Below are 54,935 nucleotides of genomic sequence, written 5' to 3'. Positions count from 1 at the left end.
GCAAGCCACGATGACACGACGCCGGATCAGGTTGCGGCCTCTGCCCGTCATGGGGTCCGGGTTGCCGAGTTTCCAACAACGCTGGAGGCCGCAGAGGCCTGCCGGACCGAAGGTATCGGGATTGTCATGGGGGCGCCGAACCTGGTCCGTGGTGGCTCACATTCCGGCAATATTGCCGCTAGAGCACTGGCGGAGAATAATTTGTTGGACATCCTGTCATCGGACTACGTGCCCGCAGCCTTGCTGAAAGGAGCGGTGCAGCTGGGCGAGATCTGGGGTGACATGGCGCGCGGGTTGGCGACGGTAACGGCGAACCCCGCGGCGGGCAGCGATTTGCGTGACCGTGGGCGGATCGAGACCGGTTTGCGCGCGGATATCACCCGGTTCCGGGTGATGGGAGAAGCCCCCATCGTGCGCGGCGTGTGGTCAAATGGCTGTCGGGTTAGCTAGAATCCCCTCTTGTCAATCGGCGCCCGCTCTGGCCTGATCCGTCGCAATACGACCCCAATAAGGACACGCTTTTCATGCGCGCGATGCAAGTCACCGACCTCGGCCAACCGCTGAGCCTTCAGGATATCCCCATGCCAGCGGCAGGCCCCGGCCAGGTGCAGGTCAAGGTCCACACCTGCGGCCTGAATTTCGGCGATTTGTTGATCATCAAGGGCGCCTATCAGGAAAAGCCTGAGCTGCCATTCACTCTTGGTATGGAACTCTGCGGCACCGTGACCGAAGTTGGCGAGGGCGTCGAGAACCTGGCCGTTGGTCAGCGCGTGGCGGCGTATTGCGGGTTCGATGCGCTGGCGGACTATGCGGCGATCCCCGCCAATATCTGCGTGCCGATCCCTGATGAGATGAGTGATGAAGACGCTGCCGCCTTTTTGATCGCTTATGGCACCAGCCACGTGGCGCTGGACTACAAGGCGCATCTGCAACCGAACGAGCGCCTGCTCGTGCTCGGGGCCTCAGGCGGTGTCGGTTTGACGGCCGTGGAACTGGGCAAGCTGATGGGGGCAGAGGTGATCGCCGTGGCGCGCGGCAAGGCCAAGCTGGAGGTCGCGAAATCCATGGGCGCGGATCATCTCATTGATTCCGAGACGGATGATATTCGCAGCACCGTCAAGGCATTGGGTGGGGCGGACGTGGTCTATGACCCGATTGGCGGCGATCAGTTCAAAGCCGCTCTGCGGGCGTGCAACGCCGAGGCGCGTCTCATTCCCCTCGGCTTTGCCAGCGGTGACGTGCCACAGATCCCGGCCAACCATCTGTTGGTCAAGAACCTGACCGTCATCGGCTTCTATTGGGGCGGGTACACCCGCGTGAACCCCAAGGTGCTGACCGATAGCTTCAAGGTCCTGATTGACTGGTATGTAGAGGGCAGGATCAAACCACATGTCAGCAACGTGCTGCCTCTGGAGGAGGCAAACGCCGCGCTCGATCTGTTGCGCACGCGAAAGGCCACCGGCAAGGTTGTCGTCAAGATCGGTTAACGAGCCCGCGCAAAGGAGTGGCGCTTTCGCCAATGGCTGCCATTCTTGGAAGATCACGCCACTGCAACCACTCTAACCCGCACGTTGGATCAAGCGCAGTCATGACAATCGCCGGGGCGGGCATAGCGGGGATACCGCACCAGACCGTTATCCCAAGGGCTTGTACTATCGATCATAACGCCCATCATCTCTGTCGCCCTGGTCGTTTTCACGGCGTTGCGCCAGGGACGTGGAGCCTTGGCCTCCAATACCCACGCGACACTCTCGTCGCCGGGGTGCCTTAGCTCAGCAGGATCATCAGCGCGCTTACTGTGATCAGAAGTGCCATGATCCGGCTGAACCACCGGGCACTTGCGCCCGCACCAAGCAGTTTTCGCAGAGCCTCCCCCGCGAAAACCCAGGCCGAATTGCTGAGTGGAGCAACAATCATGAATACCGCGATCATTATTGCGGTACGTGCAAAGACATCATCCGCCAACTCAGAGTACGCAGCGGTTACCGCAATCAAGATTGTCCAGGTCTTTGGATTGACGAGTTGAAAGAGTGCAGCCTGATGAAAGCGCATGGGCTGGGCACCTGCCTCTTGTGCCTTGGGGGATGCAGCGGTCTGCGCGCGAAACGTCGGGGCTGCGAACTGCCAGGCCAGCCAAAACAACCAGACGGCGCCACATGTTTTCACAATAACCAGAAGGCTTGGAAACTGGATCAGCACAGCACCCAACCCCAGCGCGACCGTTCCAAGCATGGCCGCGAATCCAATGGCGATGCCAAGGACATGCGGGACAGTACGCCGCCAGCCAAACGCACCCGCGGATGCCATCACCATGAAGTTGTTTGGCCCCGGCGTGATCGAGGCAACAAGCGCGAAACCAATGAAAGTCCATAAGAGTTCAACATTCATATCTATGATTTCCTATCAGGGGTTTTGATCATGGAACGAGGATGACGGACCCAGTGGTCGCGCGCGCCTCTAAATCCGCATGTGCCGAAACCGCATCTTTGAATGCGTAGCTGGTCATTCTTGGCCTGCGCAGTTTTCCGTCGCCCATCGCTGCCAACAAACGCTGTGCGGCGCTTTCAAGCTCTCTCCGGTCAGCGGTGTAGTGGGCAATAGAGGGGCGCGTCACAAAGAGCGAACCCAACCCGCCAATGGATGCGACATTGAGCGGAGGAACCGGGCCTGAGCTTTCACCAAAACTTACCAGTGTTCCGCGGGGTCGCAGGCATCGCAAAGACTCTGTAAAAGTATCCGCGCCAACCGAGTCAAAGACGACCGAGACGCCCTTGTCCCGGGTGATCTCCGCGACCTGCGTCTGAAAACCATCCTGTGTGTAAAGGATGACTTCATCACAGCCGTTGGCGTAGGCGATTTCGGCCTTCTCCTGTGTGCTGACCGTCCCGATGACTTTGACACCATTCGCCTTTAACCATTGGCAGGCGATCGATCCGACACCACCGGCAGCTGCGTGGAACAAAACAATTTCACCGGGACCAACGGTCACGCAGCGATGAACAAGATACTCTGCGGTCAGGCCCTTAAAGAGCATCGCTGCCACAGTTTCGCTGTTCAGATCACTTGGAACTTTGAGTGCGCGTGCAGTCGGCACGTTGCGGTGCGTGGCGTAGCCTCCCAGGGGACCGCCTGCATAGGCGATCCGGTCCCCAGTTCTGAACCCAGTCACGTCAGGCCCAATCGCTCTGATCGTGCCAACACCTTCCATGCCCAACGGGCTGGGAAGCGGCTGTTTTGGCGCGAATACACCTTTTCGGTGATAGATATCGATGAAATTCACCCCGATAGCGGTATGCGCGATTTGTACCTCTCCTGCGGCTGGAGCCGGGACTGGTATGTCTTGCAGGGTGAGGTTTTCTGGCCCTCCGTATTCGGAAAAAACAAAGGCCTGGGCTGTTATTGTCATATCGTTACTTTCATTCAGGAGTGCAGCCCCCTAGGGGCGGGGCTTTTTGTTTGTGGCAATCGGTCTTTGCGTCGCTGCCGCAGCAGCACCGGTGGCCAGAATTGCCCCCGCGGCGAGCAAGCTGTGCTTTACCTCTCCAGTCGTATCGATCAGCCATCCCGCACCGACCGGACCCAGGGTTTGCCCGACAGCGAAAACCAGGGTGAACAGGCTGACCGATTTGGCCCACATCTGCTGCGGTAGGTTCTTTTTGCTAAAGCTTGTTACCGCGCCGGGACCGATGAAAACGGCCAATCCAAACACCGCAGCGGATAGGAAAAGCCCCAGATGTCCGGTCCAGAACACCGGTAACACTGTTCCGATGGCAACCACGCCAGTTGCAAGCGCCAAGGGAATACCGGAGGCAAATCTTGCAAGTAGTCCACGCCAGACGAAGGGTGATGCGATGATCGCAATCCCAATCGTTATCCAGACAAATGAGACCAGCAAAAAATCTGCAGGCAGCGCATTCATCCAGGCGCCAATGAACTTCAGATACACAATGTATCCCGCTGCGAAGAGACCATAGCCCAGCAATGCAGCCATCATCTTGCGGGCGGGCAGAGCCGATGCACCTGCAGCTGCAGATGTCGGCAGGTGCACGGTCATTGCGGCCCAGATTGATAAAGGGCAAGCCAGCAGGCTCGCACTGCCCAGAGCGATCCAGGACATGGGCCAGGCACCTGCGCCGTGGTATTCAAACAAAGTCGGCAGTGTGGCGCCACTCAGGATCATGCCCAAGCCACCGCCGCCGGTCCGTCATCTTGCAGCACCGCGCATCAGCACCCGCGCCGCATCGCGTGCGGCACGGATGGGGTCATCAGACTGTTGAACATATGCCCCCACAATTCCCCCATCCCAAAGGACAAGGATTTGCCGAGCGAGCATGTCAGGATCGACGAACACCGCTGGTGTCAGATGCTCAAGCAGGTTGTCGAGGATCCAGTCCTTATGCTTTTTTGCCAGTGCATGGGCAGCACTGTTCGGGGCGGCGGCTTCAACGGCGAAGTTGATAAAGGCACATCCTCGAAACCCTTTGAGACCGGCCAGTTCCAAGGCAACAACGAAAAGGGCGAGCACCTTCTCAAAAGGCCCCTCAAGCGTTGACTGCACTGATGAGATCGATGCGCGCCGCAGCTCTGCTTCCTGCTCGAAAACAGCCAGCACAAGGTCATTTTGCAATCTGAAACTATTGTAGGGCGTCATGCACACGAACTGCGCCACATCTGTCAATTTGCTGATGCCGACATGCGGCGCACCTTCCTCGGGAGACAGTTTGCGCGATGTGTCGACGAGGCGATCACGAGGTGTGGCGGGGGCTTTTCCAGAATTGGGCATACCGGTCTACCTTTGCACCGGCGGCGTCACTCGTAGGCGTAGTAACGAAAGGTGGTTCGAGCGATCAGGCATGACCCAACACCGTGACATACGTCAACACCGCCGCGATGAGTGAAAAGCCTGCGGCAAACGCAAACATCAGTGGCCAGGAGTAGCCCGCTGCCACGCCGGCAAGTACAGCGCCCAAAGCACCGACTCCCTCCAACAGTACAAAAGCCAGCCCCAGAGTTGTCCCCTGGCGATGATCCGTGTGATCAACAGCCGTTGCAAGAACGGTTGCGCGTATGGCATCCAACGCCGCCACCGCAGCTGTCATCGCGGCGATCATGATCCAAAAAGGTGGCTGAAGAATGAGCGCGACTGCGGATAGGGCCGCCGCGCAGTTGCCCACGACCAAGACGACCCGACGGCCAATGCGATCGGATAGTTTGCCCACCCAGGGCTGTGCGAAAGCACCAACAACTAGCAGCGCCGAAAACGTCACACCAACGGCCACGGGCGCAAGCTCTCGTTCATCCGTGAGGTAGAAAGGGATCATGCTCAAAAGCGCGATCAGGGCCATATTATAAGAGCAAATCATCGCCGCGATGCGCGACCCGCTGCCCCGCCGCCAGACATGCAAGAGATCTTTGAAGTCCTGTTTGTTGAACGCTGGCGTCTCGACATGGGGAATCCTACGGGCGACCCAGGAGAACCCTGCGCCCATCAGAATCGTTGGCAGAACAGAGATCATCAACGCATCGCGCCAGTCGACATAAACCAACAGGAAACCGACGGACAAGGGTGCTAAAACCTCAGCCAACGATCCGCCGATTGCATGCACCCCGAGTGCCTGAGCACGCTGGCCCGAGCTTTCCTGAGTTAGAACACCGGTGGCAATCGGATGCCAGGCCGCGTTACCCATACCTGCAAAGGCCAGCAGCAGCGCGAAGCTCCAGTACCCCGGCGCCTTGGCCGCCAGTACATAGCCGATTGCAACCCACCAAAAGGTTGCAATCAACAATCGTCCTCGGTTCGAGACGTGATCCGTCAGGATACCGGCGGGCAGATAGGCCAAGGCACCGCCAATACTGAAGATGGTGAAGAGAAGCCCGATCTCTGCCGCCGAAAGATCCATGGCAATGCCAGCCGCCGGCACGATCAGCCAAAGTGAGGCAATGGGCCAATCGTTCGCCAGATGCCCAATGGCAAACCAAGTCAGCAATGTGCGTCTTTGCATTGGGGAGGCCTGCGTTGAAACCAAGTAACTGGAGTTGTGTAGCAAGGCACGATATGTCTTTCAGTCGACGCTAAGGCAATTGATATCGAGAAAACGTCAAACATCATGAGCGCAAGCAACGGCACATCTTCAAACTCTGCCATTCCCATGGGCAGACCGCGATTTCTGGGCGAAGTCGTCAAGTCCGTGTCAGGCGAACACTCCGACTGGCATTCTCATGACTTCGGGCAGCTCATCTCCTCGACCCGCGGATCAATGTATGTGGGCACCGCGCATCGAGTTCTGTTGCTCAGCCCCGCGATGGCAATCTGGATCCCGCCAGATGCAGAACACTGGATGCGGACCGGATTGAACAACGAGATGCTGTATGTCGATGTAAACCGGGAGGAGGCCAAAGAGCTGAACAGTGACTGCCATATCCTGGCGATGACGCCACTCTTGAGTGCCCTCATGCACGCGACTTTGCCAACACAAGCCGCTGCGCGAACCTCTGAGCACACAGATGCACTCCACCGTTTGCTGCGCTGTGAACTCGTCGCAGGAAAAGATGTGGCACTGTCCGTGGTAATGCCGTCGGACAAGCGCATTCGCAATTTTGCACAAACAGCACTGGAGAACCCGGCACCTGTTGAATCAGTCGACAGTTGGCTCATCAACGCCGCCGCAAGTCGCAAGACAATTGAGCGTTTGTTCATCGCGGAAACGGGCATGACCCCCGCCCGGTGGCTACGACACGTACGCATTCTGCACGCCGTGTCGCAGATTTCTGCAGGGCAGAAAATCAGTTCAGTCGCCTTTGACATGGGGTACGACTCGACGAGTGCGTTTAGCTACATGTTTCGGAAAACCCTCGGGGTGACGCCCCGCAGCTTCTTGCCGAATACAGCCGTTCTCAGGTCCACTGCGGAGTGATGACAAGTTCTTTCGGCGTGCCAGCGAAACGCACGAAGTTTGGACCAAAGGCAGTGTAGGCTTCCACTCAGTGCGGTTGCGTCGGTCTGACCGAGCGCCATGGAAAATCAAACATCACGGTGCCGTACAAAAGCCAGGGCAAGGCCAAGTAAAACCAGAAAACCACCACATGTCCGATCCAGCCAAAGCGCGCCCCGATCGCTTAGAAACTGCATGGCTTTGGCACCAAGGCCGGCATAGGCAAACATCATTGCGACATCGACTGCAATAAAGACGAATGCCAAGGTTATGTATTGCGGAATGAGGGGCTCGGACGGGGTCAGGAACTGTGGTAGAAACGCGGAGAAGAACAGATACCCCTTAGGATTTGTTGCCGCCACAAGAAAGCTCTTGGCGAAGATGGTTCGTGAACTGTCTGGGGTACCCGCACTTTCATGGGTCGATTGAACCGGCACCGATCCGAGCGTCCCGGAAGATCTCAGCATTTGGAGGCCGATCCAGATGAGGTAGGCGACACCAATCGATTTGACGACCATGAACCAAAAGACCGAGGCCGCGAGAAGTGCCCCAAGTCCAAGAGCCGCAGCCGCAATCAGGATGCCATCGGAGAGTGCAGCGCCAAGTATCCCGTAACTGGCGCTGTACAGCCCGTATTTGGAGCCGTTGGATAACGCCATAAGAACGGTCGGCCCCGGCGTCATGACGACAATCATTGCCATCAGGGCGAATGTCAGCAGTGAGAGTTCCATCAGGCTTTGCCTGCGGTTGCTGGCAGATCAATCTCACGACGCTGGCGGATCGCGCCCAATACGCGAATGAAGATCACTACGACGGAGATTTGACCGAGGAGCACTGCGGGCCAGATCAAACCAATCTGCGCATCGAAGTATTTTTGCGGCCCGAATGAAACCAGTGCCATCAAAGCAGACAGAACACTCAGGGTCCGGCCAGTCGCAGTCCTCAGCGGGTGGGTGATCAGGGCCGATAGAGCGCTCGATACGGAGGCCCCAAGAAAAGGCGCGATTCCGAAAAGCGGTGTGGTCACAGGCGGGTGCGGTTTGACCTCGGCGTAGAGCGCAGACAGCATAGTCACCTGCAATGCAATCAGTGTGACAAGGGCAGCAGAAGCTTGGCGATCAGCATGTGTCATTTCAGTTCCAATAAGCGTATTTCAGGTTACGGTTGTGTGTATCCGTAATATAGGTTACGGATTGTGTCAACAGGTTGGAGGCAATGAATTGCGAGAAGAGAAGCGGTCGCTGCGTCAAAAACAGATTGAAAATGCAGCCTATGAAGTCTTGGAAGCCAAAGGATATGGGGGCACCTCAATGCTTGGCATCGCAAAACAGGCGCGGGCCTCAAACGAAACACTCTACAATTGGTATGGGGACAAACAGGGCCTGTTTCAGGCGCTTGTCACCCGCAATGCGGAAGAAGTGAAAAGTCATCTCGAAGCCGAGTTGAAGACTGACAATGATGCCCTCTCAATTCTGGGCACTCTTGGTCCGAAACTGCTCAGCTTGCTCACTGGCGACAGGGCTGTCGCCCTGAATAGGGCTGCGGCGGCAGACAGCAGTGGTGAGCTTGGTGCAACGCTTTCAAAAGCTGGTCGGGAAACGGTCTTCCCATTGCTGGAACAGGTGATGTTGCGCGCGAGGGAGGAAGGCCAGCTTGCTTTTGAGCGGTCTGGCGAAGCAGTCGGTCTTTATCTCGACTTGTTAATTGGGGATCAGCAGATCCGGCGCGTTATTGGCCGCCTGCCAAGCCCCACTCCAGCGTTTTGTGCAGAACGTGCAGAACGTGCCTTGGGCCACCTCAGCCGATTGCTTGGCGCGCCAAGTCACCGTTGAGGCAAAGACTGGGTACTCAACATGAATACCCTCTTGCCCCTGAAAGCCACCTTACCATGGCAGGGCGGTGCGTGCAGGGTGATGCAATGGACATCAACCTCATCACGCCGCTGATGACCTAAATGTCAGAATGACGTCTTGGACTGACAATCCGGACCGGGCCGGTTACACCTGACGGCAATTGCGTGCCATGCGCCAATCAGGGTTATCCAAATGTCCTCAACCTCGCCGACCCTGCACTTGCTGTGCGGAAGAATTGCTTCAGGAAAATCCACACTGGCTTCTCAGCTGGGCAACTCAGACGGAGCAATTGTTATTGCCGAAGACGATTGGCTAGAGGCTCTCTATTCAGAGGAGTTGTCTTCAATATCGGACTATGGGCGTTGCGCTTCCAAACTTCGAAAGGTCATAGGCCCTCACGTAGTCTCGCTGCTAAATGCTGGGGTCTCGGTTGTTCTGGATTTCCAAGCGAACACGACCGGGACACGCGCCTGGATGCGGGGTATCCTTGAGCAGACGAACGCGGCTCACAAGCTTCACGTGCTTGATGTTCCCGAAGAGGTTTGCCTTGCAAGACTGAACGCACGCAATGCGCGAGGCGATCATCCGTTTGCTGCAACAGAGGAACAGTTTTGGCAGATTTCCAAACACTTTGTTGCGCCTTCTTTAGAGGAGGGGTTCAACATCGTAATGCACAAGCCTGCCGCCTACTCCTGATCAAGTTGGGCATTCGATCACGGTGCAGAATCTTGCGCTTTGGGTTGAAGGGACCACGCGCGTTGCTTTCAACGCCGCCGTACCGGCGCCCGCGCCACGATGCGGGCCTTTTGCTGCTCACGCAGGAAAACGAAGAGGCCGGAGCCGAGGATCAGCGCGATGCCGGCCCAGACCTCCCAGACCGGCAGTTCCGCAAAGATGAGCCAGCCCCAGAAGACCGCGAGCGGCAGGCCCACGTATTCGAACGGAGCGACTGTGGCGGCGTCGGCCATGCGGTAGGCCTGGCTGAGGCAATAGCCGACCACGGCGGCATTGGCCCCCATGCCCAGCATCACCCACCAGTCCGCGTTGGACGGCCAGACCCAGGCGCGCAGCAGGAACTGCATCGAGGGGTTGTCGATACCTTCCGCAAAGCGCCCGTCACCCGCGACCACATAGAATCCGACCGAGACCACGATGAATGTCGCCTGGATATAGACTGAGAGAGCTGAGGCCTTGCTCTCCACCCCGAGCTTGCGCGTCATCAACTGGTTGAGCGCATAGGTCAGCGCCGCCAGGACCGGCATCAGCAGCACAAGTCGCGAGGCCTGTAGGCTTTCCGCATCCGCCCAGGGCCGCTGCATAATGATCACGCCGGAAAAGCCGATCAGCACCGCGCTCATCCGGAAGAGACCGACTTTTTCACCCAGTATCGGGATCGACAGCAGCGTGATGAAAAGCGGCGCGGCAAAGAACAGGGCGGTGGCATCGGCCAGCGGGATCGCGGCAAGGGCGACGAAGTAGCTCATGTTGGCGATCACGATCAGCAGCCCGCGGATGAGGTGCAAAAACGGTCTGCGTGTCTTGAGGATGTGCCAGCCGCCTTCCATCTGCACCATGATCATGGAGAACATCAGCCCGATGGCTGAGCGCAGAAACACGATCTCATGCAGCGGATAGCCCCCCGACAGCTGCTTGATCAGCATGTCATTGATTGAGATTGCAAAAACACCTGCGAGCACGAAAAGGATGCCGAGGCCTGCGCGGTTTTGGGGGAGATTGGCCATAGCGCAGACCTATCAGCCCTGTCACTGCTGTCGAGCCTAGATACGACATGGCCGAATTCAGATTGGCGCATCCGCGCGGGCTGCGTTAGAACGATGAAACCCGAGCCAGGAGGAGCCCGCCCATGCAGATGTCAGACACCCGCCAGATCGCCGCCAGCCCTGCAGAGGTCTATGCTGCCCTGCTCAGCCCGGAGGTGCTGCAGGCCTGCGTGCCCGGCGCGCAGGATGTGACCGGGTCGCCCGAAGAGGGGTTCGAGGCAACGGTGGTGCAGAAGGTCGGGCCGGTGAAAGCGACCTTCAAGGGGGTCGTGACCCTGTCGGACATGGTGCCCGGCGAATCGCTGACCATCAGCGGTGAAGGGAAGGGCGGTGCGGCAGGTTTTGCCAAGGGTGGTGCAGAGGTGCGCGTGACCGCAAAGGACGGCGGCACAGAGCTCTCCTACGATGTCGAGGCCAAGGTCGGCGGCAAGCTGGCGCAACTGGGCAGTCGCATCATCGACGGCTTTGCCAAGAAGATGGCGGATCAGTTTTTCACCAACCTGCAAACCGCGCTGGAGGGTCCCGCGCCGGACGACGATGCACCCGAAGAGGAAAAGAAAAGCTGGCTGAAGCGCGTCACCGGCAAGGGCTGAGCGCCCGCCCGGCTGCGGTTTTGCGCACAGAGGGCTGCGGGATTTTGCACAGAACTGCACATATTATTTCGCCTTCCAATCTGTTGTTTCGCGAAACCGCACCCTAGGTTGCCCCGATCAGGCAGAGGACACGACTGGCATGCAGCCCATTCTGGACATCACCGACCTGCGCAAATCATACGGCGACGGGTTCGAGGCGCTGAAAGGCGTGAGCCTGCAGATTGCCCAGGGCGAGATCATAGCGCTTCTGGGTCCCAACGGCGCGGGCAAGACCACGCTGATCTCGACCGTCTGCGGCATCACCACCGCGACTTCGGGCACGGTCACTGTGGGCGGGCACGATATCATCAGCGATTTCAGGGCGGCGCGGTCGATGATCGGGCTGGTGCCGCAGGAGATCAACCTTGAGCCCTTCGAGAAGGTGATCAACACGGTGCGGTTTTCGCGCGGGCTGTTTGGCCGGAGCGCGGATGAGGCCGCGATCGAGAAGATCCTGCGGCAGCTGTCGCTCTGGGACAAGCGCAACAACCAGATCCGCGAGCTGTCGGGCGGCATGAAGCGCCGGGTGCTGATCGCCAAGGCGCTCAGCCACGAGCCGCGGCTGCTGTTTCTCGATGAGCCCACGGCGGGCGTGGACGTGGAGCTGCGCAAGGACATGTGGGAGATCGTCGAGGGGCTGAAGGCGGATGGCGTGACCATCGTGCTGACCACCCATTACATCGAGGAGGCCGAGGCAATTGCAGACCGTGTTGGCGTGATCGCCAAGGGCGAGTTGCTGCTGGTCGAGGACAAGGCGCGGCTGATGGCGCGCATGGGGCAGAAACAGCTCGACGTGCAGCTGTCTGCGCCGCTGGAGAATGTGCCCGAGGCGCTGGCGTCCTACGACCTGACGCTTTGCGATGGCGGGCGCACGCTGACCTACAGCTATGACACCCGGGCCGAGCGCACCGGCATCACCAAGCTGCTGCGCGATGTCTCCGAAGCCGGTCTGGTGCTGCGCGACGTGGTCACCCGGCAGAGCAGCCTTGAGGATATCTTTGTCGGTCTCGTGCACGAAGAAGAGGAGGCCACGTCATGAACTGGACCGCGATCAGGGCGATCTATCTCTTCGAGATGGCGCGGTTCTTCCGCACGCTGGCGCAGAGCCTGATTTCGCCCGTGCTCTCGACCTCGCTCTATTTCGTGGTCTTCGGGGCGGCCATCGGCAGCCGCATCCAGGAGATCGAAGGCGTGAGCTACGGTGCCTTCATCGTGCCGGGGCTGATCATGCTGTCGGTGATCACCCAGGCGATTTCCAACGCGTCTTTCGGGATCTATTTCCCCAAGTTCATCGGCACGATTTACGAGCTGCTCTCGGCGCCGGTGAATTTCCTCGAAATCGTGGCGGGCTACGTCGGGGCGGCGGCCACCAAGGCGCTGTTCATCGGGGTCATCATCCTGATCACCGCCTTCTTCTTTGTCGATGTGACCATCGCGCATCCGCTGGCCATGGTTTCGTTCCTGTTGCTGACCTGCCTGAGCTTTTCGCTCTTGGGCTTCATCATCGGCATCTGGGCGGGCAACTTCGAACAGCTGCAGCTGGTGCCTCTGCTGGTGGTCACGCCGCTGGTGTTCCTGGGCGGCGCTTTCTATTCAATTTCAATGCTGCCGCCGGTGTGGCAGACGATTTCCTACTTCAACCCTGTGGTTTACCTGATCTCGGGATTTCGCTGGGCATTTTTCGGCAGCGCGGATGTGCCGATTGCCCTGTCCCTGCTGGCGATTGCCGGGTTCACGCTGGCCTGCCTTCTGGTCATCGGCTGGATTTTCAAATCCGGGTGGCGCATCCGGCAATAAAGACGCAGGATAAAACTCTCCTTACGCGCCTCCTTGTTTGCCGGGGGTCGCCATTCTACATGGGGTCACATGAAACGCTGGATACCCTTTGTAAAATCGGACCCCACGGTCGCGATCATTCGTCTGTCGGGCATGATCAGCGCCTCCGGGCGCGGCGCCCTCAATGACGCAAGCCTCGGCCCCGTCATCGAAAAGGCATTTTCACGCGGCAAACCGGATGCGGTGGTGCTGGAAGTGAACTCGCCCGGCGGAAGTGCTGTGCAATCCTCGCTCATCGGCAGCCGCATCCGACGGCTGGCCGAGGAGAAGGACGTGCCGGTGATCGCCTTTGTCGAGGATGTCGCGGCATCCGGTGGCTATTGGCTGGCCACGGCAGCGGATGAGATTTATGCCGATGACAGTTCTGTTGTTGGCTCCATCGGGGTGATCTCGGCTTCTTTTGGGGCGCATGAATTTCTGGTCAAGCAGGGCATCGAGCGGCGCGTTTATACAGCCGGCAAGTCGAAATCCATGCTCGACCCGTTCCGCCCGGAGAACCCCGAAGATGTCGCGCGGCTGAAAGAGCTGCTGGAAGACATCCACGTCAACTTCAAGGATCACGTGACCGCGCGGCGCAAGGGCAAGCTTCCGGAAGATCGCGACCTTTTCACTGGTGAGATCTGGCTAGCACGCAAAGCGGTTGATCTGGGGCTGATCGACGGGATCGGGCACCTCAAGCCGATGATGCAGGAGCGTTTTGGCGAGAAGGTGAAGTTCCGCCGCTACGGCGTGCGCAAACCTTTCCTCGCCCGCTTTGGCGCGCAGATCATGGGCGATGCGCTGCACGGCATCGAAGAGCGCAGCGCCTTTGCGCAGTTCGGGCTATAGATTTTATGATTTTCAAGATCGTCACCCTTTTCCTGGTCGTCATGGGCGTCCTTGCGATGTTCGGCAAGATGCACTGGCTGGGGGGTAAACGCCTTGAAAATGCCAAATGCCGCCGCTGCGGGCGGTATCAGATTGGACGTGGTCCCTGTTCCTGCGGCAAAGGTGGAAATGCATGATCATGCCCTGGCTCCTGTGCGGCTTCGGCCTTGTGCTGTTGCTGCTGGCCGGGGACGCGCTGGTCAAGGGTGCGGTCAATGTATCGCTGCGCCTCGGTGTGCCTGCACTGATTGTCAGCCTGACAATCGTCGCTTTTGGAACATCCGCGCCTGAACTGCTGATCTCCGTGCAGGCCATCCGGGACAACGCACCAGGGCTGGCACTGGGGAACGTTGTGGGCTCGAACACCGCCAACATCCTGCTGGTGCTCGGCGTGCCTGCCTTGCTCGCGACAATGCACACGGCTGAGTGCAATACCCGCAAGACCTACAACATCATGATTGCGGCGAGCCTGCTGTTTATTGCACTGGCGTTTCGCGGGGTGTTCGACTGGATCGCGGGCACGGTGTTGCTCTTGGGGCTTGCCTTGATGCTGGGGGATGCATTTCGGGACGCGCACCTGCATCGTCAGGCTTGCAAGGGCGCGCCCGACGATGAGCCTGAGGGCGCTGATCCGGATATGCCTTGGTGGCGCATCGTCGTCTTTCTGGTGCTGGGATTGATCGGCCTGCCTCTGGGGGCCGATCTGCTCGTGGACAATGCGACCATCATTGCCAAGCAATACGGCGTTTCAGATACTGTGATCGGTTTGACGCTGGTCGCGATCGGTACCTCGCTGCCGGAACTGGCCACGACGGTGATGGCGGCGTTGCGTCGGCAGGCAGATGTCGCCCTGGGCAATGTTATCGGGTCCAACATGTTCAACCTGCTGGCCATCATCGGGATCGCCAGTTTCGTGGGGCCAATCCCTGTTGATCCCGGGTTCCTGGCCTTCGATCTCTGGGTCATGCTGGGGGCCTCTGTCCTTTTGCTTCCTTTCGTCTATCTAAGCTGGAACATCACGCGGTTCTGGGGCGTGATCCTGAGTGGTCTCTACGTGACCTATCTGGTGATCGTGCTCAGCTAGGAGGGAGTGGGCATGGCGACAGCATTGGTAACCGGTGCGGGGCACCGGATCGGACGCGCAATCGCGCTTTATCTGTCAGGGCGGGGGTTTGATGTGGCGGTGCACTACGCCTCTTCCCATCAGGGCGCGCAGGAGACGGTATCCGGTATCGAGGCTGCAGGGGGCCGGGCCGTGGCACTGCAGGCCGATCTGTTGAAGGATGCGGAGACCGGGGCGCTCTTTGACGCGGCTGTGAAGGCGTTCGATGAACCTGTGACCTGTCTGGTAAATAACGCCTCGATCTTTGAATATGATACGCTGGCAACCGCAACGCGGGAGAACTGGGATCGCCATATGCAGAGCAATTTGCGCGCGCCCTTTCTGTTGATGCAGCGCGTGGCGGCGCAGGGGCTCGCACCGATGATCGATGACGCAGGGGAGCCACGGGCGGCAGGCCTTATCGTGAACATGATCGATCAGCGGGTTCGCAAGCTGACCCCGGAGTTCATGACCTACACGCTCGCCAAAATGGGTCTCTGGGCGCTGACACAAACCGCGGCCCAGGCCCTCGCTCCGGCGATCCGGGTCAACGCCATCGGGCCGGGCCCGACGCTGCGGGGGGGGCGCCAATCGGCAGAACACTTTGCCAAACAGCGTGCAGCGACCACGCTGGAAAGGGGCTCGAACACACAGGATATGACTGCGGCGCTCGGCTATTTTCTGGATGCTCCTGCCGTCACCGGTCAGTTGCTCTGCGTAGATGGTGGACAGCATCTGGCGTGGCAAACACCGGATGTGCTGGGCGTGGAATAAGCGCTGCCGAATGAAAGTTTTGCACGGGCTTAATGAGTGTTACAAATTCGTTACCAAAATGCCTTTGTTTTCAAAAACTTGCACTGTGCATAAGAAAATATTATTTGAAAACAAGGGCTTGAGTAATTGCCTATTTTTTAGGCAAATCGCTGAAATGCCCCAATTGCAAAGGAAAAATCCGAATGCCTGGAAGTTATCGGCAGAGTTATCCACATGATCCGTGGACAGCTTATCCCTTGCAGTCCCTTCACCTACAGTGCAGCCAAGGCTAAGAATCAGGCCTATGGATATGTCAGACCAGCATGAGACGCAGCCTAAGGATGTGGCGACCGGTTACGAGGTAATCCAGAGTTATCTGAAGACACTGGACACCTCGCCGGGGGTGTACCGGATGCTCGATGCTGAAAGCCGTGTGCTTTACGTTGGCAAGGCGCGTAATTTGCGCGCGCGGGTGAGCAATTATGCACGCCCTTCGGGACACTCTGCGCGGATCGCGCGGATGATCTCAATGACCGCGTCGATGATGTTCCTGACAACGCGCACTGAAACCGAGGCGCTGCTGCTGGAGCAGAACCTCATCAAGCAGCTCAAGCCTAAGTTCAATGTGCTGTTGCGTGACGACAAGAGCTTTCCGAATATCCTGGTGACGGCGGATCACGATTTTCCGCAGATCAAGAAGCACCGGGGCGCGAAAAAGGAAAAGGGGTCGTATTACGGGCCTTTTGCCAGCGCGGGCGCGGTGAACCGAACACTGAACCAGTTGCAGCGGGTGTTCCTGTTGCGCGACTGTTCCAATGCCATGTTCGAGAGCCGGACGCGGCCCTGTCTGCAATTTCAGATCAAGCGGTGCAGCGCACCTTGCGTGGGCAAGATCAGCGCCGAGGACTATGGCCAGACGGTGCGCGATGCAGAGAAGTTCCTGACCGGCAAGACAACGGATATTCAGGCACGGCTGGCGACCGAGATGAGCGCGGCGTCGGAGGCGATGGCGTTCGAGCGGGCAGCCGCGCTGCGCGACCGGATCAAGGCGCTGACGCAGGTGCAGACAGCGCAGGGCATCAATCCGCAGAGCGTGGCGGAGGCGGATATCATCGCCCTGCACATGGATGGTGGGCAGGCCTGCGTGCAGGTGTTTTTCATTCGCGCGAACCAGAACTGGGGGAACAAGGATTACTACCCGCGTGTGGGGCCGGATGTGGATGCGGCAGAGGTGCTGGAGGCCTTCATCGGGCAGTTTTACGACACGCGAGAGCCGCCGCGACAGCTGATCCTGAGCAATGAGATCGAGAACCCGGACCTGATGGCCGAGGCGCTGACCGGGAAGCTGGGGCGCAAGGTGGAGCTGCTGGTGCCGCAGCGGGGAGAGAAGGCGGAGTTGATCGATTCCGCGCTCAGGAATGCGCGCGAGAGCCTGGCCCGCAAGATGGCGGAGACGGCAACGCAAGCGCGACTGATGAAGGGTGTGGCGGAGGCCTTTGGGCTGGAAGCACCGCCTGCGCGCATCGAGGTTTATGACAACAGCCACATTCAGGGGGCCTTTGCGGTGGGCGCGATGATCGTGGCGGGGCCCGAGGGGTTCATGAAAAATCAGTACCGCAAGTTCAACATCCGCGGCGAGGAGCTGACGCCCGGGGATGATTTCGGAATGATGAAAGAGGTGCTGACGCGCCGCTTTAAGCGGTTGATCAAGGAGGATCCTGAGCGAAAGGAGGGGCATTGGCCGGATCTTTTGTTGATCGATGGGGGCGCCGGGCAGGTGAGTGCGGTGCGCGAGATCATGGAGGTCCATGGGGTCGGTGACATTCCGATGGTCGGGGTCGCAAAGGGGATCGACCGGGATGCGGGCAAGGAAGAGTTCTATCGCACCGGCAGGCAGCCTTTTGCGCTGCGCCACAACGACCCCGTGCTTTATTTCATCCAGCGCATGCGGGACGAGGCGCACCGCTTCGCCATCGGAACCCATCGTGCAAAACGGGCGAAATCGGTGGGGGCGACGCCTCTCGACGATGTGCCCGGCGTGGGCGCGGCGCGAAAACGGGCATTGCTGGCGCATTTCGGCTCAGCCAAGGCGGTGGCGCGGGCGAACCTGAGCGATCTCAAGGCGGTCGACGGGGTGTCCGGGGCGCTTGCCGAGAAAATCTATGATTTCTTCCACGAACGCGGGTAATCGGATTTGGCTTTTCCAAGAAAAACCAATGCCTCCGGCGGGGATATTTTTGGCCAGAAGAAACAGGCTTACGGCGTTTTTTACTGCGGTGTGGCCTTCACGGCGGCAGCTGGGCCTCGGTTGCCGCTTTCGCCCGTTTTTACCCCGTTGTAGGGTGAGACCATGACTCTGACCTTGCCGAATATTCTGACGATTGTCAGGCTGGTGGCCGCGCCCATGGTAGCGGTCATGTTCCTGTACTTCACGCGGCCCTACGCCGACTGGTTTGCATTGGTGCTGTTTGTGTCTGCCGCCATCACCGACTGGCTTGACGGCTATCTTGCAAGGGCCTGGAAGCAGGAAACCAAACTGGGGGCGATGCTCGACCCGATTGCCGACAAGGCGATGGTAGTGATCGCGCTGATGGTGATTGTCGGCTTTTCGGACGTCTATTGGACGCCTTGGTTGGTGTTACCTGCGACGGTTATCCTGTTTCGGGAGGTTTTTGTCTCGGGGCTGCGGGAGTTTCTGGGCGATACGGCGGGTACGCTGAAGGTGACGCCTTTGGCGAAATGGAAGACCACCGCACAGATGGTGGCGATTGCGGTGCTGTTCTCCCGTGGGATTTTCGAGCATCATCTGGTGATGAACAGCTATGGAATGGGTACACCGCTGATCGAGCAGGTGATGCGGGGCGAGGTCGAGGATGTAAATGGTCTGCGCGCGTTTTATCATGCGATGGTGTGGTCAGGACGGATTGGGCTTTGGATGCTATGGATTGCTGCGGCGCTGACGCTGATCTCCGGGTTCGATTACTTCCGAAAATCGGCCCCCTATCTGAAAGGATGAGAGCTCATGAATGTGTTGTATTTCGCCTGGGTGCGTGAGCGGATCGGTCTGCCGCGCGAGGAGGTTGAAAGCGCGGCCGAGACTGTATCGGATCTGGTCGATGAGCTAGTCGCACGCGAGGATCGCTACGCAGCGGCATTCGCGGATCGGTCTGCGCTGCGTGTGGCCATCGATCAGCAGTTGAGCGATTTCGATGCGCCGCTCAAGGGCGCACGCGAGGTGGCCTTCTTTCCGCCGATGACCGGGGGCTGAGCCCGATGCGGATTTTGGTGCAGGAGGCGCCCTTCGATCTGGGTGCGGAGACCAAGGAGTTCACTGCAGGTCACATGGATATCGGCGCGGTGGTGACCTTTACCGGTGTGGTGCGTGACAGCGAAAAGGCACCCTTGCAGGTTATGGAAATCGAACACTATCCCGGCATGACCGAATCCGCGCTGACTGAAATCGCGCAGGAGGCGCAAACCCGCTGGTCCTTGGGCGATGTGCTGGTCATTCACCGCTATGGCGCGCTGAAGCCAGGAGAGATGATCATGATGGTTGCCACCGCTGCCCGGCACCGCAAGGATGCCTTTGAAGCGGCGGAATTCCTGATGGATTACCTGAAGTCCCGCGCGCCCTTCTGGAAACGCGAGGTGACGGCGGCTGGCACCGATTGGGTGGCTGCAAAAGAGGAAGACGAAGACGCGCTCAGCCGTTGGTGAGCCAATTGACGTGCATCAAAGCGGGGCGTGATCACAGGCCTTAGTCTCCTGTCGAACCTGACAAAGAGGAGACAGGAGCGATGTTCAACAAAATCACAGTAGGTTTCGACGGATCTGAACCGTCGGAAAATGCGCTGCGGCTAGCCTGCGACCTGGCTGGGAAGTACGGATCAGAGCTCCATATTTCACACACCCCGAAGCCGGAAACGGTCGCTTTCGCGATGGGGGCTGTCGCGGGCTATCATGTTGCCACGACGATGCCTTCCGCTGAAGAGGTGGCCGAAGCGGCGCAAAAAGTACTGACCAAGGCGCGGGGTATTGCCGAAAGCGCGGGCTGCAAAGACCCAGTGGCCCATGTTGGCGATGGGGAGCCCGCACAGTCGCTGATTGATCATGCTGACGAGGTTGGCTGCGATCTGATCGTGACCGGGCGTCGAGGTTTGGGCAATCTCACTGGTATGGTTCTGGGCAGCACCTCCCAGAGGGTTGGCCATTTGGCCAAATGCGCCCATCTGACGGTGGCCTGAGTTTACCCGATGGGCTGGTGATTGACCCGTGCACGAAGCTCTTCCGCTTCGTGCCGGGCATCGCGAAGCCCGTCCATGGCGGCACGCAGTTCCGCTTCGGTCTGCGCCAGTTGGTTGGTCAGTTCCGCCTCGCGCTGCTGCAGGTATGTGATTGCCTGATCGCGGGTTTCTTCCGCTTCGTGAAGCTCTTGGCTCATACGGTCAAGCTGCGCCACGTCATCCGCAGCGACGCGGGTAAACCGATGTACGATCCAATTGGCAAACCAGCCCAGACAAAAGGCCACAAAGAGAATGATGGCCGTTGCCACGACAAATTCCGTCCTACTCATCCCCGCCTCCTTCAACCTCCGGACCATCTGCTGATGGCTCTGTATCACCGGATTCTGCGATGCTTTCCAGTGTTGTTTCTCGTTCTGGTTGAGATGGTGTGGGTCGAATGAGATGAAATTCGATACGCCGGTTGGCTTCACGGCCCGCATCGCTGTCGTTTTCGGCGATGGGTTGCGCTTCGCCATAGCCTTTGGCCACGAAGGAGCCTGTCAGAACACGGCGGGCGCGTAACTCGTTGAGTACTGATTCTGCCCGCGCTTGGCTAAGCGACAGGTTCATTTCCTCACGGCCCTGACTGTCCGTGTGCCCCTGCACCTCAAGACGGATATCGCCGCACTCCTTCAAGACCGCCGCGATATTGTCCATGGTTTCGAGCGCGCTGGGGTCGATCGTTGCGCTGCCCGGCTCAAAATTGATTTTTGCTGCCGACACGATTTCCGCAATGTCCGCCTCGCATTCCTCCGGGGTTGGTAGAGCGGCGATGGGATCCAGCGCTTCGACGTAGAGGACGTTGATGTCGAACGTGGCTTCCTGCCCCAGTTTGCTGGCCATGAAACGGGAGACGGTTGCACGGACATTCTGATTGCCGGAGTTGCCGGTCAGCCTGATGGTATCCGGCGTCACGGTCACAGCGCCATTATTGAGGTAGGCTAGGGCCTGAATGCCGGTCAGGACACGCGCGGACCAGTCGGGGGGGAGATCCGACACCACACGGGCGGCGGTATAGACGTTTTCAGACCCGAACTTCGCCCGTGCGAAGCTGTCGGCAACCTGGCGCATATTCTCGTCGGACAGCCGCCCGCGCAGCTGAACCTGACCCTCCGGGCTCAGAGTGGCAACGAATTCGGTCGGGCCGGAAGACGGATCTGGTGTTTCCGGCAGCACCGGATAAAGCGCAAAAACCTCGGGTAGGGCGTTCTCCAACTCGCCCGTGATCCGGTCAAAGAGCCGCTGGTCCGTGCCTTCGGCCGCCACGAGGGTTATATCGGCGTTTGAAAAGGTAACGCTGCCCGCGCCCAATTCTGCCAGAGCTGCAATCGCGGTTTCGGCGGCCTCTGCCCACCTAGGAGAGGGCACGCCCATCCCGATAGTGCATTGTCCCGGCCCGCTGAGCCCTGCGGCAAATGCGGCAGCCACAATGCGTTGCTGGGTGGCTTCCGTGTCGGCGGAGCAGGCGTCGAAACGCGCGCCCGCGTCATCCATGACAAAACGCAGGGTGAACGGCGTGATCACCGGGCGTGGCGCGGTGATGTTGAGAGACAGACGCAAGGCGGGTGGTGCTGCCCGTGTCAGGCGCGCTTCCATGTCAGATTTTGCCTCGGCGCTGTCGGCAATTGCGGTGATCTCGACCCGTCCGGCAGTGACTGACACTTTCGCGCGGGGCAAATCTTCGATGGCCGTTATGGCAAAGGCCAGCGCGTCCTCCCATCCGCTGGGCGCGGGGTAATCCGCTGTTTCCAAGAGATCGGTCACTGGCAGGTCACTCATCGCGTTGAACCCGGTCACCATCTCTTCGCGGTCTGTCGTTTCAGGGATCAGGCCAATGATCGACAACCCGGCGGTATTGCGCAGGACTTCCGCAGAAAACCGAGGGGGTGCGATGGAGGCAACCGCCACCACCTCCATCTGGTCAATAACCCGCGCCGCGTCCACGACCGAACCCGCTATGCTCAGAGCCCGAAACCGAAGGGCTTCGTTCGGAGCTGTCCCTGCGAGCACCAACCGGAGCCCATCCGCCTCGACTTCGGCCCATGTCAAAGCGTTCTCGTCCAGCGCGCTTCGAACACCGACTTCGGAGGCATCTTCGACCAGCTGTACGGAGGAATTCGCGGCCACGAGGGCAACCGTCGCCGCAGCGATAAAGGCAGATGCAGTCAGGGTGTAAGATGACAGGCCCATGGTCCCCTGGTGTCCGGTTAAGAGTCGTCTAGGTGATACGCCGCCCTGCCGGTGGATTCAATCACGCCAGCAGAGCCGCCACAAAAAAGAGCAGCGGTATCATGCCGGTATCCCGGTTGACGCGAAAGAGTTGGAGCAGTTTTGCGCTGTCCTCAATGTCCAACCCCCGCAATTGCCACGCCATGTGCCATCCCATCGCCCAAGGGCCGGCAAGAACAAGTACCATTGCCAGGACACTTGCTTCCGGCAGGGCGCTGAAAATCACGGCGAGGCCCATCAGCCCCACGGTCGCCATCAGGAAGCGTCGCAGCCAGGTGGCGGTTTTATCGCCGAAAAGGCGGGCGGTGGATTTGACGCCGATCAATGCGTCATCCTCGGTGTCCTGGTGGGCATAGATCGTGTCGTAAAACAGCGTCCAGGCGATGCCGGCGAGATAGAGAAGAACCGCCGGGGCATGCACCGTGCCGCTATGCGCGGCCCAGGCCAGCAGTGCCCCCCAGTTGAACGCAAGACCCAGGAAGACCTGCGGCCACCAGGTGAAGCGTTTTGCGAAAGGATAGATGGCGACGGGCAGCAGGGCCAGAGCGCCCAGGGCGATGGCTGTCATGTTGAAGGTCAACAGGATGCAGAACGCCAGCAAAGATTGCGTGCACATCCAGATCACGGCGCCTTTGACGGAGACTTGCCCCGATGGAATGGGGCGCGAGCGGGTGCGTTCGACGCTGTTGTCGAAATCCCGGTCGGTGATGTCGTTCCAGGTGCAGCCCGCACCGCGCATCAACCACGCCCCCAAGGCGCAGCCGACAGCGATCCAGAGATCTTCGGGGCCTGCGCGCTGATCATGGATCATTGCGAGTGCCAGCCCCCACCAGCAGGGCAGGAGCAACAGCCATGTGCCTATGGGGCGATCCGCCCGGCTGAGCCGCAGGTAGGGGCGCGACCACGCAGGTGCCATTGTGTCAACCCAATTGCCTTTTACTGCATCGGCCACTTGGCCATCTGGCGCAGCGGGTGGGCTTTGCATATGTATCTCCCCATGGACGGACAGGTGACAGCCAAGATCAGGCTTTTTGTAGAACACTCCCTGGGGCGGGGGCAATCGGTCCCTGTGTCGCGGGAGCAGGCCCATTACCTCTTTGGGGTGATGCGTCTTGGCGTGGGCGCACAGATACTGGTGTTCGATGGCCAGAACGGCGAGTGGCTGGCAGAGGTTATAGAGGCGGGCAAACGCGGCGGCGTGCTGCAGGTGGGGGCACAGACGCGGCCCCTGCACATGCCACCGGACCTGTGGCTGCTTTTTGCGCCGATCAAGAAGGCCCGGACAGATTTCATTGTGGAAAAGGCAGTGGAGCTTGGGGCTGCACGCATCCTTCCGGTTCAGACGCAGTACACAAATGCCGGGCGCGTTCAGCGGTCGCGTCTTCAGGCGCATGCCGTGGAAGCAGCGGAGCAATGCGGCGCCACCTACGTGCCGGAGGTGGCGGAGATGGTCCGGATGGATCGGCTACTCGCAGGGTGGGACACCGACCGGCGGATCATGTTCTGCGATGAGGCGCAGGTGGCCTTGAAGCCCACCCTACCTGCCACCCCAGGGCCTTGGGCGATCCTGATCGGGCCGGAGGGAGGCTTTTCCCCAGCCGAGCGAGAGAAGTTACACGGGTTTGACCACGCACATGCGGTGTCTCTGGGGCCGCGTATTCTGCGCGCAGACACGGCGGCGGTGGCGGCAATCACCCTGTGGCAACAGGCGTTGGGAGACTGGACATGATCCGCGAGGCGCGCCCGGAAGATGCGGCAGCACTCGAGGCATTTCTGCACCCTCATTCGGCGACATCCATGTTCTTGCGCGGCAACCTTGCGGCGCATGGCATCGGCAAGTCGGATCACGCCAACGGGACCACCTTCTACTTGTGCAGGTACAACGGTGACATCACCGGTGTCCTGGGTCGCACAAACGGTGGCTTTCTGATGTGTCAGGCGCCGGGTCAAGGAGCCGCATTCTGGTCGGATTGCGCGGAGGTGCTCGGGGGACGGCGGATCGTCGGCATGACGGGCGCGCCAGATCAGATCGGTGCATTGGCTACAGCCCTCGGGTTGCGTGATGCTGATTTTCGGTTGCGGCACGATGAGCCGCTATATGAATTGCGGTTGTTGGATCTGTCCGAAATGCCCTCCCAAAACAGGTGCCTGCGCAGGGCCGCGGCTGACGACGTCAGTTGGCTCGCGGACTGGTTTGACGGCTATCACCGGGATACCGGCAAGGGGACCCTCGATGGGGTCGATGGCATCAGCGCGGCGAAGAGATTCATCGACAAACCGGACGGACGTATAATGGAGGCCGATGGCGTGCCCTGTGCAATGTCGGCGCTGAATGCGCGGACGGAGGATATGGTGCAGATTGGGGGCGTTTATGTTCCAACGTGTCATCGCGGGCGAGGCCATGGTGCCCGAATCGTGGCGTTGCATCTGGCGGAATTGCGGGACGAAGGCATTACAAAGGCCATTTTATTTGCCGCCAGCCCCGTTGCAGCCCATGCCTATGAGAGCATCGGATTTCGACATATCGGGCACTACGGCATCGCCTTGCTGGAAACGCCTATGACTGCAGGCGAGACGCCATGACGTTTTTCAGACCCGAAGCAAAGGCGGCGCTGTGGCGTTGGCGGGAAGTGCTGGCGGGGGGCGCTGTTGCGCTCCTAGGGCTGTGGTGGCTTGTTGGGCCGGGGCAGTTGCTGGTGCTGCCCGCGATTGCCTTGTTGGTCGCCGGGGCAGCGCTCATTTGGGTCGGCGTTCAGCGCGCGCGTTTTCGCAGTGGCGGGCAGGGGCCAGGATCGGTCAGCGTCGATGAGGGGCAGATCACCTACTACGGCCCGCTGACCGGCGGCGTGATCGCGCTGCGCGAAATGACCGAACTGACCCTGGACAAGACCCTTTTCCCCGCACACTGGCGATTGCGGCAACCGGGTCAACCTGCCCTGCTCATCCCGGTGAACGCAGAGGGTGCGGAGGCGTTGTTCGACGCTTTTGCTACCCTGTCCGGCCTGCGGACAGAGCGCATGTTGCACGCGCTGCAGGGCGCGGAGAGACACGCCATCGTGATCTGGCAACGCGGGCCCGGAGAAACTGCACAGATCACTCTGCATTGACAGCCTGATCAAATCGTCCCATCCCTGATGTCTTGAATGCATTACCGAACGAACGGAGCCTCCCTCATGTCCATTCCTCAATCCGGTGGCGGCCCGATCACCTCTCATGACCAGTTGGCGCAATATCTCTCGGACGGGTGCAAGCCGAAAGAGGATTGGCGCATTGGCACCGAGCATGAGAAATTCGGCTACTGCAAGGACACGCTGAAGCCGCTGCCCTATGAAGGTGACAGGTCGATCCGGGTGATGCTGGAAGGTCTGCGGGATACACACGGCTGGTCGCCGGTGGAAGAGGGCGGTCATCTGATCGGGCTGGAAAAGGACGGGGCCAATATCAGCCTTGAACCGGGCGGACAGCTGGAGCTAAGCGGCGCACCACTGGAGACGATTCATGAGACCTGCGACGAGGTGAACACCCATCTGCGTGAAGTGCAGGATGTGGCGGACCGCATTGGTGCGGGTTTTATCGGGCTGGGGGCGGCGCCGGTCTGGCGCCACGACGACATGGATCTGATGCCCAAGGGCCGCTACAAGCTGATGAACGACTACATGGGCCGGGTGGGCACCATGGGGCGCGTGATGATGCGACGTACCTGCACAGTACAGGTCAATCTCGATTTCGGCTCCGAAGCGGATATGGTGCAGAAGATGCGCGTGGCGCTGGCCTTGCAGCCTGTGGCGACAGCGCTCTTTGCCAACTCACCGTTTTTTGAAGGCCGCCCGAACGGGCACAAATCCTGGCGCAGTGTGGCCTGGCGCAACCTTGATGCGGCGCGCACGGGTATGCTGCCGTTCGTTTTTGAAGACGGCTTCGGATTTGAACGTTGGGTGGACTATGCGCTCGATGTGCCGATGTATTTTGTTTACCGCGACGGGCAGTATGTCGATGCACTTGGGCAGTCTTTTCGCGATTTCCTCAAGGGCGAATTGCCCGCCTTGCCCGGCGAAATCCCGACGCTGAGCGATTGGGCCGACCATCTGACTACCGCCTTTCCCGAGGCGCGGATGAAGCGGTTCATAGAAATGCGCGGCGCTGATGGCGGCCCGTGGCGCAGGCTTTGCGCGCTGCCGGCCTTCTGGGTCGGGCTGATGTATGATCAAACCGCGCTCGACGCGGCCTGGGACCTGGTGAAAAGCTGGGATATGGGCACCCGTGACCTGATGCGCGTGGCGGCGTCTGTTGACGGGCTGCAGGCAGAGGTGCACGGCATCAAGCTGCACGACATCGCCCGCGAAGCGGTGGCGATCAGTATGAGCGGCCTGAAGTCGCGCGCGCGGGCGGGTGCAGGGGGTATGGTCCCTGACGAAACCCATTTTCTGAACGCGCTGCACGAGAGCATCGAGAGCGGCAAGGTGCCAGCCGATGAGCTGCTGGAGCAGTACAACGGGGCGTGGGATGGCGATCTCAGCCGGATTTACGCCGAATACTCGTACTGACAGATAGCGTCGCGACGTGTTATTCCGGCCTGACGCGTGCGGGGCAGAACGGTAGATCGGCGCGTTCCCGTTCAGACATGCGCGCAATGTCGGGATGCGAGAGGGGATCCCGTTCAAATCGGGTTTTGTCCGACAGGCGCTGTGAGGTCGGCAGGAGTTTTGTCCAGAGACCTCTGAATCTTATGGCGAGGGCATGTGTCATGGCACCAAGATGGTGTCCCAGTGGTCAATTCTGAATCGACTTTGAGATAAGGCGCGTTTAGATTTTCTAAATGCAAAACCTCAATGCCATTCCGCTTTCCTCACTCAGAACGATTGAGGTGATCGCACGCAACGGAACATTGCGGGCTGCCGCCGATGAACTGGGTGTTACCCCCGGTGCCCTGAGCCAACGCCTCGCCAAAGCTGAGGCTGCTTTGGGCCAGGTCTTGTTTACCCGCACCTCGACGGGTCTGCAGCCGACGGAGATCTGCGCCCAGATATCACCGCGCCTGACGGCCGCGATTGGTGAGCTGTCCTTGGTTGTGTCCGACGTGCAGGCGATTGGACAGAACACGCTGACCGTCACCGTGGCACCGATCTTTGCAAGCCGTTGGCTGATCTGGAGGATAAAGGACTTCAATGATCTGAACCCGGAGATCAGCCTGAGGGTCTTGCCCGCTGTCGATGTCGCCGATCTGGACCATTCCGAGGTCGATATCGGCATCCGTGTTGGGGAAGACCCCGCCTTGGGCGCCGGGGCCACGAAACTGCTCGATCAGCGTGTCTTCCCGGTCTGCTCGCCGGAGATTGCGGCGCGCATAAAGTCTCCTGACGATCTCTTTACCGTTCCCATCATTCGAGAGAACGAATTGCTCTATGGTTGGCGGCCCTGGCTTTCCGAGATGGGTTTGGAGGGGCGCGATCTGAGCTTTGGACCGACATACGCGGACGCCTCATTGTGTTTGGATGCCGCGATGACAGGGCAGGGCGTGTTCATGGCCTGGGAGACACTTGCCTGCGACGCTCTGGAACGTGGACAGATCGTTGCCCCGTTCGACGTCAGGTCTTTGACAGGTGCCGTCTACTGGTTTGCTGTCCGCACGCGTTCTCAACGGAACCCGAGTGTCAGAAAGTTCAAATCCTGGCTTGAAACCGAATTGGCGTGCTCCGTCAGGTACTGGAACAAACAACCGGAAACCGGCGCGTAGGTTCGCAGAGATTGGCTCTGAGATTTTTTGATCTGTGCAAAGCTTCTCAGCAGCCAAAAGGCCCCGGATTACTCCGAGGCCCCTGCAGTTTCTATCCTGGCTTAGCTTATTGTGGAATTTCGCCGGTCAGGCCTTCCACGTAGAAATTCATACCCGCAAGCGTACCGTCATCGGCCACTTCGCCATCGGCCAGCCAGTCGCTGCCATCCTGCTTTTTCAGGGGGCCGGTGAAGGGATGGTAGGAGCCGTCCGCAATGGCCGCTTTCATGGCCAGGGCCTCTTCCTTCACATCGGCAGGCACCGCGTCGGAAATCTCGCCAATGCCCACCATGCCCGGGCCAATACCGTCCCATGTGTCGGTGCTTTCCCATGTACCGTCCATCACCGCCTTGGTGCGCGCGATATAGTAGGGTGCCCAGTCGTCAATGATCGAAGACACACGCGGGAAGGGAGCGTATTGGCCCATATCCGAGGCCTGTCCAAAGGTGACCACATTGCCAGCTTCCTGCGCCGCCGCCTGCGGAGCGGTGGAATCGGTGTGCTGCAGCACCACATCGGCGCCCTGTTCGATCAGAACCTTGGCGGCATCCGCCTCCTTGGCCGGGTCAAACCACGTGTAGGCCCAGACGATGCGGAATTCGACGTCCGGGTTTACCTTTTGTGCGTGGATGAAGGCAGAGTTGATGCCGCGGATCACTTCGGGGATCGGGTAGGAGCCGATGTAGCCGATGATGTTCGACTTGGTCATCTTGCCCGCGATATGGCCCTGAATTGCGCGGCCTTCGTAGAACCGTGCGGAGTAGGTCGAGACATTGTCCGCCCGCTTGTACCCGGTGGCGTGCTCGAATTTCACGTCTGGGAATTTCTTGGCGATGTTGATCGTGGGGTCCATGTAGCCAAAGGAGGTGGTGAAGATCAGATCGGCACCGTCCAAGGCCATCTGCGTCATCACCCGCTCGCTGTCCGGGCCTTCGGCCACGTTTTCGACGTAAACGGTTTCGACAGCATCCCCGAGCGCTTCCTCGACCGCAAGGCGGCCCTTATTGTGCTCATAGGTCCAGCCGCCGTCGCCGATTGGTCCGACAAAGACAAAGCCGACCTTGGTTTTTTCATGGCCGTCGGCATAGGCGCCGCCTGCCAAACCAAGCGCCACCGCGGCGCTGGCCAGAAGGGTTGTGAGTTTCATTTCAGGTCTTCCCCATGTTGAACCGCCCCTTATCCGAGGCGTTGATTGGCCCCTAGTGAGAGGCGTGGAATGTCCGGCCCAGAGAACCGGGCGCCGCGCTTTTATCCGCAGAAAGGATGACCAGCACGACGATGGTGATAATGTAAGGCGACATTGCCAGATATTCGACGGGAATGGCAACGCCCGCGCCCTGCAGATTGAGTTGCAATTGCGTGATCCCGCCAAAAAGATAGGCACCCAGCAGCACACGCCATGGCTTCCAACTGGCGAATACCACCAGTGCGAGCGCAATCCATCCGACACCCGCGGTCATGCCTTCGGTCCATTGCGGCACGCGGATCAGGCTGATGTAAGCGCCGCCCATCCCCGCGCAGGCCCCGCCGAACATGATCGCCAGCGTGCGGATGCGAACGACTTTGTAGCCGAGCGCGTGAGCGGCATCGTGGTTTTCCCCGACCGCGCGCAGGATGAGACCCACGCGGGTGAATTTCAGTGTGGCCCAGACTGCGGCTACCAGCAGCAGCCCAAAGTAAAGTACCGGATCGTGGGAAAAGAGGATCGGCCCAGTAATGGGAATATCCGTGAGAAAACCAAAGTTGATATCCGGCATCCGGGGCGGTTTGACCCCTACATATCCCTGCCCCAGAAGCGCAGAGAGCCCTAAGCCGAAGAGGGTGAGCGCGAGGCCGGAGGCTACTTGATTGGCGAGTGCCACCTGGGTCAGCAGCGCAAAGAGCAGGCTGAGAAGCGCGCCTCCTGCTGCGGCCGCCAGAAAGCCCGTCAGCGGTGATCCGGTCTCCACGGCGATGGCAAAGCCGCAGATGGCCCCGAGGATCATCATGCCTTCGACGCCGAGGTTGAGCACGCCCGCCCGTTCAACCACCAGTTCCCCGGTGGCCGCGAGCAGGATTGGGGTTGCCGCGCTCATCAGGGCCGCAATCAGAAGGATCGGATTGATGACAGAAAGATCCATCTAGACAGTCTCCGCCCGGCCAAACCGCAGCCGGTAATTGGTGAAAAGATCGAGTGCCAGCAGGAAGAACAGCAACATGCCCTGAAACACCTGAATGGCGGCGGCGGGCAGGCCCAACTGGCTTTGTGCGATATCGCCGCCGATGTAGGTCAGCGCCATCAGCAAGCCTGCCAGCACGATCCCGACCGGGTGCAACCGACCGAGAAAGGCAACAATAATGGCGGTAAACCCATAGCCCACGTTGAAGTCGATACTGACTTGTCCCGCCGGGCCGGCGACCTCGAACAGTCCCGCCAGCCCCGCCAGCATGCCGGAGGTGCCAAGGCAAAAGAGGATGAGGCGGCTGGGGTTCACACCGGCAAACCGCGCGGCGCGCGGCGCTTCCCCGGTGACCCGCACCGCAAAGCCAAGCCGGTGCCGGGCCAGCAGCACATAGGCAAAAATCACCGCGATCAGTGCTGCAACCACACCCCAGTGCATACCGGACCCGGCAATGATTTCGGCGTTATGGGCGCTGTCATATTGCTGCAGATTGCGACTGCCCGGAAAGCCGAACCCCTCGGGGTTCTTCAGCAGTCCCAACGACATGGAGGCGAGAAACTGCTCGGCGACGTAGACCAGCATCAGCGAAACGAGGATCTCGTTGGTGCCGAAGCGGACCTTCAGCAAGGCCGGAATCATTGCCCAGATCCAACCACCAAACGCCCCTGCGAGAACCATGGCGGGAAAGATCAGCACACTCTCTGCGGGGTAAAACGCCAACCCCATACCGGCCCCGAACAGCGCGCCCATGATGTATTGACCTTCGGCACCGATGTTCCAGATCCCGGCCTTGAACCCGAGGCTGAGACCGATGGCGATCAGCACCAGCGGCGCGCCTTTAATCAGCAGTTGCGGGCGATAGTAAAACGCGAACTCACCAAACAGCGGCTCCCAGAAAATCGTCACAATCGACTGCACTGGATCCTTGCCAAGTGCTGCGAACAAAAGCCCACCGAACAAGAACGTCGCCAAGACTGCCAATAGGGGGGTGACATAGGCAAAAAACCGGCTCGGCTGTGGCCGCTTCTCCAACCAGATCATGGGATTGGCCTATGTTTCTTCTGGCTGGAAATATCCTCGCCGAAGGCAAGAAATGTCTTTTGGTGTAACAGGCTACACATGTGCTACCTCCATACCGTGGGCGCCGCCCATCATCAGCCCGATCTGCTCCACACTCAGACCGCCGGTGGGTTGTGGCGCAGACAACCGCCCCTCGTTCAGCGCGGCAAAGCGGTCCGCAATTTCCATCAGCTCATCAAGGTCCTGGCTGATCGCGATCACGGCCGCTCCCTCGGTGGCGAGATCAAGCAGCGCCTGTCGTATGGACGCTGCGGCAGAGGCATCTACGCCCCATGTCGGTTGGTTGACCACCAACACCTCCGGGCGTTGCAGCACTTCTCGTCCAATCACGAATTTCTGCAAGTTCCCCCCGGAGAGTGATCGTGCCGCATTCCCGGGGCTCGGCGTGCGTACGTCGAATGCCTCGATGATCCGCTCGGCAAAGCTTCGCGCGGCGGACCAATTCAGGAACCCGTGTTTTTCCAAACCTTCGCGGGCTGCACCGGTCAGCATGGCGTTTTCGGTCAGTGACATATCCGGGGCTGCTGCATGGCCCAACCGTTCTTCGGGTGCTGCCAGCACGCCACGGGTACGCCGGGCATTTGGACCCAATGCACCGATGTCATTGTCCTTGAAGGTGATCATCCCGGGCGGCGACAGCATTTCACCCGAGAGCGCTGCCAGCAATTCGTCCTGTCCGTTCCCGGCAACCCCGCCAATGCCCAACACTTCGCCCTTGCGCAGTGTAATGGATATGTCGCGCAATGGCATCCCGAAGGCGGAGGGCGATGGGCGCGACAGGCCATTCACTGCCAACACAACATCCTCCTGCACAACGGCGGTTCGCGTCGGCGTGCCAAGCACCTTTCCCACCATCATTTCGGCCATGTCCCGCGCGGTCGTCTCGCGCGGGATGCAGTCGCCGACCACTTTCCCCAGCCGCAGGATCGTCGCTGCGTCACAGAGCGTACGAATTTCTTCAAGCTTATGAGATATATAGAGAATTGCCGTACCCTCCGCGCTGAGCTTGCGCAGTGTTTCGAACAGGATATCGACCTCTTGCGGGGTCAGAACAGACGTGGGCTCATCCATGATCAGCAGCTTGGGTTGCTGCAAAAGGCAGCGGATGATCTCAACCCGTTGGCGCTCTCCTGCGGAGAGATCACCGACAATCCTGTCGGGTGAGAGCGGCAACCCGTAGGTGTCCGAAACCTCCCTGATCCGCTGCGCGAGGTCTCTCAACTTCGGGGCGTTCTCCATCCCGAGCGCGATGTTTTCGGCTACGGTCAAGGCATCAAAGAGCGAGAAGTGCTGGAACACCATACCGACACCCGCCGCGCGGGCGGCGCGTGGTTCCGATGGTGCAAAGGGGCGCCCGTGCATCTGCATCTCGCCCTGATCGGGTTTCACCAGCCCATAGATCATTTTCACCAGCGTTGATTTGCCGGCGCCGTTTTCGCCCAGCAATGCATGGACTTCACCCGGTGCGATGGACAGCGAGACGTCGTCATTGGCCACGACGCCGGGGTAGGCCTTGGTCAGACCAGCGAGAGACAGGAGCGGGGTCATGCGGGAGCCTTAAGCTGTGAAAGCAACATGCCCACGGTGCCACGGGCAATAGCATCGGGGTGTTTGCCGAGAGATTTGTCGCCGATAGGGCAGGTGACAGGCGCCGGGTCAAGCCCCGCTGCCCTCAGGCGTTTTTGAAACCGCGCCCATTTGGTGTCCGAGCCGATCAAGCCGCAAGAGGCAAATCCGCGTTTCAGCAGCGCAGCACAAAGGGCGAGATCGATGTCATGCGAATAGGTGAAGATCAGGTGATGTGCATCGGCTGGTGCATGCGCTGCGAGCATCGGCATGTCACTGGCAAGAGTGACGGTGACAGCCTCTGGAACCTCGGCGGGAAAGCGGTCTGCGGCGCTGTCGATCCAGGTGATTTTGAAGCTGTGGGAGGGACACGCCCTAACGACCGCCCGACCCACATGTCCGGCGCCCCAGATCCACATCGGGGCCGTATACGCTTGGGTTTCGCGGGTCGTATCCCGCGTCGCATCGATCTGGTCTGTCGGTCGCGGCGTGCGCGTAAACTGCAAGGTCACCGAGCCACCGCAGCATTGCCCGAGACCAGGACCAAGGGGCAGGGTCTGTGTCTCCTCCGGTCCATCCGCCGCGAGAATGGCACGGGCCCGCGCGGTGGCGTCATACTCCAGCGCGCCGCCGCCGATCGTGCCGAAGGTCTCCGTTGCCGTCACCTTCATTGCCGTACCCGCATCACGCGGGGTCGAGCCCTTGGTGGCGAGGATTTCGACATAGAGCGCGCTCACTGTCGGGTCCTTTGCACCGCCGCGAAAACGGCTTCGGCTGTGGCTGGTGTCTGCAGGTCGGCATAGGCTGGCCCGCAGGCCTGCACCGCATCGCAGAGTGCTGCATAGGCAGAGATGCCCAGCATCAGTGGCGGCTCTCCCACCGCCTTGGAGCGATAAATCGTTTCTTCCCGGTTTTCGCCCTTCCAGAGCGCGACATTGAAGACGTCCGGTCGGTCGGAACAGGCGGGGATCTTGTAGGTCGAGGGTGCATGCGTGTGCAGGTGGCCTGCATCATCCCAAACCAGCTCTTCGGTGGTCAGCCAGCCTGCGCCCTGCACATAACCACCTTCGATCTGGCCAATGTCGAGGCTTGGGTTCAGCGAGCTTCCCACATCATGCAGAATGTCCACCCGCAGGATACGGTTTTCGCCGGTCAACGTGTCGATCACGACCTCTGTCACCGCCACGCCGTAGGCGAAGTAGAAAAACGGACGGCCCTCACCCTTGATCCGGTCCCATTGCACTTTGGGTGTTTTATAGAATCCTGTTGCTGACAGGCTGACACGGGCGAAATAGGCCATCTGCGCCACTTCGGCGAAACTATAGCGCGCGCCCGCGACCTCAACTGAACCCTCCCGGAAAACAACCTCGGCAGCAGAACACTGATGTCGTTCGGCTAACAAATCCGCCATGCGCTCCCGTATGGTGTCGCAAGCTGCCTGAACCGCCATGCCGTTCAGATCACTGCCGGAGGAGGCGGCGGTTGCGGAGGTATTCGGCACTTTTCCGGTGTCGGTCGCGGTGATCTTCACTTGCGCCACGTCCACGCCAAATCTGGCCGCCGCCACCTGCGCCACTTTCTGGAACAGGCCCTGTCCCATCTCCGTGCCGCCGTGGTTCAGGTGGATCGAGCCATCCTGATAGACATGCACCAGCGCGCCCGCCTGATTGAGATGGGTGAGCGTGAAGGAGATGCCAAATTTGACCGGTGTCAGCGCGATTCCTTTCTTGAGGATCGGGTTTAGCGCGTTCCATAACGCTACCGATGCCCGGCGGGTTTCATAATCGCTGGACGTCACAAGCGCGTCCGTCATCTCAGGCAGGATAAAATCCTCAACCGCTTGGCCATAGGGCGTCACGCCGCGTTTCTTCTGGCCGGAAGTATCCCCGCCGGAGGCATAAAAGTTCCGGCGCCGCACGCTAAGTGGTTCGCGCCCGAGATGGCTGGCGATATGATCCATCACCCGTTCGATGCCCAGCATACCCTGCGGCCCGCCGAACCCCCTGAAGGCCGTCGCGCTCTGCGTGTTGGTTTTCAGTCGGTGACTGGTGATGCGCACGGCGGGCAGGAAATAGGCGTTATCGGCGTGCAACATGGCCCGATCCGCCACCGGCAGGGACAAGTCCTGCGCCCATCCACAGCGGGCATAATGGGTGAAATCGATCCCCAACACGCCGCCGTCGTCATCGAAACCGACAGTATAGTCGATGCGGAAATCATGGCGCTTGCCGGTGATGATCATATCGTCATCGCGGTCGTACCGCATGCGGCAAGGGCGTCCGGTGGCCTGCGCGACAACGGCACAAGCCACGGCCAGCGCATTGCCCTGACTTTCCTTGCCGCCAAAACCACCGCCCATGCGTCGGGTTTCCACCCGGACGGCATGCATCGGTTTGCCAAGCGCTTCGGCCACCTTGTGCTGGATTTCGGTGGGGTGCTGGGTAGAACTCATCACCACCATGTCACCACCTTCCTGCGGTAGCGCGAGGGCCGCTTGCCCTTCGAGATAGAAATGTTCCTGTCCGCCAACCTCAAGCTGGCCACTGATGTTATGTGGCGCGGCCTGCAGCGCCTGATCCACGTCCCCGCGTCCGTAAATGCGCGGCCCGTCTTCAAACCGGCTGTTACGCGCCAGCGCGTCTTCGATACTCAGAATTGGCTTGCCGGGCGTGATGTCCACATCGCCTAGCCGGGCGGCTTGACGCGCGGCCAAATGCGAGGTGGCTGCAACGACAAACAAGGGCTGGCCGACGTACTGCACAGACCCAGTGGCCAGCAGCGGTTCATCATGGTTGGAGGGGGAGACGTCATTCTCGAATGGTAAATCCTGCGCCGTCAGAACCGCAACAACCCCCGGCGCGGCGCGTACGCGGGACAGATCCATGCCGGTCAGATCACCCGCCGCAATCTGGGACAGACCAAAGGCCAGATGCAACGCATCCCTGGGCGCAGGAATGTCATCCACATAGCGCGCCGCGCCGGTGACGTGCAGCAACGCGGCATCATGGGGCAGCGATTTGGCGACGCTCATGGGGTCACCTCCAGCGGGTTGACCATGGTGCCCTGATCGGCATGCCAGTACCGCAGCAGCATGTTCTGCGCGGTTTTCAGGCGATACGCCGCGCTGGCCCGCATGTCTGAGAGGGGCTGGAAATCCTCTGCCAGCGCCTGCATCGCAGACCGCACAGTATCTTCGGTCCACGGGGCGCCAGCCAAGGCGGCTTCCGCCGCCGCCGCGCGTTTCGGGATGCCCGCCATGCCGCCAAAGGCAAGACGCGCGCCACTGACCTGGCCGCTGTCCACGGTGATCGACAGGCAGGCGCAGAGGGCGGAAATGTCCTGATCAAACCGTTTTGACAGTTTGTAGCACCGCAACCTGTCCGGCTGATGCGGAATGGTGATGGCTTCGATAAATTCACCGGGGTTCCGGTCCTGTTTGCCATAGTCAAGAAAGAAGTCCTCCAGAGGCAGGCTGCGCCGTGTCTGGCCCTGGCGCAAATGTAATGTCGCCCCCAGCGCGATTAGCGCAGGCGGGCCGTCCCCGATCGGCGAGCCATTGGCGATATTGCCACCGATGGTGGCCGCATTGCGCACCTGTACCGAGCCATACCGCCGGATCATCGCCGCAAAAGACGGGTAGAGCGGTTCAATTGCAGTTTCCATGTCCGTCAGGGTGGTCATGGCCCCGATCCGCAGGCCCTCTGCACTCTCTTCGATCCCTGTAAGATCGGCGCATCCGTTCAGAAAGGCGACGGGCCCCAGATCGCGAAACTGCTTGGTGACCCAGAGACCGACATCCGTGGCCCCGGCGATCAGCGTGGCCTCCGGGTGGTTCAGATACCATGCCGCCAGCTCATCCGCAGAGCGGGGCTGCACGGAGAGCCCGCCCGGATCAGACGCCGCTTTCTCCACCGGCTCATCGTGCATATGCGCCGGAACAGAGGCGTCTTCGGCGGCAACGGCGGCGCGAATGATCGGCGCATAGCCCGTGCAGCGGCACAGGTTGCCGGCCAATTGCGTGTCATGATCCGTCCTGCCCTGCAGATGGGCTGTGGCCATCGAGACAATGAACCCCGGTGTGCAAAATCCGCACTGGCTGCCGTGATGATCCACCATCGCCTTTTGCACCGGGTGCAGACTGCCATCCGGCGCTGCAATCCCCTCCACCGTGCGCACCGCCTTGCCATTGAGCTGGGGCAGGAACAGGATGCAGGCATTGAGCGCCTGCGCGCCGGTGTCATCCGTGACCATCACGGAACAGGCGCCGCAATCGCCCTCGTTGCACCCCTCCTTGGTGCCGGTTAGGCCGCGGTCCTCGCGCAACCAGTCCAGCAAGGTCGTGGTGGGCGCCACATCCTGCAGCGCCACTGTTTCTCCGTTCAGGCGAAACGCAATGTCCATTCCGTCAGATCCGCCGCGGTACCAAGGGGCTCCTTATGCCAGTCGTTCGATGCGGCGTAGAACGAGAGGCGAGCAGTAACGGACCAGAGGCTAAGCGGGGGCTGCCTTGATTTGCAAGGAGAAAGGCGAGGTGACGTCTCGGCGGTTGGCTGGCGCGCTCAAAAAATGACATCGCGGGGTGTTCCCGCTGGCGGCGGTGCACGTGCTGAATTAGTGTCACAGCATGAGTAAAAATCCCCGATTCATTCACCTGCGCAGCCATTCCGAGTATTCCCTGCTGGAAGGGGCGCTGCGGTTGAAAAAGCTGCCCGGTCTGTGCCGTGACGCGGAGATGCCCGCGCTGGCGCTCACAGATACCAACAACATGTTCGCAGCACTGGAGTTTTCCGTGGCGATGTCAGGGGCGGGGGTGCAGCCCATCCTTGGCTGCCAGGTGGATGTGACCTATGTCGAGACACGCCCGGGTGACAAGCCGCGCCTGCCCGCGCCGGTGGTGCTGCTGGCCCAGAGCGAGGCGGGGTATGAAAACCTGATGAAGCTCAACTCTTGCCTCTACATCGACAAGGGTGGGGCGCTACCGCAGGTGACGTTGGACCAATTGGGGCAGTATTCAGAAGATGTGATCTGCCTGACCGGCGGTCCCGAAGGGCCGGTTGGCAAGCTGTTGCAGGCGGGGCAAAGACCTGCAGCGCAGGAGGTGATGGATCGGCTGAAATCGGATTTCGGCGACCGGCTCTATGTCGAATTGCAACGTCATCCCACGGAAGCCGGGCAACCGGAGGCGGAGCGCCTGACCGAGCGTGGTTTTGTCGAAATGGCCTATGCGATGGATCTGCCGTTGGTTGCCACCAACGACGTCTATTTCCCGAAATCCGAGATGTACGAGGCGCATGACGCGCTCATTTGCATCGCCGAAGGGGCCTATGTCGACCAGCAGGATGCGCGCCGCCGCCTGACCGCTCAGCACTACTTCAAGTCCCAGTCCGAGATGGTCACCCTTTTTGCGGATATTCCAGAGGCGATTGAAAACACGGTGGAAATCGCAAGGCGTTGTGCGTTTCAGGCCTACAGGCGCGATCCCATCCTGCCCAAATTCGCCGATGATGAGATCGAAGAGCTGCGGCGGCAGTCGCACGCGGGTCTCAAGGATCGGCTGGCGATCATCCCGCATGCGACCAGTGTCGAGGAGTATGAAAAACGGCTCGATTTCGAGCTGGGCATTATCGAAGGCATGGGGTTTCCGGGGTACTTCCTGATCGTGGCCGACTTCATCAAGTGGGCCAAGGACAATGACATCCCCGTAGGGCCGGGCCGGGGGTCAGGTGCGGGCTCGCTGGTGGCTTATGCGCTGACCATTACCGACCTTGATCCGCTGCGCTACAACCTGCTGTTCGAGCGGTTTCTGAACCCGGAACGGGTCTCGATGCCGGACTTTGATATCGATTTCTGTATGGATCGCCGCGAAGAGGTCATCAGGTACGTTCAGGAGAAGTATGGCCGCGACAAGGTGGGACAAATCATCACTTTCGGCGCGCTTTTGTCAAAAGCTGCTGTGCGCGACATTGGGCGCGTTTTGCAAATGCCGTATGGTCAGGTGGACCGCCTGTCCAAGATGATCCCGGTTGAGGGCGTGAAGCCCGTCAGCATTGAAAAGGCGCTGGCGGATGAGCCGCGCCTGCGCGAAGAGGCGCGCAATGAGGAGGTCGTGGCCCGGCTGCTGGAGTACGGCCAGCAAGTCGAGGGGCTCTTGCGCAATGCCTCCACCCACGCGGCGGGTGTGGTGATCGGCGACAGACCGCTGGATGCGCTGGTGCCGCTCTATCAGGATCCGCGCTCGGACATGCCCGCAACCCAGTTCAACATGAAGTGGGTGGAGCAGGCGGGGCTGGTGAAGTTCGACTTTCTCGGCCTGAAAACACTGACCGTGATCCAGAATGCGGTGGATCAGATCAAGGCGTCGGGGCGGCATCTGCATATCGCGGCGGACGGGACCGAGCTTTTCGTGCCGCCTGACGGGCTGGAGGACGATATCGGCACCATTCCGCTGGATGATGAAGCCTCTTACAAACTCTACGCCTCCGCCAAGACCGTGGCCGTGTTCCAGGTGGAAAGCTCGGGCATGATGGACGCGCTCAAGCGCATGAAGCCCACCTGTATCGAGGATATCGTGGCGCTGGTTGCGCTTTACCGTCCCGGCCCGATGGAGAACATTCCGACCTACTGCGAGGTCAAGAACGGGCTGCGCGAGCTGGAATCCATCCACCCGCTGATCGACGATATTCTTCAGGAAACCCAAGGCATTATCGTCTATCAGGAACAGGTGATGCAAATCGCGCAGGTCATGGCGGGCTACAGCCTTGGCGGCGCTGACCTGCTGCGCCGTGCGATGGGCAAGAAGATCGCCGAAGAGATGGCGAAGGAGCGCCCGAAGTTCGAAAAGGGTGCACAGGAAAACGGGGTGGACAAGAAGAAGGCCACCGAGGTTTTCGACCTGTTGGAGAAATTCGCCAACTACGGGTTCAATAAATCGCACGCCGCCGCCTATGCGGTGGTCAGCTACCAGACGGCCTGGCTCAAGGCCAACCACCCGGTCGAGTTCATGGCCGGGGTGATGAACTGCGATATCCATCTCACCGACAAGCTGGCAGTCTATTTCGAAGAGGTGCGCAAGCAGCTGCAACTGCCCTGGGTGCCGCCCTGCGTGAACCGCTCGGACGCGACGTTCAAGGTGGTGGATGGCGCGTTGGTCTACGCCCTGGGCGCGTTGAAAAACGTCGGGTTGGAGGCGATGAAGCTGATCACCGACGGGCGTCGCGCGGACCCAAGCGCAGAGAACAGCCCTGACAAACCCTTTGCCACGCTCTTTGATCTCGCCCGTCGGGTGGATCTGAAACGTGTGGGCAAGCGCCCGCTGGAGATGCTGGCGCGCTCCGGCGCGTTTGACCAGCTGGATGCCAACAGGCACCGTGTTTTCGACGCCCTGGATGCTTTGGTGAGCTATTCCGCTGCCATTCATGAACAGAAGTCCTCCAACCAGGTCTCGCTCTTTGGCGAAGCGGGGGAAGACCTGCCCGAGCCACGGCTGCACCCGGTTCAGGACTGGTTGCCCGCCGAACGGTTGGGGGAGGAATTCAAGGCGGTGGGCTTCTATCTCTCTGGCCACCCACTGGATGACTATATGGCCCCGTTGAAGCGCAAAACAGCCAATGATCGCGGCGTGCCTTTCCTGACGCTGGACGAACTGACCGAAAAAGTCACCCAGACCGGTGCGATGAATGTGCGGCTGGCGGGTATCGTTGCAGGCAGGCAGGAGCGGAAATCCGCACGCGGCAATCGGTTCGCCTTTGCGCAGATGTCTGACCCCACGGGGGCCTATGAGGTGACGCTCTTTTCCGACACGCTTGAGGCGGCGCGGGAGCATCTGGAGACCGGGTCCAAGGTCATCGTCACGGTCGAGGCGACGATGGAGGCGGACCAGCTCAAACTGCTGGGCCGATCTGTCGGGCCTGCGGATGCGGTAGTGGCTGACGCCGGTGGCAGCGGGCTCAAGATCTTCGTTGACGCACCTGAGGCTATTGCAGCCGTGGCGAGCGTCCTGGAAGGCGCGACCGTCTCTGCCAGAAAAGCCGGGCGCGGACCTGTGGAATTCTGCCTGATGGACTCAAGCCTGCCCGGCGAGGTCGAGGTCGCACTTGGGCAGGAATTTGTGGTGAACCCGCAGATCAAGGGTGCGATCAAATCCCTGACCGGGGTGCTGGAGGTCGAGGATATCTGACGGCCGTGGCGCTTCTTAGTAATGCGGCGGGCGTTCGTCACCGACCACAACACCGCCCGAAGCCTGCGCCTCGCGTTCGCCCTCACGCTGCATCAGCATGACAACCCGGCGCGTGAGCGTGGCGATCTCCGTCTCCTGACGGGCGACCACATCGGACAGTTCCTCAACCGTGCGCGTCAGATGCGCAATCTGTTCTTCCAGTTTTTCCATGGCCTGCGCCTAGCACGCGCGGGCGATCTGATAAAGACCGCGCCTTGCCCCCCTTGGCCCCTTGGGCTAGACCGCGCGCGACACCGACAAGCCAGAGGGCGAACCATGGCCAAACCCAAAAAGACCCCGCGGCCCAAGGCGGAAACGCCAAAGGGCTTTCGTGACTATTTCGGCGCTGAGGTCACCCAGCGCACCGAAATGCTGCGCAAGATCGCGGCGGTCTATCATCGCTATGGGTTCGACGCGCTGGAAAGCTCGGGCGTAGAGACCGTCGAGGCCTTGGGGAAATTCCTGCCGGATGTGGACCGCCCGAACGAGGGCGTCTTTGCCTGGCAGGAGGATGCGGATGCCGACAAACCGGGCGACTGGCTGGCGCTGCGCTATGATCTGACGGCCCCCTTGGCGCGGGTTTACGCGCAACATCAGAACGACCTGCCGAAGCCCTACCGCCGCTATGCGATGGGACCTGTCTGGCGCAACGAAAAGCCCGGTCCGGGGCGCTTTCGCCAGTTCTATCAATGTGATGCGGATACAGTGGGCGCGCCGTCTGTGGCGGCGGACGCGGAGATTTGCGCGATGCTCGCCGATTGCCTCGAAGAGGTTGGCATCCCGCGCGGCGACTATGTGATCCGCGTGAACAACCGCAAAGTGCTGAACGGCGTGCTCGAAGTTGCAGGCCTTGCAGGCGACGACAAGGAACGCGAGCGCGGTATCGTCCTGCGGGCCATCGACAAGCTGGATCGGCTGGGAGTGGAGGGAGTGCGTGCGCTGCTTGGTCAGGGACGTAAAGATGAAAGTGGGGACTTCACCGAGGGAGCGGAGTTAGAGGAGAGGCAGATCAGCAGTATTCTCGATTTTGTTTTGGCGAGAGCATATGCAATTGACTATGCCAGAGCGGAAAGCGATGGGGTTTTGGGCGCCGGTACCTACGAAGCGGTCAGAGATGCAAAGAAGTTTGGTATTGATATAGAGCAGTTGAAACCGGACGGGGATGATCTCTCATACTCTATCAATCGACAAACTGTCGCTCGCCTAAGGAACATCGTTGGCACATCTCAGATTGGGCAACAAGGCGTAGACGAACTGGAAGAAATCGCAAAACTGATGGAAGCTGGTGAGTATGGCCCCGACCGCATCGTCATCGACCCCTCTGTCGTCCGTGGTCTCGGCTACTACACCGGCCCGGTCTACGAGGCCGAACTGACCTTCGACATTCAGGACGAGAAAGGCCGCACGCGCAACTTTGGCTCGGTGGCGGGCGGCGGGCGCTATGACGATCTGGTCAAGCGCTTCACCGGGCAGGAGGTGCCTGCCACGGGTGTCTCCATCGGCGTCGACCGGTTGCTGGCAGCACTTCAGGCCAAGGGGCGGATGCATTCCAGCGAAGCGGGCCCTGTCGTTGTGACCGTCATGGATCGTGACCGCATGGCTGACTATCAGGCCATGGTGGCGGAGCTGCGTCAGGCTGGCATTCGGGCCGAGGTCTATCTGGGCAACCCCAAGAACTTCGGCAACCAACTCAAATACGCCGACAAGCGCGGCAGCCCTGTGGCCGTGATCGAAGGCGGGGATGAGAAAGAGCGGGGCGTCGTCCAGATCAAGGACCTGATCCTGGGCGCGCAGATTGCTGAAAGCGCCACGCTGGAGGAATGGAAAGACCGGCCCAGCCAGTTCGAAGTGCCGCGCGATGACCTGGTGGTCAAGGTGCGGGACATCCTCGCGCAACATGATCTGCCGGATGGTGGCGCTGACAAATGATCACGCGCGCCCAAACGTTGGCGCGGGCAGCTGAGTTGCGCGCGCGCTTCGAAGCAGCCGGGGCCCTGCCGGTGGAGACGCCAATTCTGCAATCGGCGGAGACCCTGCTCGATCTTTATGGCGAGGAAATCCGCGCGCGCGCCTATGTGACCTCCGACGCCCTGCGCGGGGAGCAGATGCTGCGCCCGGATTTCACCGTTGCGGTGGTGCAGATGCACATGGCCGACGGCGCGGAGCCTGCGCGCTATACCTATTCCGGCGAGGTGTTTCGCCGTCAGGAGCACGACCCGGACCGCGCCAATGAATATATCCAGGTCGGCTATGAGGTGTTTGATCGCGCCAATCCGGCCGCCTCCGATGCAGAGGTGTTTGCCCTGATCGCGCAGGCCGTGGCCCCGTTGAACCTGCGCGCCGCAACGGGGGATATCGGGCTTTTGACCGCCGCCGTGCGGGGGCTGAAAACCACCGAGCCGCGCAAGGCCGCTCTGTTGCGCCACATCTGGCGTCCGCGCCGGTTTCGGGCGCTGCTGGACCGGTTTTCTGGCCGCGTGCCCCTGTCTGCCCGTCGCGAACAACTGCTGGCAGGCGATATCGCCTGTGACGCCCCGCTGGTGGGCAAGCGCACACAGGCAGAGATCGATCGCCGCATCCAAACGCTGCGCGACGATGCCAAGGCACCGCCGGTGAGTGCGGCCGAGGTGGACCTGCTCGATGCGCTGTTGGGGGTGCGGGAGACACTGCCCTTCGCGCTTGAGCAGCTGCGCGACATCGCGGTTGATCTGCCATCAATCTCTTCGGCGGTGGATGGCATATCGAGGCGGGCGGAGGCTTTGGCGGCGCGGGGCGTCGACGTGGAAAATCTGCCGTTCGAGACCAGTTTCGGGCGCACATCGATGGAATATTATGACGGTTTCGTTTTTGGCTTCTTCAGCCCGAACCGTGCCGATCTGCCGGCCCTTGCGACTGGTGGGCGCTATGACGCGCTGACGCGGCGGTTGGGGCAGGGTGCTGAGATACCGGCAGTGGGTGGGGTGCTGCGACCCGGTCTGATGTTGGAACTGGAGGCGCAATCATGACCGTGAAGCTTGGCGTGCCGTCCAAGGGGCGGTTGATGGAGAAGACCTTCGACTGGTTCAGTCAGCGTGGAGTGACCCTGACCCGCACTGGATCGGAACGCGAGTACGCCGGTGCCGTGAATGGCGTTCAGGGGGTGTCGCTGGTGCTGCTCTCTGCCGGAGAGGTGCCCCGCGAACTGGCAACCGGGCGCTTGCATTTCGGAGTAACCGGCACAGACCTTGTGCAGGAAAGGTTGCCGCTCTGGGAGCAGCAGATCGAACCCGTGCAGGAACTGGGCTTTGGCCACGCCGATCTGGTGCTGGCCGTTCCAAAGGCCTGGATTGATGTAGATACGCTGGATGATCTGGACGCGGCAGCAACGGCCTTCCGCGCGGTACATAACATGCGCCTGCGCATCGCAACCAAGTATCACCGGCTGGTGCGCGAGCATCTGCGTCACGGTGGGGTGGCCGACTACGCACTGGTGGACAGCCAGGGCGCGACCGAAGGTACGGTGGCCAATGAAACGGCGGAGGCGATTGCCGATATCACCTCCAGTGGCGAGACCCTGCGGGCAAACCACCTGAAAGTGCTGGGGGAAGAGCCCATTCTGCGGTCGCAGGCCACGCTTTGGCGCAGCCGTGTGGCGCCGGTATCGGATGCGGATCGGGTGGTGATCGACGGGCTGATTTCGCAGCTGACCGGTTGAGGATCAGAGGACCCCAATTTCCGCCAAAGCGCGGTTCAGCTCGACGGGCAGCGGGTCTTCGGACGCGCGCCCTTTTGGCAGGTCGGGAGGCGCATCGCTGACCGGCAGGTAACGCCATCCCTGAAACGGGCGTTTCAGGCTGCTTTGCGTGCGGATGACCTCCGGGTCGAGCACGATGGCGCACCGGCGGATACCATCCTCGCCGATCACCTCATCAAGGCGGATGATCCTCTGGCGGCACTGCAGCGTGCCTTTGACCACCCAATAGATCGAGCCGCCATTCAGGATTTCAGCTTCGCGTTTCGGCCACATGCGGGTGATGTGGCGGGGCATTCCGTCAGGCCCCTGTGCCCGTTTGCTCGCCTGCCAAGCGATCAGCGTCTCCACGCTTTCCGAGCCCACAGAGAGCTTGATCAGATTGACTGTTTTATCCACAGGTTTTCCCACTGACATACCCCCAGAATCCCTTCCACCATACACTATATATATTAGTTTGGCCTGGTTGACCTTCAACTTGTTGTGGAAAACAGGACGAATCTAGGGTAAATATACTCTCCGATCACACCCTTTTGTGTAATCGGAGAGTTCGCCGCGTAGCTCAATTGGAAGAGCGCTCACGAGGCCGAGATTGGCGTTTCGGAAGACTAATGTGAGAAGGTTGCAGGTTCAAGTCCTGTCGTGGCGCCCAAATCAACTTGAGGACCTGCACCCATGACCCGCTTTTCCGCCCCGATTGCCGAACAGATCTGGGATATGAAGTACCGTTTCAAAGACGCCGACGGCACGCCGAAGGATGCGACTGTCGAAGATACCTGGCGGCGGATCGCCAAGGATCTGGCGCGGGTCGAGAAAAAGCCCGATCACTGGGAAGAGAAGTTCTACGCGGCTCTTGAAGATTTCAAATACCTGCCCGCGGGCCGGATCACGGCGGGGGCGGGGACTGCGCGGTCTGTGACCCTCTTCAACTGCTTTGTCATGGGGACGGTGCCCGACAGCATGGGGGGTATCTTCGACATGCTGAAAGAGGCCGCGCTGACCATGCAGCAGGGCGGTGGGATCGGCTATGACTTCTCGACGATCCGGCCCAAGGGCGCGGATGTGAAGGGTGTGGCCGCGGATGCCTCTGGCCCGTTGAGTTTCATGGACGTCTGGGACGCCATGTGCCGCACGATCATGTCCGCCGGGTCGCGCCGCGGCGCGATGATGGCGACGATGCGCTGTGACCACCCCGACATCGAGGACTTTATTGCGGCCAAGTCAGATCCGGCGCGGCTGCGGATGTTCAACATGTCCGTGCTGGTCACGGATCCCTTCATGGATGCAGTGAAGGCGGATGCGGCTTGGGAGCTATCCTTTGATGGCAAGACGTACCGGACCGTGCGCGCGTTGGATCTGTGGAACCGGATCATGCAGGCGACGTATGATTATGCGGAGCCAGGGGTCATTTTCATTGACCGGATCAATGCCGCCAACAACCTGAACTATTGTGAAACGATTGCGGCAACCAATCCTTGTGGCGAGCAGCCCTTGCCGCCGTACGGTGCCTGCCTTCTGGGCTCCATCAATCTGTCGCGCCTTGTCAAAGATGCCTTTGAAGAGAGTGCCGCACTGGATGTGGATGCATTGACCGGGCTTGTCGCCACGGCCGTCCGGATGATGGACAATGTGGTCGATGCCTCCAGGTTCCCGCTAGAGGCACAGGCTGCGGAAGCGCGGGCAAAAAGGCGTATCGGGCTAGGGGTGACGGGGCTGGCCGATGCGTTGCTGATGGTCGGCTTGCGCTATGGGTCCGACGAGGCGGCGCGTCAGACGGAGGACTGGCTGCACCGGATCGCCCGCGCCGCATATCTGGCGTCGGTGGATTTGGCAAAGGAAAAGGGGGCCTTCCCACTTTTTGATGCGGAAGGGTATCTTGCGTCCGGCACCATGCAGATGATGGATGAAGACGTGCGTGACGCGGTCCGTGCCCATGGTATTCGCAACGCGCTGCTGACCTCGATAGCGCCCACGGGCACCATCAGCCTTTATGCCGGGAACGTCTCGTCGGGGATCGAGCCTGTTTTTGCCTATGCCTACACCCGCAAGGTCCTGCAGAAAGATGGGTCACGTACGGAAGAAGAAGTGGTGGACTATGCGGTGAACTTATGGCGTGAGAAATTCGGGGATGCGGAACTGCCGGATTACTTTGTGAACGCCCAGACGCTGGCGCCCTTGGATCACGTGAAGATGCAGGCTGCCGCTCAAAAATGGGTGGACAGTTCAATCTCCAAGACGATCAACTGCCCGGAAGATATCGGTTTCGACGCCTTCAAAGATGTCTACATGCAAGCCTGGGACACAGGCTGTAAAGGCTGCACAACCTATCGGCCGAATGCGGTTACCGGTTCTGTTTTGAGTGTTTCAGAGGAAAAGCCGTCCGCAGACGCACCGGAAGTCATCACCAATTCAGACGCAGAGCCGGCAACGCCGCATGGCGATGTCATCTATATGTCGGAACCGCTGGACCGGCCGAACGGGTTGGAGGGCAATACCTATAAGGTCAAATGGCCTGATAGCGAACATGCGCTTTACATCACCATCAATGACATTGTGATGGGCGGGCGCAGGCGGCCGTTCGAGGTGTTTATCAACTCCAAGAACATGGAGCATTTTGCGTGGACTGTCGCCTTGACGCGAATGATTTCGGCAGTGTTCCGTCGTGGCGGTGATGTTTCATTCGTCGTCGAAGAGCTGAAGGCCGTGTTCGATCCCCGCGGTGGGGCATGGATGCAGGGGAAATACATTCCGTCGATTCTCGCAGCGATTGGCGGTGTGATTGAGCAGCATATGATCGCAACAGGCTTCATCGAAGGTGAGGGTATGGGCTTGAAGTCCGACCCGCAGGCGCAGGTTGTTGGCCTGGATGCGCCGCGAGGTCAGGCGTGCGGCAGTTGCGGCCAATACGATCTGCGCATGGTTGAGGGGTGTATGACTTGTGGGAGCTGTGGGTACTCCAAGTGTAGTTGATTTGAAGGAAATGCAATGCAGATTGGCCCATAGTTTTTCCATTACTGCACAATGAATTGCCGTTCATTGGAGTATAGTGCAGATATTTCGCCGGTTCTTTTTGATTGGGATAGCTGAATTGCTGTGAGGATGCCATTTGGGTAGGTGCGAGACTGGGACTTGGTCAGAGCGGTTACAGGCGGACTCTCAGCCTAAGACAAAATGCTGCAGTCGCATCCCGCAGTGAGGACATTCGTGACTGCAAAAATTCGGAACCATTCCTCATACTGTCGCAGTCTACTTGGTTCCTACAACTCCAAAGCTTCAACTATGGCGCGCGATTGACGGCACTCGGCCAGACCAGGCCGGGTTACGAAGTAAAGAGACGCCGTGGTGCCACTCAGGCAAACGGCGCGCTCTACAAGAGCTTTATGTCGAGTTTTGGCGGCAAGCAGCAGTGCATCAAGTTCGTTAGACCAGATCAGTGAGACGTTATCCGTTGTCCGCGTCTCCCGGACATAGGGCTCAAGCTCCTTTGAATGTCGGGGCCATCCGTTTGGCAGACGGTCAGCGACAAGAGGATCCACGCCGACACTCAACTTGCGACCGTTGAGCGCGGGGGCAACAGCTTCGGTTGCGTCTGTCAGAACGTCGAAAGCGCGCGAAACATTGGGGAGGTAGGCCGCACCCTCCCGCGTCAGCAACAATCCCTGTGGCAGCCGCCGGAAGAGCGATATCCCTAGAGACATCTCCAAGCGTTTAACCTGTTGACTGACGGCACCGGCCGTTACCCCAAGCTCTGCGGCCGCCGCCTTGAAGCTCATGTGTCGCGCGGCCGCTTCAAACGCCTTGAGGCCGTTCAGGGACGGAATTCGATAGGTCATGGAGTCTCCTAGCACGGGCGTTCGGCGGAGTAGACCGAGATTTTCTAAGCCTCGTGCTCAATTTCTATCGTTTGAATTATGCAGGACCATTCGCGCAAATCCTCTCAAAAGACAGAAAGAGGATGTCATGACGATCAGATACAATCCCCCGACCGGATGGCCGCAACTTGGCCGCCCCTTCCATCATGGCGTGGTCGAACCAAAGGGCCGCGTTCTCCATATGACCGGGCAAGTTGCTTGGGACAGTGACGGGAACGTCATCGGCAAAGGCGACTGTGAAACACAGGCCCGGCAATGCTTCGATAATGTCGAAAACATCCTGAAGGCCGTCGGCGGGCGCTTGGACGACATCGTTTCCTTGACCGTCTTCTACCTTGATCCGGCAGACATGCCTGCAATCCAGAAAGTCAGGGCCGAACGCCTCCAGCTGGCGCATGGCCCCGTCAGCATACTCATCCAGGCCGCCGGACTGATTACACCTGACCTTCTGGTTGAGGTCGCGCCCATTGCTGTGATCCCGGACGCCCGCTTTCACGAACCAAGATACTGAGGTTAGACTGCTATGAACAAACATGAAGGCTTCAAAGCCATTCGCAGCTTGGACTATGTGATCCTTCTCTGTGATGACCTCGCAAAGATGAAAGCGTTCTATCAAAGGCTTTTCGAGTTCCAAGTCGAAGAGGATTTTTCAGAATGTATGGTCTTCTTTCGGGTGGGCACCCTGTTTCTTGGTCTGAGAACGCGCGGCCGTGCTTATGACGGGCCAAGCGTGGCACCTCTGTCCGCATCCATTCAGATCAGTTTTCGCGTGCCGCCAGCCGATGTCGATCTTGCCTATGAAAGGTTGGTCCAAGACGGATTTGATGTCATTGAGCCCCCGACAAACCAGGATTGGACACACAGAACGCTGTTTTTCCGCGACCCGGAGCACAACATCGTTGAAATCTTCGCCGACATTCACCCGCGGGAGACATTGGCTGAACCTTCCGGCGTTCATCAGGTTGTCGACTGATGTCGGTTGCTATGATTGGGTTCCGCGTCCGCGGGTGATCCCTTCTTCGCTGAGGTTAAAGGACGCGATCAACATCGGCGTCGGCAAACCCGAACGCTTTTATCAATTGTCGATGCTCTGCAGCGCCGATGAAGGTATTCAGAACGTGATCTACGCGGTTTCGAAGGTCATTGGCGGAGGGCGCGAAAGCGAAGCACCCAAACGCCGGAGCGCTTTCCCGAAGAGGGACGTTCACGACGGAGAGGCCAGGAGCAGTGCTCGTTTGGAGGAAACCTTGATGCGCGCGAGCGACACTGGCAAACGCGCTGACTATCCTGTCTTGCACCGCCTGTGCCGCGTCTGCGTAGGTCTCAAACACACGGAACTGGTCAAGCGTCACGCCGAGTTCGAGGGCGGTCACATGCTGTATCTGGTCCCGTATGATCGCCAGTTTCAGATGCCCAGCTATGGCAAGGCTGCGGTACCCGGCTATGCTGTCTGCATCCGCTGCCCGCACGAGCAAACCATCAGGCAAAGCCCAGATCGGTCTGCTGAAGAGCGCACGGAGTCGCCGGTCGGGAGACGCAAAAAGACCGGTCGTCATTTGCCAGTCATTGCGCGCAAGGCCGGGCAAAAGCTGGGCGAACTCGGTTTCAACAAACTCAACGTCATTAATGCCCAGTTCACCAAGGACATATCGCGCCAGTTCGACATCGCATCCGGTCACGGCTCCCGCGCTATCGACGTAGTTGAACGGCGGCTCAATGAGATATGCGACCTTCACTCCACAACCACCACTTGACCGTTGATCGCCCCCTCGACGCATTTGGCGAAGGCCCGTCCGACCCGCTCCGACGGCACGCGCTCATGACCGGGAAACAAAGCGCCGTAGCGGCGTTCAGACACATCAAGTAGCCCCGGACTCACCACATTGATCCGCACCCCAGGCGGCATCTCGATCGCTGCGCCTTTCACGAACCCCCCGAGCGCGCCGTTTGCCAGTGCGGCGCCAGTGCCAGCGATAACCGGGTCGCGGTCCAGCACACCGCTGGTCAAGGTGAACGAGCCTTTACCCGAGATCCTTTTCAACCCTGCCAGAACCAGGTTGATTTGCCCCATCACTTTGCTCTCAAGCCCCATCTTGAGCGACGCGTCCGTCTGCTCCGCAAGCGGGGCGAAATGAACATGGCCAGCGGCTGAGACGAGAGCATCAAAGACTCCAATCTCTTCGTACATGCCCTCGATTGAGTTGGGGTCGGAGATATCAGCGCGCACGTCTCCTGTCTTTCGTCCAACGCAAACGACTTCATGGTGCTGAGAAAGCTCGGCAAAGGCGGCCTGCCCGACATCGCCGGACGCGCCAACAAGAATGATTTTCACCGCAGATACTCCTCATAGATTTCGAGCTTTCTGGCGAGAATTTCATCACACCGATCAAGATCATCGCGGCGCTTGGCCAAGAGCCGGGAGTGATCAAGCAGAATGTCCTTTCGATCCGATATGGTTTTATCCCCTTGAGCATAAAGTGCCGCAAACCGCTGCATAACCTTCATCGGCATACCGGTTTCGCGAAGCCAGAAGAGCAGTGTCAGCCAGTCGACATTCTCTTGAGAAAAGCGCCTCTGCCCGTCCGAGCCGCGCATGACCTTGGGGACGAGCCCCTCAGCCTCGTAGTATCGGATCGTATCAACTTTGAGCCCCGACCGGGACGCTGCCTCAGAGATGCGCATGGCAAAATACCTCCTGTAGACCGGTAGATACCGGCCTTGAGCAACTCTAGGTCAAGAAGAAATCCGATAAAAAGCCCGGTCCAACGTGGCCATTGAATGCGAAATTCTGATGCTGAGCTAGTTGCCACCCCTCATTGTGGAGTGACTGGGACAGCTCGGTCCCGCCCACGGTTGGTTTGGTCTGCGGGTTTGGCTTGTCTCGACGATTGATCTTCTTAGGCACGCAGCATCAATTGGGTCTATTCGAGCGTGTTCGAGCTTACTTCAGCAACTCCCGGCCAGGCGAATGGCGGCTTGCTAGCCACAATGTCTTGATCAAATGAAATTCCAAGCGCTTTGAGAGATGAATGTCCCAATGAGCACCTGTTCGAGAGCATGCGCGAGGCACGCAATCTGATCGCGGTGTGGCATAGTGATTTTAACCATCACCGACCCCACACAAGCCTCGCTGGCTTGACGCCAGTGGAATATGCCAACCGGTCAAAAGAAGACCAAAACCTGAGCAGAGCCAACTCACAAATGAGGACGCTCAGGGGAGCAGTTCAGATTTAACAAGCGCCATATAGAAACCTGCGTCGATTTCACTGCTAGCGATAGGTGATATTCGGATCTCAAGAGAACCAACTAAATGCCCTCATGGCAAAACCAATTTTTTTGTTGGTCGCATGTACAAAGCGATCATATCCGGCTTGTGGCATCATCATGCGCTGCATTGCTGCGGATGAAGAATACAAGATCCGTATTGTCCTGACTTTGGAGAATCGATGAAAACGAACAATAATACAGTTCTCATTACTGGGGGAAGCTCTGGCATCGGTGCTACTCTTGCGAAGCGACTTTCCGAGTTAGGCAATAGGGTCATCGTCTGCGCGAGAAATGAAGATAGACTAGCCCAAATCAAATCTCGGATTCCAAGCATCCAAACGAAAGCGTGTGATATTCAGGATTTGGAGCAAATTGAGGCTCTCAAGGACGACATTGGTTCTGAGGTGAATCTGCTTATCAACAACGCAGGCATTGTGCAGGAGCTATCACTTCACGCGAATGCCGATCTTGGTGCGCAGATCAAAGAGGTTGATATCAACCTGAATGGCATTCTGAGAATGCTGCACGTGTTTTTACCCTCGATGCAAAACCACACCACAGCGGCGGTCGTGAATGTCACGTCTGCCACCGCTTTCATTGCTGAGTCCAAGGCCCCGATCTATAGCGCGACCAAAGCAGCTCAGCATGCGCTGACGCTCGCGCTTCGACATCAGTTAAGGGACACGCAAGTCAAGGTGTTCGAACTCATTCCACCTCTGACTGACACGCCGATGGCCGCACATGTTGAAGGCATTTCAAAGTTGTCACCTGACAAGGTCGCGAGCGCCTTAATAGCCGGGCTGGAAAAAGACCAGTATGAAATAGCACCCGGTCTCAGCCGCGCCGCTCGATTGATGTCACGGGTTGCACCGCGTTTCGCGTTTTCCCAGCTGAACAAGTAGCGCAAATATGTTTGTAACCGCGGCCAACCCGTGATTGTCAGTGGTGAAAGGGCACACGCATATCCACGTTGCCCGCACTCCGATTATTCACCGTGCTGGACCATTGCTTTGGGCGCATCTTCCTGAACAAGGTGCCCAGCATTCGGGACGACTTTGAATTCACCATCCGTCAACATGCTTGCAAGTCTGCGACCGCGATCAAGCGGAACCCATTCGTTACTTTCTCCCCAAAGCAGGGCCGTGGGGCAATTGAGCTTATGATGCGACGCCAGTCCAGATCGCGGCGATTGCAATACCGACAAGCATTGCAACAATGGGGCTTCGCCAGATCATCATGACGGAAAGACCAATAACGACAGCAGTGATGGTTCGAATGCCCCCGGTTGCAAACGAAGAAGCCACAATTGCAACCAGCACCGATACAGACATCTTTTCAAGAAAGCTCTCGAGCTTCGGCGTGATCTGCACGCGTTTCATCAGGGCAAACCCCGAATACCGAAGTGCAAAAACGGTCGAGGCAATCACCATTATGGCGAGCCAAGCAAGTTGATCATTCATCAATGGTTCGTACCCCTACCAATCCACCAGCAATCGCAGCGGCAATGATGTTCCAACCCGTCGGGACAATGGGTTGAGCCAGGATGGCAACCAAAGCGGCAACGACGACAAACAGCCATCTACGGTCCGCGATGACACCCGGCGCAATGAGTGCTGCGAAGTAGACCGGCATGATGACGTCAATTCCGTAGGTGCTTGGGTCTCCTACTTGGGCGCCGCCAATCGCGCCTATTGCGGTCCCCAAAATCCAAGCCACCCAGAAGATAGCGCCACTGCCTACAAGAATGCCGATGTCCCGCTCGTCTTCCTTGAGGGCCTTGTGTGCATGGGCAAAATTGGGGTCAGACAGAAAGGTTGCAGCAAGAACACGTCGTTTCGGGCCGAGCTGATTGACCCAGGGCGATAACGCAGCACCCATCAGAATATGCCGCGCACCAACCGCGCAGGTTACGAGAAACACTGCTAGCAGCGACATCTCAGCATCCCAAAGATCAAGGACAGCGAACTGGGCTGCGCCGCTGAACACGAGAACGCTCGAACCGATTGCCTGCGCGCTGGACATTCCTCGTTCAATCGCTGCGATCCCGTATGCCATGCCAAACGGAATGACAAAGATTGCAAGCGGAGCAAGCTGCCACATACCACGTTTGACACCTGAAAATGTAAGGCGGATCGGCGTAGTGTGCATGCGCGGTCCCTATTCAGTCTAACCTTAATGACGGTTATATAGAAAAATTGTATAACCGCAATGGTGGTTATAAGAGTTGAATTGCGTTCACTTGAGGAGATGTTGAATGAGCTATGCTGAAGCCCCAGTACGAACTGTCGGTGGGCGGCTCGCCCTAGATTTTCTGAATACAGCTGACTGGTCGTCGGATGGGGCAGTCATTCATGAGAAGTTGGGGGACGAGAAAGACGTTCGCAGATGGACGGATGCGTTGAACATTACTCAATCTGTTGACCATGGCCGCGCTTGTGATTTGGCGGCTCTGCGAGATTTACGGGCTGAGCTAAGGGAACTGTTTTTGTCTGCCGTTGTTGGCCGGGCACCGAACGCCGTGGCCATCCAACAGGTCAATGATCTTCTCGCGTTAACGGCAAACACTTCGTTGGTGGTTCGGGTGACCAGTCAACCCTGGCTCGCCGTTGAGAGCTCACTGCTTGATTTGATCCTCACATCGGCCAAAGCCATTTTGTCCGATCCGCGCGAAATCGGGCGCGTGGGTATGTGCGCAGGACCTGAGTGTGGATGGTTCTTTCTTGATGAGTCGCGAAATCGGCGGCGCAAATGGTGCATGATGGAAACATGCGGCAACAGGGCAAAGGCACGACGTCACTATGCTGCCAGAACTGATCAACCGGAAACGTGAGGGCGGACAATACCCCATGACAGAACTACCTAAAGACGGAGAGCTTTAGTATGCCAATTGAAGCCTATCTCATTTTTCTTCTGACGACAGCTGTGGTGGTATTCTCGCCCGGGGCAGCGGCTATCGCGGTTGCCTCCCAGGGTGCAGCCAATGGGGGACGACGCGCTTTTGC

57 protein-coding genes, 1 tRNA gene and 2 pseudogenes (2 of these 60 cut by a window edge) are annotated in these 54,935 nt (G+C 59.4%); 33 read left to right on the top strand and 27 right to left on the bottom strand.

All coding sequences use genetic code 11. From position 1 onward, the window contains the following. Window positions 1-450, top strand: the end of a protein-coding gene (locus Q1A07_RS05495) for an alpha-D-ribose 1-methylphosphonate 5-triphosphate diphosphatase (RefSeq protein ID WP_299778506.1). 696 nt of this gene lie to the left of the window's left edge; 450 of the gene's 1,146 nt are visible here — the last part of the coding sequence; the start codon falls outside the window, past its left edge; it ends in the stop codon at window positions 448-450. Window positions 451-524: 74 nt separating this feature from the next. Beyond that, window positions 525-1,487: an NADPH:quinone oxidoreductase family protein gene (locus tag Q1A07_RS05490; RefSeq protein WP_299778504.1), complete on the top strand. Its 963-nt coding sequence runs from the start codon at window positions 525-527 to the stop codon at window positions 1,485-1,487. A 280-nt stretch (window positions 1,488-1,767) separates the two neighbouring features. Here the strand turns inward: Q1A07_RS05490 and Q1A07_RS05485 are convergent, their stop codons facing one another. The 6 genes and pseudogenes from Q1A07_RS05485 to Q1A07_RS05460 all read right to left on the bottom strand — a co-directional run bounded on the left by Q1A07_RS05485 (window position 1,768) and on the right by Q1A07_RS05460 (window position 6,002). Further along, a complete protein-coding gene (locus Q1A07_RS05485; RefSeq protein ID WP_299778502.1) occupies window positions 1,768-2,388 on the bottom strand; it encodes a LysE family translocator in 621 nt (206 codons plus the stop codon). A 28-nt stretch (window positions 2,389-2,416) separates the two neighbouring features. Beyond that, window positions 2,417-3,034: a zinc-binding dehydrogenase gene (locus Q1A07_RS05480; protein WP_299779188.1), complete on the bottom strand. Its 618-nt coding sequence runs from the start codon at window positions 3,032-3,034 to the stop codon at window positions 2,417-2,419. Between the two features lie 108 nt (window positions 3,035-3,142). Next, window positions 3,143-3,406, bottom strand: a pseudogene (locus tag Q1A07_RS05475) (alcohol dehydrogenase catalytic domain-containing protein); the annotation flags it as partial. A 30-nt stretch (window positions 3,407-3,436) separates the two neighbouring features. Continuing rightward, the gene (locus tag Q1A07_RS05470) at window positions 3,437-4,186 is read right to left on the bottom strand and encodes a YbfB/YjiJ family MFS transporter (RefSeq protein WP_299778500.1); all 750 of its coding nucleotides are present in this window, start codon (window positions 4,184-4,186) and stop codon (window positions 3,437-3,439) included. An 18-nt stretch (window positions 4,187-4,204) separates the two neighbouring features. Beyond that, window positions 4,205-4,783, bottom strand: a complete 579-nt coding sequence (locus Q1A07_RS05465; protein WP_299778498.1) for a hypothetical protein — start codon at window positions 4,781-4,783, stop codon at window positions 4,205-4,207. A 64-nt stretch (window positions 4,784-4,847) separates the two neighbouring features. Beyond that, window positions 4,848-6,002, bottom strand: a complete 1,155-nt coding sequence (locus tag Q1A07_RS05460) for an MFS transporter (protein WP_299778496.1) — start codon at window positions 6,000-6,002, stop codon at window positions 4,848-4,850. A gap of 105 nt (window positions 6,003-6,107) precedes the next feature. Here Q1A07_RS05460 and Q1A07_RS05455 point away from each other — a divergent pair, with 105 nt between their 5' ends. After that, complete coding sequence (locus Q1A07_RS05455; protein ID WP_366944022.1) at window positions 6,108-6,914, top strand: AraC family transcriptional regulator; 807 nt, start codon at window positions 6,108-6,110, stop codon at window positions 6,912-6,914. Window positions 6,915-7,021: 107 nt separating this feature from the next. On the opposite strand, the gene Q1A07_RS05450 is transcribed toward Q1A07_RS05455, so the two are convergent. Both Q1A07_RS05450 and Q1A07_RS05445 read right to left on the bottom strand, forming a co-directional pair. Continuing rightward, window positions 7,022-7,663 (bottom strand): LysE family translocator, encoded by a 642-nt coding sequence (locus Q1A07_RS05450; protein WP_299778494.1) that lies wholly within the window; start codon window positions 7,661-7,663, stop codon window positions 7,022-7,024. Continuing rightward, window positions 7,663-8,064 (bottom strand): hypothetical protein, encoded by a 402-nt coding sequence (locus Q1A07_RS05445; RefSeq protein ID WP_299778492.1) that lies wholly within the window; start codon window positions 8,062-8,064, stop codon window positions 7,663-7,665. Before Q1A07_RS05445 ends, Q1A07_RS05450 begins: the two co-directional genes overlap by 1 nt. 88 nt (window positions 8,065-8,152) lie before the next feature. Between Q1A07_RS05445 and Q1A07_RS05440 the strand changes: the two genes are divergently transcribed. Both Q1A07_RS05440 and Q1A07_RS05435 read left to right on the top strand, forming a co-directional pair. Next, window positions 8,153-8,764, top strand: a complete 612-nt coding sequence (locus Q1A07_RS05440) for a TetR/AcrR family transcriptional regulator (RefSeq protein WP_299778490.1) — start codon at window positions 8,153-8,155, stop codon at window positions 8,762-8,764. Between the two features lie 213 nt (window positions 8,765-8,977). Then, the gene (locus Q1A07_RS05435; RefSeq protein ID WP_299778489.1) at window positions 8,978-9,481 is read left to right on the top strand and encodes an ATP-binding protein; all 504 of its coding nucleotides are present in this window, start codon (window positions 8,978-8,980) and stop codon (window positions 9,479-9,481) included. 68 nt (window positions 9,482-9,549) lie between these two features. Here the strand turns inward: Q1A07_RS05435 and Q1A07_RS05430 are convergent, their stop codons facing one another. After that, the gene (locus Q1A07_RS05430) at window positions 9,550-10,527 is read right to left on the bottom strand and encodes a DMT family transporter (protein WP_299778487.1); all 978 of its coding nucleotides are present in this window, start codon (window positions 10,525-10,527) and stop codon (window positions 9,550-9,552) included. A 122-nt stretch (window positions 10,528-10,649) separates the two neighbouring features. Between Q1A07_RS05430 and Q1A07_RS05425 the strand changes: the two genes are divergently transcribed. The 11 genes from Q1A07_RS05425 to Q1A07_RS05375 all read left to right on the top strand — a co-directional run bounded on the left by Q1A07_RS05425 (window position 10,650) and on the right by Q1A07_RS05375 (window position 20,000). Next, window positions 10,650-11,159: a CoxG family protein gene (locus tag Q1A07_RS05425; protein WP_299778485.1), complete on the top strand. Its 510-nt coding sequence runs from the start codon at window positions 10,650-10,652 to the stop codon at window positions 11,157-11,159. A gap of 139 nt (window positions 11,160-11,298) precedes the next feature. Then, a complete protein-coding gene (locus tag Q1A07_RS05420) occupies window positions 11,299-12,237 on the top strand; it encodes an ABC transporter ATP-binding protein (RefSeq protein ID WP_299778483.1) in 939 nt (312 codons plus the stop codon). Further along, entirely contained in the window at window positions 12,234-12,995 is a 762-nt protein-coding gene (locus Q1A07_RS05415) for an ABC transporter permease (RefSeq protein ID WP_299778481.1), read from the top strand. The genes Q1A07_RS05420 and Q1A07_RS05415 overlap by 4 nt, the downstream gene beginning before the upstream one ends. Before the next feature lie 69 nt (window positions 12,996-13,064). Then, window positions 13,065-13,862, top strand: coding sequence for a S49 family peptidase (locus tag Q1A07_RS05410; RefSeq protein WP_299778479.1), 798 nt, complete (start codon window positions 13,065-13,067; stop codon window positions 13,860-13,862). 175 nt (window positions 13,863-14,037) lie between these two features. Then, window positions 14,038-14,985 (top strand): calcium/sodium antiporter, encoded by a 948-nt coding sequence (locus Q1A07_RS05405; protein ID WP_299779184.1) that lies wholly within the window; start codon window positions 14,038-14,040, stop codon window positions 14,983-14,985. 12 nt (window positions 14,986-14,997) lie between these two features. Then, window positions 14,998-15,777 (top strand): SDR family oxidoreductase, encoded by a 780-nt coding sequence (locus tag Q1A07_RS05400; protein ID WP_299778477.1) that lies wholly within the window; start codon window positions 14,998-15,000, stop codon window positions 15,775-15,777. 289 nt (window positions 15,778-16,066) lie between these two features. Then, window positions 16,067-17,944, top strand: a complete 1,878-nt coding sequence (gene uvrC / locus Q1A07_RS05395; protein WP_299779182.1) for an excinuclease ABC subunit UvrC — start codon at window positions 16,067-16,069, stop codon at window positions 17,942-17,944. Between the two features lie 162 nt (window positions 17,945-18,106). Beyond that, window positions 18,107-18,772, top strand: a complete 666-nt coding sequence (pgsA, locus tag Q1A07_RS05390) for a CDP-diacylglycerol--glycerol-3-phosphate 3-phosphatidyltransferase (protein WP_299778476.1) — start codon at window positions 18,107-18,109, stop codon at window positions 18,770-18,772. A gap of 6 nt (window positions 18,773-18,778) precedes the next feature. Then, window positions 18,779-19,024, top strand: coding sequence for a molybdopterin converting factor subunit 1 (gene moaD, locus Q1A07_RS05385; RefSeq protein ID WP_299778474.1), 246 nt, complete (start codon window positions 18,779-18,781; stop codon window positions 19,022-19,024). A 5-nt stretch (window positions 19,025-19,029) separates the two neighbouring features. Next, window positions 19,030-19,473: a molybdenum cofactor biosynthesis protein MoaE gene (locus Q1A07_RS05380; protein ID WP_299778472.1), complete on the top strand. Its 444-nt coding sequence runs from the start codon at window positions 19,030-19,032 to the stop codon at window positions 19,471-19,473. Between the two features lie 80 nt (window positions 19,474-19,553). Beyond that, window positions 19,554-20,000, top strand: coding sequence for a universal stress protein (locus tag Q1A07_RS05375; protein WP_299778470.1), 447 nt, complete (start codon window positions 19,554-19,556; stop codon window positions 19,998-20,000). 2 nt (window positions 20,001-20,002) lie between these two features. Here Q1A07_RS05375 and Q1A07_RS05370 read toward each other — a convergent pair whose 3' ends face one another. The 3 genes from Q1A07_RS05370 to ubiA all read right to left on the bottom strand — a co-directional run bounded on the left by Q1A07_RS05370 (window position 20,003) and on the right by ubiA (window position 23,253). Further along, window positions 20,003-20,329 carry a hypothetical protein gene (locus Q1A07_RS05370; RefSeq protein WP_299778468.1) on the bottom strand — a complete coding sequence of 109 codons (327 nt, stop codon included), beginning with the start codon at window positions 20,327-20,329 and terminating at the stop codon, window positions 20,003-20,005. Continuing rightward, window positions 20,322-22,229, bottom strand: a complete 1,908-nt coding sequence (locus tag Q1A07_RS05365; RefSeq protein WP_299778466.1) for an OmpA family protein — start codon at window positions 22,227-22,229, stop codon at window positions 20,322-20,324. The genes Q1A07_RS05370 and Q1A07_RS05365 overlap by 8 nt, the downstream gene beginning before the upstream one ends. Window positions 22,230-22,290: 61 nt before the next feature. Further along, window positions 22,291-23,253 carry a 4-hydroxybenzoate octaprenyltransferase gene (gene ubiA, locus Q1A07_RS05360; protein WP_299778464.1) on the bottom strand — a complete coding sequence of 321 codons (963 nt, stop codon included), beginning with the start codon at window positions 23,251-23,253 and terminating at the stop codon, window positions 22,291-22,293. Between the two features lie 24 nt (window positions 23,254-23,277). Between ubiA and Q1A07_RS05355 the strand changes: the two genes are divergently transcribed. From Q1A07_RS05355 to Q1A07_RS05335, 5 genes are all read left to right on the top strand, one after another. Next, window positions 23,278-23,997, top strand: coding sequence for a 16S rRNA (uracil(1498)-N(3))-methyltransferase (locus Q1A07_RS05355; protein ID WP_299779180.1), 720 nt, complete (start codon window positions 23,278-23,280; stop codon window positions 23,995-23,997). Then, on the top strand, window positions 23,994-24,851 hold the full coding sequence (locus tag Q1A07_RS05350; protein ID WP_299778462.1) for a GNAT family N-acetyltransferase: 858 nt from the start codon (window positions 23,994-23,996) through the stop codon (window positions 24,849-24,851). The genes Q1A07_RS05355 and Q1A07_RS05350 overlap by 4 nt, the downstream gene beginning before the upstream one ends. Next, window positions 24,848-25,375 carry a hypothetical protein gene (locus tag Q1A07_RS05345; RefSeq protein ID WP_299778460.1) on the top strand — a complete coding sequence of 176 codons (528 nt, stop codon included), beginning with the start codon at window positions 24,848-24,850 and terminating at the stop codon, window positions 25,373-25,375. The genes Q1A07_RS05350 and Q1A07_RS05345 overlap by 4 nt, the downstream gene beginning before the upstream one ends. 66 nt (window positions 25,376-25,441) lie before the next feature. Then, the gene (locus Q1A07_RS05340) at window positions 25,442-26,812 is read left to right on the top strand and encodes a glutamate--cysteine ligase (RefSeq protein ID WP_299778458.1); all 1,371 of its coding nucleotides are present in this window, start codon (window positions 25,442-25,444) and stop codon (window positions 26,810-26,812) included. Between the two features lie 272 nt (window positions 26,813-27,084). Further along, window positions 27,085-28,002: a LysR substrate-binding domain-containing protein gene (locus Q1A07_RS05335; RefSeq protein ID WP_299778456.1), complete on the top strand. Its 918-nt coding sequence runs from the start codon at window positions 27,085-27,087 to the stop codon at window positions 28,000-28,002. A 106-nt stretch (window positions 28,003-28,108) separates the two neighbouring features. Here the strand turns inward: Q1A07_RS05335 and Q1A07_RS05330 are convergent, their stop codons facing one another. The 7 genes from Q1A07_RS05330 to xdhA form a co-directional block, all read right to left on the bottom strand. Beyond that, complete coding sequence (locus Q1A07_RS05330; RefSeq protein WP_299778454.1) at window positions 28,109-29,188, bottom strand: BMP family ABC transporter substrate-binding protein; 1,080 nt, start codon at window positions 29,186-29,188, stop codon at window positions 28,109-28,111. Between the two features lie 52 nt (window positions 29,189-29,240). Beyond that, window positions 29,241-30,161 carry an ABC transporter permease gene (locus tag Q1A07_RS05325; protein ID WP_299778452.1) on the bottom strand — a complete coding sequence of 307 codons (921 nt, stop codon included), beginning with the start codon at window positions 30,159-30,161 and terminating at the stop codon, window positions 29,241-29,243. Continuing rightward, on the bottom strand, window positions 30,162-31,244 hold the full coding sequence (locus Q1A07_RS05320) for an ABC transporter permease (protein WP_299778451.1): 1,083 nt from the start codon (window positions 31,242-31,244) through the stop codon (window positions 30,162-30,164). A gap of 72 nt (window positions 31,245-31,316) precedes the next feature. After that, the gene (locus Q1A07_RS05315) at window positions 31,317-32,831 is read right to left on the bottom strand and encodes an ABC transporter ATP-binding protein (protein WP_299778450.1); all 1,515 of its coding nucleotides are present in this window, start codon (window positions 32,829-32,831) and stop codon (window positions 31,317-31,319) included. Continuing rightward, entirely contained in the window at window positions 32,828-33,586 is a 759-nt protein-coding gene (gene xdhC / locus Q1A07_RS05310) for a xanthine dehydrogenase accessory protein XdhC (RefSeq protein ID WP_299778448.1), read from the bottom strand. Before xdhC ends, Q1A07_RS05315 begins: the two co-directional genes overlap by 4 nt. Continuing rightward, on the bottom strand, window positions 33,583-35,880 hold the full coding sequence (xdhB, locus tag Q1A07_RS05305; protein ID WP_299778446.1) for a xanthine dehydrogenase molybdopterin binding subunit: 2,298 nt from the start codon (window positions 35,878-35,880) through the stop codon (window positions 33,583-33,585). The genes xdhC and xdhB overlap by 4 nt, the downstream gene beginning before the upstream one ends. Next, a complete protein-coding gene (gene xdhA, locus Q1A07_RS05300; protein ID WP_299778444.1) occupies window positions 35,877-37,250 on the bottom strand; it encodes a xanthine dehydrogenase small subunit in 1,374 nt (457 codons plus the stop codon). Before xdhA ends, xdhB begins: the two co-directional genes overlap by 4 nt. 223 nt (window positions 37,251-37,473) lie before the next feature. Here xdhA and dnaE point away from each other — a divergent pair, with 223 nt between their 5' ends. Then, window positions 37,474-41,025 (top strand): DNA polymerase III subunit alpha, encoded by a 3,552-nt coding sequence (gene dnaE / locus Q1A07_RS05295; RefSeq protein WP_299778443.1) that lies wholly within the window; start codon window positions 37,474-37,476, stop codon window positions 41,023-41,025. 15 nt (window positions 41,026-41,040) lie between these two features. On the opposite strand, the gene Q1A07_RS05290 is transcribed toward dnaE, so the two are convergent. Beyond that, window positions 41,041-41,235, bottom strand: coding sequence for a SlyX family protein (locus Q1A07_RS05290; RefSeq protein WP_299778442.1), 195 nt, complete (start codon window positions 41,233-41,235; stop codon window positions 41,041-41,043). Between the two features lie 105 nt (window positions 41,236-41,340). On the opposite strand from Q1A07_RS05290, the gene hisS reads away from it, so the two are divergent. Genes hisS through hisG form a run of 3 tightly spaced genes read left to right on the top strand, consistent with a single transcriptional unit; the run spans window position 41,341 to window position 44,758 of the window. Beyond that, entirely contained in the window at window positions 41,341-42,993 is a 1,653-nt protein-coding gene (hisS, locus tag Q1A07_RS05285) for a histidine--tRNA ligase (protein ID WP_299778440.1), read from the top strand. Then, window positions 42,990-44,069: an ATP phosphoribosyltransferase regulatory subunit gene (locus Q1A07_RS05280; RefSeq protein WP_299778439.1), complete on the top strand. Its 1,080-nt coding sequence runs from the start codon at window positions 42,990-42,992 to the stop codon at window positions 44,067-44,069. The genes hisS and Q1A07_RS05280 overlap by 4 nt, the downstream gene beginning before the upstream one ends. Then, window positions 44,066-44,758 carry an ATP phosphoribosyltransferase gene (gene hisG, locus Q1A07_RS05275; RefSeq protein ID WP_299778438.1) on the top strand — a complete coding sequence of 231 codons (693 nt, stop codon included), beginning with the start codon at window positions 44,066-44,068 and terminating at the stop codon, window positions 44,756-44,758. Before Q1A07_RS05280 ends, hisG begins: the two co-directional genes overlap by 4 nt. 3 nt (window positions 44,759-44,761) lie before the next feature. Here hisG and Q1A07_RS05270 read toward each other — a convergent pair whose 3' ends face one another. Further along, window positions 44,762-45,193 (bottom strand): DUF1489 domain-containing protein, encoded by a 432-nt coding sequence (locus Q1A07_RS05270; protein WP_299778437.1) that lies wholly within the window; start codon window positions 45,191-45,193, stop codon window positions 44,762-44,764. Between the two features lie 152 nt (window positions 45,194-45,345). Between Q1A07_RS05270 and Q1A07_RS05265 the strand changes: the two genes are divergently transcribed. Both Q1A07_RS05265 and Q1A07_RS05260 read left to right on the top strand, forming a co-directional pair. Beyond that, window positions 45,346-45,446 (top strand) — tRNA-OTHER (locus Q1A07_RS05265). Window positions 45,447-45,469: 23 nt separating this feature from the next. Beyond that, a complete protein-coding gene (locus Q1A07_RS05260) occupies window positions 45,470-47,764 on the top strand; it encodes an adenosylcobalamin-dependent ribonucleoside-diphosphate reductase (protein WP_299778436.1) in 2,295 nt (764 codons plus the stop codon). 287 nt (window positions 47,765-48,051) lie between these two features. Here the strand turns inward: Q1A07_RS05260 and Q1A07_RS05255 are convergent, their stop codons facing one another. Then, window positions 48,052-48,627 (bottom strand): LysR family transcriptional regulator, encoded by a 576-nt coding sequence (locus tag Q1A07_RS05255; protein WP_299778435.1) that lies wholly within the window; start codon window positions 48,625-48,627, stop codon window positions 48,052-48,054. A gap of 127 nt (window positions 48,628-48,754) precedes the next feature. On the opposite strand from Q1A07_RS05255, the gene Q1A07_RS05250 reads away from it, so the two are divergent. Next, window positions 48,755-49,177, top strand: a complete 423-nt coding sequence (locus Q1A07_RS05250) for a RidA family protein (RefSeq protein ID WP_299778434.1) — start codon at window positions 48,755-48,757, stop codon at window positions 49,175-49,177. Between the two features lie 12 nt (window positions 49,178-49,189). After that, the gene (locus Q1A07_RS05245) at window positions 49,190-49,639 is read left to right on the top strand and encodes a VOC family protein (protein WP_299778433.1); all 450 of its coding nucleotides are present in this window, start codon (window positions 49,190-49,192) and stop codon (window positions 49,637-49,639) included. Window positions 49,640-49,694: 55 nt separating this feature from the next. On the opposite strand, the gene Q1A07_RS21900 is transcribed toward Q1A07_RS05245, so the two are convergent. Genes Q1A07_RS21900 through Q1A07_RS05230 form a run of 3 tightly spaced genes read right to left on the bottom strand, consistent with a single transcriptional unit; the run spans window position 49,695 to window position 51,348 of the window. Beyond that, on the bottom strand, window positions 49,695-50,444 hold the full coding sequence (locus Q1A07_RS21900) for a transporter substrate-binding domain-containing protein (RefSeq protein WP_366944021.1): 750 nt from the start codon (window positions 50,442-50,444) through the stop codon (window positions 49,695-49,697). Next, window positions 50,399-50,998 (bottom strand): short chain dehydrogenase, encoded by a 600-nt coding sequence (locus tag Q1A07_RS05235; protein ID WP_299778431.1) that lies wholly within the window; start codon window positions 50,996-50,998, stop codon window positions 50,399-50,401. Before Q1A07_RS05235 ends, Q1A07_RS21900 begins: the two co-directional genes overlap by 46 nt. Further along, window positions 50,995-51,348 (bottom strand): MerR family transcriptional regulator, encoded by a 354-nt coding sequence (locus Q1A07_RS05230; RefSeq protein WP_299778430.1) that lies wholly within the window; start codon window positions 51,346-51,348, stop codon window positions 50,995-50,997. The genes Q1A07_RS05235 and Q1A07_RS05230 overlap by 4 nt, the downstream gene beginning before the upstream one ends. Window positions 51,349-51,684: 336 nt before the next feature. Here Q1A07_RS05230 and Q1A07_RS05225 point away from each other — a divergent pair. After that, window positions 51,685-51,900 (top strand): annotated as a pseudogene (locus Q1A07_RS05225) (integrase core domain-containing protein); the annotation flags it as partial. Window positions 51,901-52,112: 212 nt separating this feature from the next. After that, a complete protein-coding gene (locus Q1A07_RS05220) occupies window positions 52,113-52,835 on the top strand; it encodes an SDR family NAD(P)-dependent oxidoreductase (protein WP_299778428.1) in 723 nt (240 codons plus the stop codon). 255 nt (window positions 52,836-53,090) lie between these two features. Here Q1A07_RS05220 and Q1A07_RS05215 read toward each other — a convergent pair whose 3' ends face one another. Both Q1A07_RS05215 and Q1A07_RS05210 read right to left on the bottom strand, forming a co-directional pair. Continuing rightward, complete coding sequence (locus tag Q1A07_RS05215) at window positions 53,091-53,393, bottom strand: AzlD domain-containing protein (RefSeq protein ID WP_299778426.1); 303 nt, start codon at window positions 53,391-53,393, stop codon at window positions 53,091-53,093. Further along, window positions 53,386-54,081, bottom strand: coding sequence for an AzlC family ABC transporter permease (locus Q1A07_RS05210; RefSeq protein WP_299778425.1), 696 nt, complete (start codon window positions 54,079-54,081; stop codon window positions 53,386-53,388). The genes Q1A07_RS05215 and Q1A07_RS05210 overlap by 8 nt, the downstream gene beginning before the upstream one ends. Before the next feature lie 106 nt (window positions 54,082-54,187). Between Q1A07_RS05210 and Q1A07_RS05205 the strand changes: the two genes are divergently transcribed. Next, entirely contained in the window at window positions 54,188-54,763 is a 576-nt protein-coding gene (locus tag Q1A07_RS05205) for a CGNR zinc finger domain-containing protein (RefSeq protein WP_299778424.1), read from the top strand. 50 nt (window positions 54,764-54,813) lie between these two features. After that, window positions 54,814-54,935, top strand: the beginning of a protein-coding gene (locus Q1A07_RS05200) for a LysE family translocator (RefSeq protein WP_299778423.1). Its footprint extends 505 nt past the window's final position; the window shows 122 of its 627 coding nt (coding positions 1-122); its start codon is at window positions 54,814-54,816; its stop codon lies off the right edge, out of view.

The organism is uncultured Roseobacter sp. (assembly GCF_947492555.1).
Classification (GTDB): domain Bacteria; phylum Pseudomonadota; class Alphaproteobacteria; order Rhodobacterales; family Rhodobacteraceae; genus Roseobacter.
The sequence above is the reverse complement of the archived record's forward strand: the minus strand, read 5'-3'. Positions and strand labels throughout refer to the sequence as shown.

Bases quoted from the DNA above. Each gene is read 5' to 3' on its own strand.
- Q1A07_RS05490 (WP_299778504.1), top strand. From the start codon at position 525: ATGCGCGCGATGCAAGTCACCGACCTCGGCCAACCGCTGAGCCTTCAG.
- Q1A07_RS05485 (WP_299778502.1), bottom strand. From the start codon at position 2,388: ATGAATGTTGAACTCTTATGGACTTTCATTGGTTTCGCGCTTGTTGCC.
- Q1A07_RS05480 (WP_299779188.1), bottom strand. From the start codon at position 3,034: ATGCTCTTTAAGGGCCTGACCGCAGAGTATCTTGTTCATCGCTGCGTG.
- Q1A07_RS05465 (WP_299778498.1), bottom strand. From the start codon at position 4,783: ATGCCCAATTCTGGAAAAGCCCCCGCCACACCTCGTGATCGCCTCGTC.
- Q1A07_RS05460 (WP_299778496.1), bottom strand. From the start codon at position 6,002: ATGCAAAGACGCACATTGCTGACTTGGTTTGCCATTGGGCATCTGGCG.
- Q1A07_RS05455 (WP_366944022.1), top strand. From the start codon at position 6,108: ATGAGCGCAAGCAACGGCACATCTTCAAACTCTGCCATTCCCATGGGC.
- Q1A07_RS05450 (WP_299778494.1), bottom strand. From the start codon at position 7,663: ATGGAACTCTCACTGCTGACATTCGCCCTGATGGCAATGATTGTCGTC.
- Q1A07_RS05445 (WP_299778492.1), bottom strand. From the start codon at position 8,064: ATGACACATGCTGATCGCCAAGCTTCTGCTGCCCTTGTCACACTGATT.
- Q1A07_RS05435 (WP_299778489.1), top strand. From the start codon at position 8,978: ATGTCCTCAACCTCGCCGACCCTGCACTTGCTGTGCGGAAGAATTGCT.
- Q1A07_RS05430 (WP_299778487.1), bottom strand. From the start codon at position 10,527: ATGGCCAATCTCCCCCAAAACCGCGCAGGCCTCGGCATCCTTTTCGTG.
- Q1A07_RS05425 (WP_299778485.1), top strand. From the start codon at position 10,650: ATGCAGATGTCAGACACCCGCCAGATCGCCGCCAGCCCTGCAGAGGTC.
- Q1A07_RS05420 (WP_299778483.1), top strand. From the start codon at position 11,299: ATGCAGCCCATTCTGGACATCACCGACCTGCGCAAATCATACGGCGAC.
- Q1A07_RS05415 (WP_299778481.1), top strand. From the start codon at position 12,234: ATGAACTGGACCGCGATCAGGGCGATCTATCTCTTCGAGATGGCGCGG.
- Q1A07_RS05410 (WP_299778479.1), top strand. From the start codon at position 13,065: ATGAAACGCTGGATACCCTTTGTAAAATCGGACCCCACGGTCGCGATC.
- Q1A07_RS05400 (WP_299778477.1), top strand. From the start codon at position 14,998: ATGGCGACAGCATTGGTAACCGGTGCGGGGCACCGGATCGGACGCGCA.
- uvrC (WP_299779182.1), top strand. From the start codon at position 16,067: ATGTCAGACCAGCATGAGACGCAGCCTAAGGATGTGGCGACCGGTTAC.
- pgsA (WP_299778476.1), top strand. From the start codon at position 18,107: ATGACTCTGACCTTGCCGAATATTCTGACGATTGTCAGGCTGGTGGCC.
- moaD (WP_299778474.1), top strand. From the start codon at position 18,779: ATGAATGTGTTGTATTTCGCCTGGGTGCGTGAGCGGATCGGTCTGCCG.
- Q1A07_RS05380 (WP_299778472.1), top strand. From the start codon at position 19,030: ATGCGGATTTTGGTGCAGGAGGCGCCCTTCGATCTGGGTGCGGAGACC.
- Q1A07_RS05375 (WP_299778470.1), top strand. From the start codon at position 19,554: ATGTTCAACAAAATCACAGTAGGTTTCGACGGATCTGAACCGTCGGAA.
- Q1A07_RS05370 (WP_299778468.1), bottom strand. From the start codon at position 20,329: ATGAGTAGGACGGAATTTGTCGTGGCAACGGCCATCATTCTCTTTGTG.
- Q1A07_RS05365 (WP_299778466.1), bottom strand. From the start codon at position 22,229: ATGGGCCTGTCATCTTACACCCTGACTGCATCTGCCTTTATCGCTGCG.
- ubiA (WP_299778464.1), bottom strand. From the start codon at position 23,253: ATGCAAAGCCCACCCGCTGCGCCAGATGGCCAAGTGGCCGATGCAGTA.
- Q1A07_RS05350 (WP_299778462.1), top strand. From the start codon at position 23,994: ATGATCCGCGAGGCGCGCCCGGAAGATGCGGCAGCACTCGAGGCATTT.
- Q1A07_RS05345 (WP_299778460.1), top strand. From the start codon at position 24,848: ATGACGTTTTTCAGACCCGAAGCAAAGGCGGCGCTGTGGCGTTGGCGG.
- Q1A07_RS05340 (WP_299778458.1), top strand. From the start codon at position 25,442: ATGTCCATTCCTCAATCCGGTGGCGGCCCGATCACCTCTCATGACCAG.
- Q1A07_RS05335 (WP_299778456.1), top strand. From the start codon at position 27,085: ATGCAAAACCTCAATGCCATTCCGCTTTCCTCACTCAGAACGATTGAG.
- Q1A07_RS05330 (WP_299778454.1), bottom strand. From the start codon at position 29,188: ATGAAACTCACAACCCTTCTGGCCAGCGCCGCGGTGGCGCTTGGTTTG.
- Q1A07_RS05325 (WP_299778452.1), bottom strand. From the start codon at position 30,161: ATGGATCTTTCTGTCATCAATCCGATCCTTCTGATTGCGGCCCTGATG.
- Q1A07_RS05320 (WP_299778451.1), bottom strand. From the start codon at position 31,244: ATGATCTGGTTGGAGAAGCGGCCACAGCCGAGCCGGTTTTTTGCCTAT.
- Q1A07_RS05315 (WP_299778450.1), bottom strand. From the start codon at position 32,831: ATGACCCCGCTCCTGTCTCTCGCTGGTCTGACCAAGGCCTACCCCGGC.
- xdhB (WP_299778446.1), bottom strand. From the start codon at position 35,880: ATGAGCGTCGCCAAATCGCTGCCCCATGATGCCGCGTTGCTGCACGTC.
- xdhA (WP_299778444.1), bottom strand. From the start codon at position 37,250: ATGGACATTGCGTTTCGCCTGAACGGAGAAACAGTGGCGCTGCAGGAT.
- dnaE (WP_299778443.1), top strand. From the start codon at position 37,474: ATGAGTAAAAATCCCCGATTCATTCACCTGCGCAGCCATTCCGAGTAT.
- Q1A07_RS05290 (WP_299778442.1), bottom strand. From the start codon at position 41,235: ATGGAAAAACTGGAAGAACAGATTGCGCATCTGACGCGCACGGTTGAG.
- hisS (WP_299778440.1), top strand. From the start codon at position 41,341: ATGGCCAAACCCAAAAAGACCCCGCGGCCCAAGGCGGAAACGCCAAAG.
- Q1A07_RS05280 (WP_299778439.1), top strand. From the start codon at position 42,990: ATGATCACGCGCGCCCAAACGTTGGCGCGGGCAGCTGAGTTGCGCGCG.
- hisG (WP_299778438.1), top strand. From the start codon at position 44,066: ATGACCGTGAAGCTTGGCGTGCCGTCCAAGGGGCGGTTGATGGAGAAG.
- Q1A07_RS05260 (WP_299778436.1), top strand. From the start codon at position 45,470: ATGACCCGCTTTTCCGCCCCGATTGCCGAACAGATCTGGGATATGAAG.
- Q1A07_RS05255 (WP_299778435.1), bottom strand. From the start codon at position 48,627: ATGACCTATCGAATTCCGTCCCTGAACGGCCTCAAGGCGTTTGAAGCG.
- Q1A07_RS05250 (WP_299778434.1), top strand. From the start codon at position 48,755: ATGACGATCAGATACAATCCCCCGACCGGATGGCCGCAACTTGGCCGC.
- Q1A07_RS05245 (WP_299778433.1), top strand. From the start codon at position 49,190: ATGAACAAACATGAAGGCTTCAAAGCCATTCGCAGCTTGGACTATGTG.
- Q1A07_RS21900 (WP_366944021.1), bottom strand. From the start codon at position 50,444: ATGCGTCGAGGGGGCGATCAACGGTCAAGTGGTGGTTGTGGAGTGAAG.
- Q1A07_RS05230 (WP_299778430.1), bottom strand. From the start codon at position 51,348: ATGCGCATCTCTGAGGCAGCGTCCCGGTCGGGGCTCAAAGTTGATACG.
- Q1A07_RS05220 (WP_299778428.1), top strand. From the start codon at position 52,113: ATGAAAACGAACAATAATACAGTTCTCATTACTGGGGGAAGCTCTGGC.
- Q1A07_RS05215 (WP_299778426.1), bottom strand. From the start codon at position 53,393: ATGAATGATCAACTTGCTTGGCTCGCCATAATGGTGATTGCCTCGACC.
- Q1A07_RS05210 (WP_299778425.1), bottom strand. From the start codon at position 54,081: ATGCACACTACGCCGATCCGCCTTACATTTTCAGGTGTCAAACGTGGT.
- Q1A07_RS05205 (WP_299778424.1), top strand. From the start codon at position 54,188: ATGAGCTATGCTGAAGCCCCAGTACGAACTGTCGGTGGGCGGCTCGCC.